The sequence below is a fragment of the Paenibacillus sp. N3.4 genome (assembly GCF_008017805.1).
Classification (GTDB): domain Bacteria; phylum Bacillota; class Bacilli; order Paenibacillales; family NBRC-103111; genus Paenibacillus_E.
Genome location: NZ_VRTT01000014.1, coordinates 57672 through 114183, shown reverse-complemented (window position 1 = coordinate 114183; position 56512 = coordinate 57672). Strand labels below are relative to the sequence as shown.

The window sequence follows — 56512 nt, the reverse complement described above, 5'->3', positions numbered from 1 at the left end:
CGAGTGGGATTGCCCCGAATGTGGAGCGCATCACGACCGAGACTTGAATGCAAGCCTGAACATCCTTACCGAAGGCAAAAGACTGCTTACTGTGTAATCACCTTACACGAACTGTCGGAACGACAGGGATAGCTTGGTAAACTTCTCTTCGTTAGAAGAGACTACCCAAGAATCTCGTGACTTTAGTCATGAGAGGTTCAAACCTGCCATTAACTTCTCATTACAAATGAAGAAAAATTTTTCATTGCCAATGCCAAGAGAGGGAGCCTATAAGAGACCAAATTGCATATAGGTAATTTTTGTTAATGGTAAAGCTTGGGTAGAGAGAGACGGAGATATGGCGGTTGGGGCAAGAGAAAATTAAACCAGCTCATTCCTCCAACTTATGGGGCGTTTTTTGTTATATTGGACAGGAAGAAATTGGGGCGGATAGTTCTTGGGAACTGGTATACCTTTGAGTTATAACAAGCAGGAGGTAACTACGTGGAGACTGCACATAACATTAGATTGACCTCACGGAAATGGCAACCCTTTGGACAACTTTTATAAACGATAGAAGTCGAATGCCATGGACTACGCGACCGATCACTTCTACCCACTGCAGTACTTGTATTTCGGTACCGGGGGTTTGTCGGCACTGCGAGGAGAAAGTATGCTCGTCGACGCCTTGTACTGGACGCCCGACTTCGTGATGGGGTGTGTTCAGCGGCAGGACGATTACCCGGACATTCCGTCTGTAAGCTGGTACGCTCACCATGAGCAGCACCAGTGGGATATTACCTTCGGATCGAAGACACAAACAAACGCATCATCCCGGAAATAATGGAAATGAACACGGCTATTGGACTGGTGATTCCCACCGAGAAGATGAATTTTTATTATATAAATAGTCCTGTTTCGTTTTCAAAACGAAGCGGGACTATTTGCTTTTATCCAGAAAAAGTCGCACTAGCGGAACCGTTTTGAGCATAGAAAGAATATGCTATGTAAGATAGAAGTATTTGCTAGAAGCGTTAATAGAGGAGGGCTGCATATGGCGACAAGACAGGAATTCATATCGTTGATTGCGCCTATCGCGATTCAACTGCGTTTGGATAATTCGCTGATATTTCCTTCCGTTCGAATAGCTCAGGCTATCCTGGAGACTGGCGGGAGCATAAATGCCTGGAACAATCTGGTTGGCTATAAAGTGGGCAGTGGAGTGAAAACGGCCTATTGGCAAGGGGACTCGGTCTCGGCATTGACTTGGGAAGTGGTGAACGGAACACGAAATGATAACGTACCTAGCAATTTCCGTGCTTATCCAACGATTGAAGCAGGCTTTCGCGATCAAGATTTACTTTTTCAAGCCTCGCGATATGTAAGTGTCCGGCAAGCAGTGAATCCGGCTGAGCAAACAAAAGCTCTGCAGAGCAGTGGATATGCTACTGATCCTGCCTATGCGAGCAAACTTGATGCTGTGATCCAGAGTTATCAATTAACACAGTTTGATGAGGAGGTTGTTCGTATGTTAGAAAAATTGGAGGAGCAGATCGCAGCTTTACAACAAAGGGTGACGACACTAGAGAAGCTGTCCGCACTTGAGACCATACCTGAATGGGCTCAGGGGGCTGTAGACGCTGCGATTCATGCAGGTCTGATAGATACGCCTCAGAATGGTAGCTACGACTTCTATAGACTGTTGACGGTTTTAAATCGCAAGGGAATTATTTGAACGGCAAGTGCATAAGTAGAAAAAAAGGCCGTGAGTACCTTTGGGAAGCCCTCTCCCTTAGTACACCATACGGCCTTTAATTTTGACATTTTCACCATACTTGGCTTTCATGACTTTGCTTTGCTCCAGCATATAAGCGTAAATCTCTTTCAACCGATTTTTGTGCGGTTTAATAGTTTCTTTTATTTCTCCATTTAGAACAATGTCGTATACGATCATAATGATTCGCTCCTTTTTTTAACTTTCTACTTACATTGTATGCTTTGAATATTAAATGACGATTAAAATTCTTTTTCGATTTTGTGAACAAACTTAAGGTTTTGTTAAGTGAGGGTAAAGTCATTGAGGTTTTCTGATCACTTTTTTTTATCAGTAATCTGTGATTCTAGCATGTGTATAACTTTATGCACATTATCCCCTAGACAAGCCTAGCGTTTATGACACATATCAACAATCTACCCACAGGATATACACAGTTATCTGTGGATAACGGAACGCTTGTTCTAAATTTTCTCCCATGATAATATAATTACAAATTATAGGATAAAGGTGATTTCCATTGAGACAAATAAGTGATGAAACATTAATTGACTCCTATTACAAGGCATTGGATTTGAGATTAGAAACTGATTTTCTTGACCTGCTGCTCGCGGAAATCCAAAGACGCAATTTGAAACTTCAAGTTTACATCAGGGATGAAGCTCCTCTAAATTAGTAGATTCTGATAGGTGAATGGTAAAGCTGTGATGGCAGTCCGGACAATTCACAAGGTGAGTGCACAGCTCATTCTGTAAAAAAGGCGGCTCTTCGGAGAAAGAGAGCATATTCGTCTCCCTATAGGGTGAGTAAGGGCCGAGATAATCGGTCCATTTGCCGCAATCGCAAGTCGTGTGTGAGCAGATAGGGCATAAGGCAGTAAGTTCCTGCATGCCATTACAAACAGGACATATAAAAGACAAAGGGATATTCCTCCTAATCCGAAGATTAGGTTTAGAATACCCCTTTTTATTTGAAATGATTAAAATTTCAAGTTGCTGCTGTGCCCTGGAGAAAGCTTAGCGCTTGGATCTATGTAAACTTTGGCATTATTAATGGCAGTAGGTGCTTCACCGAAACCAACAGCAATCAATTTTAGTTTGCCTGGATATGTTGTGATATCGCCGGCAGCGAAAATGCCTGGAATATTCGTTTCCATTCTGGAGTCCACAACGATGGAACCATTTTCAATATCAAGGCCCCATTCAGAAATCGGTCCAAGAGAGGAGACGAATCCGAAGTTAACGACAACGGCATCCACATCATGGATGGTTTCTTCGCCGGTTTTGATATCTTTAAGTGTGACTTGCTCAATGCGGTCACTTCCGTGCAGCTTCGTGATTTCAGTCGGGGTTACAACTTGGACTTTGGAGTTCATGAGGTTTTCGACACTGTGCTCATGTGCACGGAACTTGTCTCTACGATGAATCAAAGTTACTTTCTCAGCAATTGGTTCCAGCATAAGCGCCCAGTCTACTGCGGAATCGCCGCCGCCGCTGATCAGCACTTTTTGACCGGCAAAAGCGTTCAAATCGCTAACGAAGTAATGCAAGTTCTTTTTCTCGAATTGGGCAGCTTCCGGAAGCTCAAGACGGCGCGGTTCGAAAGCGCCAACTCCGCCAGTTATGATGACAGCATGGCTGTAATGTGTGCCTTTATCTGTTGTTACTTCAAAGAGGCGTTCTTCTTTTTTGGTTACTTGGTGAACCTTTTCTTCCAAGCGGGTGTCAATTGTAAAGTGTTTCATTTGAGCCAGCAAGTTGTTCACCAGCTCTTGAGCCGTCACTTTTGGAAATCCAGCTACGTCATAAATATATTTTTCTGGATAGAGGGCTGCAAGTTGACCGCCGAGTTGGGGCATACTTTCAATAATTTTAACAGTTGCTTGACGCATACCCGCATAGAAGGATGCAAACATCCCAGCAGGCCCGCCACCAATAACAATAATATCCACGATGTCTTGATTTACTTCTCTCTCGCTCATTCTTAAACTCTCCTCCGATTCATTTCCTTTGATGTTCTTTGATGTGTAAATATCCTGATCCATTCACAATCATTATTATATTATAAACGTCAATTCCATTGAAGGAAACAGGAAAAGTATGATTTCATTAATATATAATCGCTAATAAACAGGATAAATTATGCTCAAAGGAGTGGATCAAGCTCAATTCGCCGGGATGCCTTATTTTAAGCCAAAATAGCACTTGATATTTACTTATGAACATTATATTATATCATGAGAATCGGTTTATCCATGTTGTGACTAATCTCACCCTGTTTCATCATAATTCGCTGTCGGTGAGTGCAAACTAAAAGCAGTATACTACTTTTGAAGCTGTTTGTGTAATTTTTCACAAAATAGAGAAACTATAGGACTATAAAATCGGATATGGAAGTGAGAGACATGAGTAGAATACCAAGAATCGTCATCTTAGGTGCTGGTTACGGCGGGATTCTTTCGGCAATCCGTTTGCAAAAAGAATTGAACTACAATGAAGCCGATGTGACCCTCGTTAACAAGCATGACTATCATTACATCACAACCCATCTTCACATGCCTGCTGCGGGGACAGATAATCCTGAAAATGCACGCGTGAACATTTTGAAATTGATTGATGAATTTAAAGTTGATTTCGTGAAATCCACGGTGACCCAAATTCGTCCCCACGAGAAAAAAGTGATTTTGGAGGATGGCACACTTTCCTACGATTACTTGGTTATCGGTCTTGGTGGTGAAGCAGAAACTTTCGGTATTCCGGGTCTCAAAGAAAACGCGTTAAACATTCGCAGCATCAATAGCGTTCGCTTTATCCGCGAGCACATTGAGTATCAATTCGCGAAGTATAAGCGTGAACCGGATCGTAAGGATTATTTGACTTTCGTCATTGGTGGAGCCGGATTTACGGGCATTGAGTTTATCGGTGAGTTAGCTGACCGTATTCCTCAGCTGTGCAAAGAGTTCGACGTGGATCCTTCCCTTGTGAAGATTTATAATATAGAAGCAGCACCAACGGCATTGCCAGGTTTCGATCCTGAGCTTGTTGAGTATGCAATGAAAGTGCTGACGGATAAAGGCATTACTTTCAAAATCGGTACAGCGATTAAAGAATGTACACCAGAAGGCGTTCTTATTGCCGGCGATGAGTTTATTAAAGCAGCAACCGTTGTATGGACAGGCGGTATCCGCGGCAATCATATGTTGGATGAAGCAGGTTTCGAGACGATGCGCGGTAGAATTAAGGTCGATGAGTATCTGCGTGCTCCGCAATTTGACAATATCTATGTCGTAGGCGACTGTTCCATCGTTATGAACGATGAAGGCAGACCGTTCCCGCCTACAGCTCAAATAGCGATGCAGCAAGGAGAAGCTGTTGCACACAACTTGATTGCTTCCATTCGCGGTTCGCAAATGAAAACCTTCAAGTTCTCGAACAAAGGTACGGTAGCTTCTTTAGGTAAAGGGCAAGCGATCGGCATTGTCGGATCCCGTAAACTTAAAGGAAACGTAGCTGCTATGATGAAAAAGGTCGTAGATATGAGATACCTCTACATTATTGGTGGTATTCCGCTTGTGATTCGTAAAGGGCGTTTCTAATCAGTGTCAGCCTATCTTGGGGGGATTGCCAATGAGACACTGCAGTGTCCAAGTAAGAGGACTTCTTACCCGGGAAGAACTGGATCGTTATAATGCGCTGATCGAGGTTGGTCATTTCTTGGAGACCGAGAAGCGTTATGATCATGTGGCCGTCGTCCAAAAAGAAATAGACATTCTGATTCTTCCTGCGATTGAACGATTGAAAGAAAAAGGTCGTCAACGTGATCGAGATACGGAAGAATATTTGGCACGCAAAGCGCAGATGGAAGCCGAACTACAGGCTGCTCTTCGTGACGATGAGGATGATGAAAATTAACATAGACTAGAAGCTTGACTCTTCCTAGAGCAGGCTTCTTTTTTATTTGCCTTGGTCGGAAGGCTGCTGCGTGAATTGTCTGTAAAACGAATTGTGGTTAGACGGGCTGAACATGGAAAGAGCGAAGGACGCAAGGTCCTTCGCTCTTAGGGCATGAATTTAAATCCGAATCAATTCGGCAAATTTATCAGGTGTCAGTAGGTTACCTACATAAAAGTCTCCGAACTCTCCGAAACGTGCGCTTACTTCGTCGAAACGCATTTCATAGACAAGCTTTTTGAAATGGAGCGGATCTTCGGAGAACAACGTAACGCCCCATTCCCAATCATCAAGTCCAACTGAGCCTGTGATGATTTGTTTCACTTTACCCGCATAGGTGCGACCGATCATGCCGTGACTGCGCATCATCGTTTTACGGTCGTCTGCAGGAAGCATGTACCAATTATCGTTACCGTCGCGACGTTTATTCATTGGATAGAAGCAAATATGCTTGGCTTTTGGCAAAGTAGGCTTCAAGCGAGCTTGCAATTCAGGGTCTTCGGCTGGATCAACACCTGGTTTAGCTAAGTAGCTGCTTAGTTCCACAATGGATACATAAGAATACACAGGAATAGTAAATGCGGCAAAGCTGGATTTATTAAATGCATTTTCGAGGTCATTCAATTCTTCCAGTGTTTCACGCAATTGCATAAAGACAAAGTCAGCTTTTTGACCAACGATGCTGTAAACGGCGGTACTGCCAAGTTTATCATTCTCAATTTGCTGCCACTCAGACAGGAACTGGTTTAACTCTTTTGTTGCTTGTTTGCGCTGTTCTGGCTCTGCGGCATGCCATGCGTTCCAGTCAATTAGACGGAAATCATGGAGTGCATACCAGCCTTCCAGCGTTTGTACGGCTTCACTCATTCGGTGACCCTCCATTCAAGGCTAATATTCCCATACATTGTATCCAATTCATGGGGAAAGGGCAAATGAATAATGGGTGACAACCTAATGTTCAATTTGTGTACACTTTACCTGTACCCCTTAGTGGATTACAATTGGTAGGAAGGAATACGATGAAAATAAGTTTACGTTAATGTTTAAGGGGGATAATGCGTTGTTGCAAATGGTAATTGCCACTGTCTTAATGATGGTGTTATTTTTTGGGATCGGGTTTATTTTGAATATGCTCATGAAGACGACTTGGTTTCCGCTTTATGCGTATATCGCATTGATCATTGGTGTTGTAATCTATGGGTCATTGGGTACGACTTCGGCTTCTTTCCTCTCCAGCGGCGACAGCTTTACCTTGGTTGATATTGTTCCAGCTATTGGTGGCCTCGCGGGCGCGATACTTAGCGGATCAGCTATTAAAGCGTTGCGCATCAGAGGATTCAAAATGTTTTAAGTTCATAGAAATAAGTGTATTGGGTCACTCTAAGATAAAGTTAATGAACTTGTTTTATCGGAGGGGAATTCATTGCCCATTGCTTATGTGAATGGAACTGCTTTACATTACGAAATATCGGGTACCGGCACACCCATTGTTTTCATCCACCCGCCACTATTGACCTTGCAAACGTTTCATTATCAAAAGGAGCAATTGTCGGGACGATTTCAGGTTATTACATTTGATGTAGATGGACACGGCCAGAGTGAGCCATCTAAGCGAGAGCTTAGTTATCAAGGAATCGTTGAAGATTTAAAACAACTGCTGGACTTTCTTGAATTGGAAAAGGTGTTTGTATGCGGCTATTCCACAGGAGGTTCGCTCGTGTTGGAAGCACTGCTAACGTATCCGGAACGTTTCTATGGCGGAATTGTCGTCAGCGGAATGTCCGAGTTAACGGACGCCTATAATACAAGCAGGATCTGGATGGCTGCCCGGATGGCAGGCTCTGGGCTGTTTATGAACGTATTGAGGAATGCCATTACGCTGGGGAATGCGGATCGAGATGAAACGTATCACCGATTGTATGAAAGCTCTTTAGGCAATACAGCGAGTCGTGTACAGGCTTATTTCAATCAATCGATCAGTTACTCTTGTACAAGCCGTCTTTCAGGCATTCAATTGCCTATCCTTTTGATATATGGGCAGAAGGATCGGGGCTTTCATCGGTATGCACAAATCCTACATAAGAAGCTGCCGCATAGTTCGCTCTATTTCATTAAAGATGCCAAGCACCAGATTCCCTTCAAGAATGCACAGAAGATGAATGATTTGATTCAACTTTGGGTGGAAAGCCTAGATACGGATCAAACACTGCGAGGAGAGCTGGACCTAGCTATAGCAAGGAAGCTGAATCCTCTCCGGTATGGGGAAGACATGCCAAATGAACAGTTGTCTGTTGATGGCAGAAGCTAACTCAGACCGATATTTCTTATATAAACCAAAGAACCTCGATCTTCCTTTCAACTGGAGCGAGTTCTTTGGTTACTATGTGTAAGTTCCAACCAGCTGACGCATGATGAGGTTGGTTTTACCATTTTGGGAAATATTATCTTTTCTCTGGTTAATACCAAGCTTGTCGATTTTTGTGGTAGACTAAGAGAGAGAAGCCAAGGCGGTTTTGGCTAACTTGGTTGAAGGCAGGATGGTGCTGTAACGGGATGCGAATGACGAATATGCTGCATTTCACTGAAAATCACAGATTTTGCGTAATCCGTGAGTTTTCTTTGAGCAGCCTGGATTATAAAATGTTAGCTTTAATGTATCAACCGATGATAGGTGGTTTAGCGATTAGCCTCTATCAAGCTCTCTACCAGCAAATGAGTGCTGAGAAAGTCGGCTACTCGCCATTGGAACAGCAGCGGAAGCTATTTATGCTGCTGGAGCTTGAGCAAGGGGAGCGGGGACGTAAATACCTCATCGAACAATCCTCTAAACTTGAAGCTATCGGACTTTTACAAACGAATCGCAAGTTCTTAGTGGGCGAAGAAGACTATGTGTTTGAATACACGTTGTTTGCTCCGCTCGGACCGAATGAATTTTTTCGCAATCAACATTTAACTTTACTGCTTCGTGATAAGGTCGGGAAATTCATGCTGCTTTCTCTTCGAGAAGAGCTGCTGTCACCAGAGCCGGAGGAATGGCAAGGAGCGAGCGAGGAGAACCTGTCAGTTCCATTCTATGACTTGTTCCGTCTTAATACACAGGTGGTTGATTATGAGCTGGAGCAGGCCCTTTATGAGGCTTCTGCCAGCAAACAAACAGACCCTCGCATGGATGTTACAACGAAAGGCTTCCAGTATGCCGATATTATTATGAGATTTCCGCGAGGCGCGAGCAATCGTGTGTTCGTGGAGGCGCTTAAGCATATGCCTGAGCAGATGGCGGCGATTAACATCGTAGCGAAGAAGTATAACTTATCGCTTCAGGAGACGTGTCGTCTGCTGGATGAGGATGGCGTATTTGCCGAAGATGGAGAGCTTCAGATGGATCTCCTGCAATACAATGCGAACCTGTTCTACCGTCAAAGCAAGAAGCGCGGAGAAGAACGCGAGCGGACTTTGGCTCGATCTGAAGAGAGAGCTCAAGACGAGGAACAAGGAAACAGCGTTAAGGTTTCAGATGAGAAATCGGTTGAAATGCAATTTTACTTAGAAGTCCCGCAGCAGCTGCGCGGCGAATGCACGGATCATCAGTACAACTACATTATGCGAAATGAGCCCTATACGGCTGTTTTGAAAATGTTTTTCACCCAAGGCTCGATCCCTGATGGTGTACTTAATATTTTCGAAAAAATTGATTTGAATTATAAATTGAATGAAGAAGTGATTAATGTATTGATTCATTTTCTGCATATTGACCGTCGTTCGTGGGCGAAGTCGTCGATCGAAGCGGTTGCCTCAGATATGTTAGGCAAACAAATCGTTACTTATGAGCAAGCCGTGGACTATGTGCGGGAGAAAATCAGCTATAAACTGAAGGCAGCCTCCAAGGTGGAAGCCGCGAAGGCTGCCGGAGGCGGCGGGGTAGCAAGAAGCCGACAAGGCAAGTCACAAAAGCCGCACATTCCGATTGTCGTACCGGATGTCGGCGCAGCAGCATCCTCCAGGCTGACAGAAGAAGAGCTTGAAGCAGCAAGGAAAATGGCGCAGAGGCTGGATGAGCGCTTCAACCGCAAGAATTAATAAGCAGATGGACGGGGAGGTAGGTAAAAGATGGAATCCCTATCGCAATTATTGAAATCGATGCCCGATTCTGAATGGAGAAGGAAAGCGGAAGCGAAGATTGGGGCCGTCATGGAAGACGCCCTCGTGCATAAGTTTCGCAAAAAGTACCCATTCCTTGATGACTATACGATAAAAATTAATATGAACAAGCTATACCAGTATGTAACGGAGTACAAGAACTGTTCGAACTGTCCCGGCCTAGAGCGTTGTCCTAATGATATGACGGGTCATTACACGGTATTAATGGCGGAGTCGGTTAATGAAGCGGCTTTTATTCATGAGGAAAAGGCAGCTTGCAAGAAATTCAACGCCAAGCAGCTGGAGGATGCGATAAGCAGTCGAATTCGTACTTTTCATGTGGATGCTCGGATGATTTCACGCAGCTACTCCTTTGGAGAAATTCTCGAAACGGATCTGGATCGGGCCAAGGCTGTCATGCAGATTAATGATTATGTAAGCTTGACCATGGAAGAAGGGCTTCAAACAAGAGGATTGTATTTGTCAGGTTCCTTCGGAACCGGCAAGACATTTTTAATGGGCTACATGCTGCATCAGCTAGCTAAGGTAGGCATGACGGGTGCGATCGTCTATATGCCGGATTTCGCCGAGGATTTGAAGGGAATGTTTCAAGAGCCCTATAAGTTGAAGGAAACCATAGACCTTCTGAAGGAGACAGATTTGCTTGTCTTCGATGATATAGGAGCAGAGAATTTGAACCCATGGCTGCGCGATCATGTCATCGGAGCTATCGTGAATCATCGGATGAATCGGAAGCCGACGTTCTTTACGTCCAATTATGCGCTATCTGATCTGGAGAAGCATTTCAGCTTTACGAATAAAGACGGAGACGAAGAATACAAGGGACAGCGGATTATGGACCGCATTCGGCCTTTTGTCGATGTCGTTGATGTGACGGGAACGAACAAACGGGGAAAATAATATAAGCTGCACGATTGAGCGCTAAGCTCGTTGTGCAGCTTTTTATCTTATTAGTTCTTTTTTAGCTTTTCCAGCTCAAAGGTGACCTTCTCGATCATTTGTACAAAAGAGGTTAGTTCTTCTGCGCTAGCCGCTTGTGTTCGCGCGAAAAGAGTCGTTTCCTCAGATCCCCTCTTCACGAATTCGAGTTTTTTCGCAATAAGTTTAAGCTTCGATTGGATCTGATCCAGAGCTTCACGCGAACGAGAGGCTAGCTTGCGCACTTCATTGGCGACGACTTCAAAGCCTCGGCCATGCTCGCCAGAACGAGCGGCTTCAATGGCTGCATTGAGACCCAACAGATGAGTTTGATCCGATATTTCTTTCATGACAGATCCCATCTTGGAAATATCCTTGATTTCATCATTCAGCTCATCGAGCCGCTGGTTGGAGGTTTCTTGCGATTCGGCCGTTTGGACGGCAGTATCTGCCACGATTTGACTGCTGCCTCCGAGTTCAACCATCATGGATGCCAATTCCTGTACGGCATGTGAAATCGTCGTCAGCATTTTTTCCTGTTCATCGGCAAGCGTTAGAATTTTCTGTTTCTCCACATATTCGTAAGCCTCCAACACAAGCTGGGAATCTAAGTTAAACATTTTACTGAGGGAATGAAGAACTTGAGTCCATTCATTCGGCATGATGGATTGAAAATGAAGGGCTGCCAAATCCGTATATTTTAAATAAGTGCCCAAATACCAAGAAGTTGTAAGACCAATGCGAGAATGCACATGACCGATAAATAATCGTTTCTGAATATACTCATCATTAATAACGCCTGAGGCCATTGACATGAAGTACCAACGCTGTGTTTCCTTAAGGCGTTCCACTGTGCTGTGCTGCTCGATGATGGCGACTAATTCAGGCCAAATAATAATATCTGCATATAATTGATCGACTAACTTGTCTACGATTTGTGCAAATGCTTCTTGTTTACTTTTCAGCAGCTGCAGATCAGCCTCGGTTAATCCGATGTATGTAATCAATTTTTGTCTGTCTGGATGCAAGTTAATCATAAGTATAAAAGTTCTCCTTCTGTTAAATAATATTTTTTTTGTAAAAGAATCGAATACTTCCTTATTTTAACATGGTTAGAAGAAAAAAGCCTCTGCACAGGGGCAGAGGCTTTCTCAGCAAAGGATATGGACTATTTCATGACTTGAATCACAGTTGCAATGGCTGCAATAATAAAAAGCACGCCAAAGAAAACGCCAAAGCCAATACCAACGTCCATGAAATCGTTACGCGGTTCTTCATATACGTGAAGCTCAGGGTGTTTAGGATCGCTCATGTGGTTACCCCCTAACGTCCGACATTCTAAGTTTAAGATTAGTATACCCAAATTCGTCGAAAGTTGTAAAGCAAATCAAAGTGACAATTGTGCAAACGATAAGATAATGATGCCTATATAGCAAAAAACACTTGACTATAACATTAGTGTCATGGTTTACAATAAGATCATCCTTACTTGATCAAGGAAAAGGAAAAAGGTGAACGCAATGCGGATCAGTGAATTATCCAAGCTTACCGGCGCCAGCATACGCTCCTTGCGTTATTATGAAACCAAAGGTTTAATTGCGACGCAGCGAGAGGAAAATGGCTACCGGGTGTTCAACCAGATGGCTGTCGAACGTGTGAAGACCATACAGTTTTATTTGAGCTTAGGTTTTACAACAGAGCAGATTGAAAGCTTTCTGAACTGTGTAATGAAAAATCAGGAGTCGCTGTGTGATGACTTGCTTCCACTTTATACCGAGAAGCTCCGTGACATTGAACAGCAGATGGAGATGCTGCAGCTGCTGCAAGCGAATTTAAAGGACCGGATTGCTTATATTGAGCAGCAGAGGGTTCAAGGATTACCTGTAGGTGTGCCTACTTTATAGCGTAATAACCAGCCTTTCACTAATGGGTGGCTTGGTTGAAATGACCTGTCAGTGTGGTATACTTTACTTGTTGACGTTCATCGGTAGCAAAGTTCTACTTGATGTTATACATGAAATCTATTCTTAGAAGGAGGAACTATCATGGCAATTGTGAATGTTTCCGATAACAGTTTTAAATCAGAAGTTGAAGGCGAAGGTACAGTACTTGTAGACTTCTGGGCACCTTGGTGCGGACCTTGCAAAATGATCGCTCCTGTTCTGGAAGAACTGGATAAAGAAATTGAATCCTTGAAAATCGCAAAAGTGAACGTGGATGACAATCCGGAATCCGCTTCCCGCTTTGGCGTTATGAGCATTCCAACACTGATCGTTTTCAAAGACGGACAGCCTGTTGATAAAGTGGTTGGTTTCCAATCCAAAGAAGCTCTTAAAAATGTTGTAGCGCGTCATCAATAATAGATCGTTCCGGCAACGATTGTTCGTGAGAAAAAGCTCTTTTTCTGCTATGCTGAGAAAGAGCTTTTTTTCTTTTTTTTATTGACGAATTTGTTTACTCCGAAGATGGAGGTTGCTCGAAAGGAGATTGTAAGACGTGACAGACTATGAGCATGAGGATGCGGGTATCCGCGAGCAGAGTCTTGAAATGATCAAGCACAAGCTGTCTTTGTTACCAGACAAGCCTGGCTGTTATATTATGAAAAATCGTGAAGGAACGATTATTTATGTAGGTAAAGCGAAGGTGCTGAAAAATCGTGTGCGCTCCTATTTTACCGGCAGCCACAGCGCAAAGACGCAAAAACTAGTCAGCGAGATTCGCGACTTTGAATATATTATTACCTCCTCGAACATGGAAGCGTTGATTCTGGAGTGTAATCTGATTAAGCAGCATCATCCCCGGTATAACGTGCTTCTCAAGGATGATAAGACATTTCCTTATATTAAAATTACCCATGAAGAGCAGCCGCGTCTGGAAGTAACGCGGAGAGTGATTAAAGATAAGGGCAAGTATTTTGGCCCTTATCCGAACGCTTTCGCGGCCCAGCAGACGAAGAAGCTGCTGGATCGGCTTTACCCTCTTCGCAAGTGCAAGACGATGCCGGATAAAGTATGCCTATACTATCATATCGGGCAGTGTCTGGCGCCTTGCGAGTTTGACGTAACCGCGGAGACGAACGAGCGGATGGTGCAGGAGATCAGTCGTTTCCTCGGCGGCGGACACGATGTGATTAAAGAAGAGCTGACGACCAAAATGCTGGCCGCAGCGGAGGAACTAAACTTTGAACGCGCGAAGGAGCTGCGCGATCACATCATGAGCATCGATGCCGTGATGGAGAAGCAGAAAATTACGACAGCAGATGCGCTTGATCGTGACGTATTCGGCTACGCGGTCGACAAGGGCTGGATGGCTGTACACATCCAGTATATGCGGCAGGGCAAGCTGATTGAGCGGCATGTTTCGCTGTTTCCTTATTATGGGGATGAATATAACGATTTCATGTCCTATGTTACGCAAGTATACAGCGACAATCCGGCGCTGCCAAAGGAGATTTTTCTGCCAAATATGCCAGTGGGCAATGAAGTCACTGTCCTTTCAGAACCTGCTGTCCATACAGAAGCTACCGCTGAAGTGCCGCCTGAAGCCGTCGCCCGAGCAGAGGCGGAAGAGACAGATATTCGCGAAGCCTTGGAATCGTGGCTAAAGGTCAAGGTCCATATCCCGCAGCGCGGACTTAAGAAACAAATGGTCGATATGGCCAAAGATAACGCTCGCAACGCACTGGATGAGAAGTTCCGCTTGGTGGAGCGGGACGAACGCCGCACAACGAAGGCCGTAGAGAATCTTGGCGAGTGGCTGGGTACAGGGACGATACGTCGCATCGAGGCCTTCGATAACTCAAACATACAAGGGACGAATCCGGTCTCGGCCATGGTCGTCTTCGTTGATGGAAGGCCGGATCGCAAGGAGTACCGCAAGTATAAGGTCAAAACGGTCCAAGGACCGGACGATTACGAAACGATGCGTGAAGTCATCCGCCGCAGATACGAACGTGTACTGAAGGATAATTTGACGATGCCCGATCTCATTGTAGTGGATGGCGGGAAAGGACAAATATCTGCTGCTGTTGATGTCTTGGAAAATGAGCTGGGCCTATTCATTCCTATTTGCGGTCTGGTAAAGGATGCGAAGCACAAGACAGCACAGCTTATGATCGGTGATCCGGCTGAAGTCGTGCCGCTGCCGAGAGACAGCCAGGAGTTCTACCTACTTCAGCGCATTCAAGACGAAGTTCACCGTTTCGCGATTACATTCCATCGGGAAACGAGAGCGAAATCGATGGTTGTGTCGCAGTTGGATGCGATTCCGGGTATAGGTGAGAAACGACGCAAGGCGCTCCTGAAGCATTTTGGCTCCGTACGCAAAATCAAAGAGGCCGAAGTCACGGACTTCAAGCCTCTAGGTATAGGAGAGAAATTAGCTGGCGAAATTATCAAAGCACTTCAAGGTGAGGCGGCGATTCCCCAGGAATAAGGGGGGATCGCCTTTTTCCGTGCAGCCAAGCGAGCAGCAGACCGATGAGTGCTGGCAATAAAACATACAACATCCCGGCAAGCACATTGCTGACATGCCCTAAGGAAAAGAGTGACAGACCCATGAGTATGCTGTCCATACAGGCGTGAGCAAAAACAGCGGTTATGAAGCCGTATTTTAGGAATACATACCCGAGAATGATGCCAATCACCGTAACTTCGATTAACCTGGTATAGACGGGATAGATGGGGTATTGCGTGTGGCTTGCAGCCCATATAATGCTAGGAATCAGCACGGCAATAAAGTTGGAACGAAATAGTTTTTTAAACAAAATAATGCCAAGCAGTCGAAAGGTTGCTTCTTCGGATATGGCTGCAACCCAGGCCATCATGGGAAACAAGCGAGGCTCCACCATATTAAGCACCGAATCCGAGGGATCGTTCACGGCCCACACATCGAAACTCACTTCTCCCACATAGAAAAGCACCTGTTGGACACCCAAAATGAAGAGAGCCAGTAAATAGCCGCGCCCCATGCCATGAAACACATCATGTCCAAAACGATTGTCTTTCCATAAAGGCCATTTAGGCTGCCCGATAGACTGCCATAGTCCGCTGCCTGCTACCAGCGACAAGTAAAGGGAAAGAGCAAGCAAGACGGTGACCAGATTCATGAATATAATGATGGCTTGGATGGCCAACTCGCTGCTGCCAGCACCGGACATGGCTCGGAATGCAGGATATAAATTATAATTATTGCTTATATAAATAGCTAAGAAAATGGCTGTTAGCAGTAAGCCTCTGCGGAATTTCATTGTTTTTCTATATTTAATGGCATATATAAGGGCAATAATAGCCATTATTGCGGTGAAGCCCATAGACACCCATGTCATGAGAGAGGCGGAACGGTCTTGCTGATTAAGCCATATTTGATGTGAAGCCGGTAAGCTGAATAACACGCTGTATCCCGTTAAATTGGCATCATCGAATTGAACTTCAACCTGCAGACGGGCTTCGCCAATAGGCTCCGTCTTCTTTTCGTAGTAAAGCGTTGTTCCTGCAGGCTGCTCTCCCAAGATTTCTGGCTTATCGACCGCTATAAAGTCATCCGGGTTTAGTCCTTGCTGGCGTATTTCCTGCTTTGCCAAAATATCTGCTTTATGCTTGCTTATTGTGGAAGAAGTATTTGTCGTTTCCATCCAGCCGAAGACCTTACTGTTGGTATAATTAACCTCAACCGTAAATTGTCGTCTGTTTGTTGCGTCTTTTACACTCACCTGATAGTAGTCAATGGGGAAACGCTCTCCGTAAACCTTATTGTAGGCCTCGGATAAATGTTCTTTCTGCATATAACCGCTGCGTGTTTTTTTGGATTGATACACGACATAGGTTTGAACGTCTTTGATATTGTAACGTTCGGTGATGAATGCAGCGGCGCTTTGCGCTGCCTGCTGTTTCGTCATGGAAGGATTGTCGGCATTTTTGCTTTCATCTGTTTGAAGTCCATATAAAGCGGTTATTCCCATGTAAAGCGCTACTCCAATGAAGGCAAGGAGGAGTAGAGAACGATTTAACTTCGGCCTGATCATAGAGCTGTTCCCTTCTGGATTCAAGATTCTGGCATCGCTAGATTAACGTTATCACAGTTTAAAAAGAAGTCAATTCAGTGGTAAATAAATACAAACAGTTATATAATACCTATCAATTGCATTCGAAGCGAATTTCTTTAAGAGTTCAGGGAACTATACCAATAAAAGGCATGAAAATCCGTTGTCATTACCTAAAGGAGGACGCAATGTTAAAGAAAATGAGTATTTGGCGGCTTAAACCTCCTCAAATTCTTGTTCTTGGATTTGCCTGTATCATTTTCTTGGGAGCAGGACTTTTAACCCTTCCTTTTGCTTCGGCAACGGGGCATTCTGTAGCGTTCTTGGATGCGCTGTTTACAGCGACCTCAGCAACCTGTGTAACCGGGCTTGTCGTTGTGGATACAGGAAGCGCCTACTCGATGTTCGGACAGATTGTTATTGTAAGTTTGATCCAGGTAGGCGGTTTAGGGTTCATGACGATGGCTACGTTAGTCGCTTTTGCCCTTCGGATGAAGATAACGTTGAAAGAGCGTTTAGTTCTGCAAGAGGCTTTAAATCAAGGGACTATGGAAGGTATTATCCGACTTATTCGCAAAGTCATCATTTATTCCTTAACGATTGAAGCTGTGGCGGCAGTTATTTTTACCATTCGCTGGACGTTTGATTTGGGCTTTCCCAAAGCTCTTTATTTTGGTATTTGGCATGCCATATCGATGTTTAATAATGCGGGCTTTGATTTGTTTGGTACGGTAGACGCCCCCTTTGTTTCTTTTACCAACTACACCAATGATGTGGTGGTGAATGTTGTTGCTATGGCGCTTATTGTTCTAGGTGGGATAGGCTTTATTGTTATGTCGGATACGCTGGAATTTCGTAAGACGAAAAAGCTTTCTTTGCAGTCCAAAGTCGTATTGAGCATGACGGGCTTTCTCATTGTGTTTGGAGCCATTGTCATCTTTATATTCGAATATACGAATATCAGAACCATGGGATCGCTCGACCTAGGTGGCAAAATATTAGCTTCTTTCTTCCAATCTGTTGCGCCGCGGACTGCAGGCCCCAATACGGTTGATATCGGCGGCATGCGTCAAGCTACGCAATTCTTTATCGTTATTCTCATGTTTATTGGAGCCTCTCCGGGCTCAACGGGCGGCGGTATTAAAACAACGACGTTCACGATTCTGATCAGCGCCATAGTGACCATGATTCGTGGAAAAGAGGACATTGTCATTTTTCGCCACCGTTTGGCAAAGGACCGTATCTTAAAAGCCATTACGTTAACGATGCTTGCTTTGTTTTTAGTTATCTTCGTTTCGATGCTGCTGTCTACAACTGAGAATGCGCAATTACTCAAAATTTTGTTTGAGGTTACTTCGGCTTTTGGAACTGTGGGCATGACCATGGGGTTAACTCCAGATTTGACGACCTTCGGGAAAATACTCATCAGCATAACGATGTTTGCTGGTCGTTTGGGACCCATAACACTTGCCTATGCCTTGCAGCCTAAGCAGGAAAAAGAATTATTTAGATACCCAGAAGGTAAAATTACGATCGGATAAGGGGTGCAGCGCAGATGAAAAAGAATCAATATGTCGTCATTGGTCTGGGTCGATTCGGATCCAGTATATCCAAGGAACTGGTTAAACTAGGCTATGAAGTACTTGGCATTGATAAGGATGAAGAGGCTGTAGATGAAATGAGTTCAGAGCTCACACATGCTGTGGTGGCGGATTCCACGGATGAGGAAGTACTTAAGTCCCTCGGTGTGCGCAATTTCGATTGTGCTGTCGTTTCAATTGGTGATGATATACAAGCAAGTATTTTGACCGCCATTGTATTGAAGGATTTAGGTGTCAAAAAAGTCGTTGCCAAAGCCTTATCTGAGCTTCACGGTAAAGTGCTGAATAAGCTGGGGGTCGACCGTGTCATTTATCCGGAGAGAGATATGGGTATTCGTGTTGCGCATCAACTCGTTTCACCCAATTTACTCGATTACATTGAAATTTCCAAAGACTATACCATTGTAGAGCTTTCGGTTCCTAAAGGTCTGTGCGGTTTGTCCATCAAAGAACTTGATCCTCGCGCCAAATATGGCTGCAGCGTAGTAGCCATTAATAAACAGAAGGGGATTATTATTGCACCAACCGCATCGGATGTAGTAAATGAGAATGATGTCATGGTCATTATTGGGACCAACGAGCAAATTGAGAATTTTGAAAATGAAGTTATCAGTTAATGGAAACTTCGACATCCATAATGGTTGAACATGTTATCATTTTACTTGTGCTTGTTTTCGGATTGGGGATGATCTTCGGGAAAGCGGCGCAATGGCTGAAACTGCCTGATGTTGCTATGTTTCTCCTAGCAGGCATACTAGTAGGCCAAGGCTTGCATTGGATTAATGAGTCTAGCACATCATTCACGAATCAGTTTATTCTCGTCATGGGTTCCGCTTTAATTCTTTTTGATGGGGGACGCAACATTAGGCTATCCGGATTTCGGCAAGTGTGGTTGACTGTTACTTTATTAAGTATTCCGGGTGTAATCATAACCTGCTTGACTGTAGCTGCAGTTGCTCATATCCTGTTGGGTCTACCGTGGCTTTATGCCCTGTTATTGGGCTCAATTATTTCTTCTACCGATCCTGCCACGTTAATTCCAGTGTTTAAGCAGGTGAAGATACGCACGAAGGTACGGGAGACAGTGGAAATTGAATCTGCTTTTAATGACGCGACAGGCTCTATTCTCACTTTTTCATTTTTAGCTATTATAGTGGGGACGCAAGAAGTTTCCGCTCTTTCTGGCGCTGCTGAATTTGCGAAAATGGCGCTTGGTGGGCTTGCGCTGGGACTTGTATTTGGCTACATAATGACATTCTTAACTGCGCATTTAAAGTTGGGGCTTCTGAGAGACTTTGCGACTATTGCGATGGTCGTAACGGCTCTAGGGGCTTATGTGGTAGGACAGCTTCTTGGTGTCAGTGGTTTCATGGCGACTTTTACAGCGGGGTTGATTTGGGGAAATGCTGACACTTTCAAGCTGAATCTGTATGACAAGCGTGATGAAATGACACATTTTTCTGATAATATTACGGTCATTATGCGCATGCTCATTTTCATTCTGCTAGGTAGTCAAGTCAATTTCCCTTTGCTTTTGGCTCATTTATGGACAAGCTTAGGGGTCATTTTTGTCTTTGTGTTTATTGCGCGTCCTTTGACCGTTTTATTATGTACATGGCCCGACCGCAAGGCGAAGTGGCAGAGGAATGAGATATTGTTCATGTTCTGGGTACGCGAAACTGGCGTCATTCCTGCCGCTTTGTGTGGGTTGGTCGCGGGTATGGGGGTGGCGCACAGTGATTTGATGACGAGTGTTACCTTTATGGCGGTGTTGATCACGATTTTATTGCAAGCAAGTACAACGGCTTATGCAGCGCGCAAGCTGGGTCTTGAAGTTAAAGCTGATGAGGTTTAGTTATTAGGAGTGCTAAAGTAACTTATTGCCTGAGTAATGAATTTCATGGATTCAGGGTTATCCGAAGAGAGGTCGGAGTAAATTAACGATGTCGTGCGCTTCGTTTGCTCAAGCTCCGCCAAATCGCGTAAAATGAGTTCGTTATTCCGAATTAAATCTTCTCTTAGATACGATTTGGGCAGCAGGGTGGCTGTTTTACAAGTAGAGACGAGACGTAGGATCGCCTCGAAGGAATCGATCTCCATTTGAACATTGGGCAAAATGGTGAACCGATTGAACAATTCGTCCATCAGAATGCGGTACCAAGTGCCTTTGGAAAATAAAATCATGGGCAGCTCATTTAAATCAGCCATGGTGATGACGCTTTGATCTATTAATGGATGTCCTAGCGGGAGTACCAAACATAAATGATCGTCAAATAAGGGTTCACAATGTAGGCTTGTAGCATTGATCTGGGAAGCGACAATGCCGATGTCCACCTTATTTTCCTTTACCATGGTGACGACCTCATGGGTTTTTCCCGTCAGAAGCTTGATCTCTGTGAGCGGGTAATCTTGCAAATAATAGGTCACAAGATCAGGAAGAGTAGCCTGCAGAGTGGTTAAACTGGCACCAATCGTAATGGAAGTATGGGATCCTGCCGCTTTATAGGTTTGGATGGCTTGCTTGAATTTCCGTTCCAAATGCCGCAGCTCCAAGGCATGCTCATAGCAAATTTGGCCGACCTTCGTTAGCTCAAGCCGCTTGCCTTTGCGAATAAAAAGTTCGACGCCAAGCTCTTCTTCCAGTTTCATGATTTTGCGCGAAAGGGCAGGCTGCGAAAGGTTTAAAAGTTGAGAGGCTTTATTCAAGCTCACTTGTTCCACAACAACGGCGAAAACATCCAAAAGTTCCACGATCTATCATCTCCTTCAACCTTATATATGTGAAATTGTTATAAGTGTATATAAAAAAACGGCACTTCCATTATAAGCGCGAAAGAGGTACGATGTACATGTCACTTTTTATTCACAATTATTGGCTGGCCGTGTATATTCATTCACTGCTTTGGCGCAAAATAGGCGTGGATGATTATGGGTTGACGCTCGTTTGCGGCGAGAGTAGAATGGTATGTGGCTTGTTTTGTCTAAACATGTCAGATGTTAGTTTATGAATTTTGTTGAGGGGGGAATTGGTTACATTATGGGTAATTCGTATTACTTTCGAAAGATCCACTCTTTGCTAGGTGTCATTCCGGTGGGCTTCTTCCTTATTGAGCATTTGCTCACTAACTATGAAGCAACCAAAGGACCAGCAGCCTTCGTGGATCAAATTAACTGGCTGAACGGTCTGCCATTGGTTCTGCTCCTGGAAATCGTGGGGATTTGGCTTCCGCTTCTTTATCATGCCGTTTACGGGCTGTATGTGGCGTATCAAGCACGGAATAACGTGTCCAGCTATGGGTATTTCCGCAATCAAATGTTTATGCTTCAACGGGTGACCGGCGTTATCACTTTCTTGTTCGTTGCTTGGCATCTCTTTGAAACGCGTTTACAGGTTGCTTTAGGCAATGTAGCGCATGAAGATCTCGGTCGAACAATGCACGATATTGCAACGAATCCAGTTATTTTTACGATTTATGTTATCGGTGTTGTTTCAGCAAGCTTCCATTTCTGTAATGGAATTTGGTCGTTCTTGGTTAGTTGGGGTATTACAGTTGGACCACGCGCACAACGTTACTCTTCCATTGTTTGGATGGCTTTATTCGTTGTGATGTCCGTGATGTTTATTATGTCTTTGGTCGCTTTTACAGGCTCGGAATTTTCGGTTCCGGTAGAAGCACATTCGGGGCATTAAGGGAGGGTGAACAGAAATGGCTAATTCGAAAATCATCGTCGTTGGTGGAGGCCTTGCGGGACTCATGGCGACAATTAAAGCAGCAGAGGCCGGAGTTCATGTGCAATTGTTCTCCTTGGTACCTGTGAAACGATCCCACTCCGTATGTGCGCAAGGCGGCATTAACGGTGCGGTGAATACCAAAGGTGAAGGCGACTCCACGTGGGAGCACTTTGATGATACAGTTTATGGCGGAGATTTCTTGGCAAATCAACCGCCTGTTAAAGCATTATGTGATGCAGCTCCAGGGATTATTCACTTGATGGACCGGATGGGCGTTATGTTTAACCGTACGCAGAAGGTCTTCTGGACTTCCGCCGTTTCGGTGGAACCAAGTATCACCGTACTGCATTCGCGGGCGCAACGACTGGTCAACAGTTGTTGTACGCTTTGGATGAGCAAGTTCGCCGCTGGGAAACAGCGGGTCTCGTTACGAAGTTCGAGCACTGGGAGTTCCTCGGTTCCGTTCTGGATGACGAAGGCGTGTGCCGTGGTATTGCGGCTCAAGATTTGCGGAGCATGGAAGTTCAAACATTCCCATCTGACGCAGTTATCTTGGCAACAGGCGGCCCTGGTATTATTTTCGGAAAAACAACGAACTCGGTTATCAATACAGGTACGGCAGCAAGCGCAGTCTATCAACAAGGCGTTAAGTATGCGAATGGTGAAATGATTCAAATTCATCCAACAGCGATTCCTGGAGACGACAAGCTTCGCTTGATGTCCGAGTCTGCGCGTGGTGAAGGTGGACGCATTTGGACCTATAAAGACGGTAAGCCTTGGTACTTCCTTGAAGAGAAATATCCGGCATACGGGAACTTGGTGCCGCGTGATATTGCGACTCGTGAAATTTTCTCCGTTTGCGTAGACCAAAAGCTTGGTATTAATGGCGAGAACATGGTCTATCTCGATCTTTCTCATAAAGATCCTAAAGAGCTGGATATTAAGCTCGGCGGTATTATGGAAATCTACGAGAAATTCATGGGTGACGATCCGCGCAAGATCCCAATGAAAATTTTCCCTGCGGTTCACTATTCGATGGGCGGCATCTGGGTTGACTATAACATGATGACGAACATTCCAGGCCTATTCGCTGCGGGTGAGTGTGAGTATCAGCATCACGGTGCAAACCGTCTTGGTGCAAACTCCCTTGTTTCGGCGATCTATGATGGCATGGTTTCCGGTCCTAAAGCGGTTGAGTATATTCGCGGCTTAGAGAAGCATGCGGACGACACATCCTCGATCGTTTTCGATCGTGAGAAGAAACGTCATGTGGACCGTTATGAAAACTTGCTCAAAATGAATAACGGCACAGAGAATGCTTATGTTCTGCACAAAGAGCTTGGCGACATGATGAATGCGAATATGACGGTTGTTCGTTACAACGACCGTTTGGAAGATACAATCGGTAAAATCAAAGATTTGAAACAAAGATACAACAACATCAACATCACGGATACGGCTCGTTGGAACAACCAAGGGGTTGCCTTCACGCGTCAGCTGTGGAACATGTTCGAGTTGGCGGAAGCGATGACGCTTGGCGCGTTAATGCGCAACGAGAGCCGCGGCGCGCATTACAAGCCGGAATTTACCGAGCGTGATGATGAGAATTTCATGAAAACAACCATTGCCGATTGGACGCCGGATGGTCCGAAAATCAGCTACGAAGAGATCGACGTTTCTTTGATTGCGCCACGTAAACGTGACTATTCGACGGAGAAGAAAAAGGGAGGACATTAATCATGGCGGAGACACTAAGCGCACAAAAAACAGTGAAGTTTATCGTGACTCGTCAAGAGAGTCCAGATTCAAAACCTTATGTTGAGGAGTTTGAGATTCCTTACCGTTCCAATATGAACGTCATCAGCGGTTTGATGGAAGTGCAACGTAATCCAAAGAACGCTAAAGGTGATAAAACAACGCCTGTTTGCTGGGAATCCAACTGTCTTGAGGAAGTTTGCGGTGCTTGTTCGATGGTTATCAACGGTAAGCCGCGCCAAGCTTGTTCAGCGCTCGTGGATAAACTGGAACAGCCGATTCGTGTAGCGCCAATGAGCACGTTCCCTGTTATGCGCGACCTCGTAATTGACCGTGGACGCATGTTCAACGCTTTGAAAAAGGTTAAAGCATGGGTTCCGATTGACGGAACTTACGATCTTGGACCAGGTCCTCGTATGGCCGAATCGAAGCGTCAATGGGCGTACGAGCTTTCTAAATGTATGACATGCGGCGTATGCTTGGAAGCTTGTCCGAACGTAAATGACAAAAACTCCTTTATCGGGCCTTCAGCGCTTTCCCAGGTTCGTTTGTTCAATGCTCATCCAACAGGTGAAATGAACAAAGACGAGCGTCTGGATACGTTGATGACAGATGGCGGTATCGAAGGCTGCGGCAACTCGCAAAACTGCGTACGCTCCTGTCCGAAAGGCATTCCGCTTACGACTTCCATTGCAGCGTTGAATGCTGATACAACGAAGCATTTGTTCAAGAAATGGTTAGGCGTGTAAGAATTATCCAAACAATAAAGCCCGATATCCTGTCTGCTGACAGGGTGTCGGGCTTTTCTTATTTTCTCATTTAGTTTTTTTGCTTTATGGTTTAGCAGCTGTTGGAACCGGTGCTCCCAGCAAAGTGATATCTACGCTCCGCAAGATGGAATTCCAGGTTATATTTGCCCCTAGTCCTTCGCTAATAACACGCAGCGGCACCATAGTGTGACCGTTGGATAATTGCGCTACGCCGTCGAGCAGGACTGCCTTGCCGTCGATCGTTGCTTGCTTCTCATTTAGCTTTATTTTCACTTGATGCGGCTGTGGTTGTGAGACTGTAGCGATAATGGGCTCGTCATTGGATGTCCAGTCAATCTTCGCACCCAGTGCGTCAGATATGAAACGTAAAGGAACATAAGTTAAATTGTTGGCATCATCGATATAGGCGGGTGCTTCAGTCATCGTGATGGGGCGACCATTTACTGTAACCTTGATACTACTTGATTGCTCAGCATCTACGTTTTTTTCATTGGGATTATGGATGGGAATTTCACTGTTGAGGCCAACACCCAATTGCCCAAACCGATTGTCTCCCCACATCCATAGGGTTCCATCTTTTTTAATGGCCGCATTGTGTTCTTCCCCTTGAGCAACGAAAACAATATCCGAAAGTCCTTCGACTTTTATTGGAGCTTTAAAATTGCAGGCATCGTCTGCTCTTAAAAGCTCTTTACAACCCCATGTCCAGACAGAGCCATCTTTTTTTGCGGCCACATTATCCCATCGGCCCGCAGACAATGCGGTCACATCGGTAAGTCCGGCAATCTGGAAGGGCTTATTTGCTGAGCTATTAACGTCTTCTTTTAACCTACTCCCCCAGGCCCATACGGTGCCATCTTTTTTCAAAGCGAGATGATGTATGGCGCCTGTTCCAGGTGCTAACTTAACGATATCGGATAATCCGGACACTTGTATGGCTTGAATGGTCTGAAGGGAATCTAAATATGGTAATGAAGATTCAGTCACGCTCCAGTTCCAAACCGTACCATCTTCTTTTAAAATGATGACTTCTGAGTTGTTCGAAGTCGAAATATCCACTACCTTGTCCAAACCTTCAATGACGCGGGGGGCTGGAGCGGTTGCCACCACATTCATGGTTTCCTTTAAGTTTGAGGAAGTAGGAAAGATCCATTGTACCCAAACCTTTCCGTCTTTCGCTAATGCGGCTGATAATCCTGCGCCGTTAGAGACTTTGGCGATATTTTTCAATCTAGTGATTTGAACAGGCTTATCATAAAAGGATGTAACCGTCTCGTCTTTATTTTGAATATACCTACTCCACAGCCAAACCGTACCATCATTTTTTACAGCCATTGCATTCGTATTGCTAAGAGATAGATCAATGATGTTACTAAGACCCTCCATTTTGGTTGGAGTGCCTGGGAATATCACGGTGTTTCCATTTTTCACTTCGAACTTGCTTCCCCATTGCCAGACATCACCTTTGTCATCTAATAAAGCTGATGCCCTGTATCCGGTAACAACCTGAACGGGTGTGTGCGAACTATTTGAGGACTCTTTTTCCGCGGCCAGGGCCATTGGCAATAACCCGGTTGACATGGTCAAAATGCCCGCCAACGTGACGGCTGCTGCTGTTTTAATAAGTTGGTGTGTTTTAGAATTAAATGCCATGAAAATGTGTTCCTCCTCAATAAACTTAAATTTGGTAATAATTCCCTTTATCCTATCTGCGATTATAGCATAAAAAATAGGTGAAATTACCAATATATTAAATTTATATCAAAGTTTTACGAACAACAACAACTAACCCATGCATTGCAAATAGCGGTAACAGAGAATAGGGGTATTCGGCGGTGTGGAGCCTTTGCGCATTTGACTACCTTTCATAAAAAAGCCTGTAAGACCGAACAAAATCGCACTTCCGACTGCTGCGATAAACCACATGCTGCGCGTTCTCCCTTGAATAAGAATAGTTTCATAATAGCATAGCGAAATAAAGCGAACTCGCGCAGGCTTCTCGGATTTGACGAGACATTTGCTTCTCGATAGAATAAGTTAAAGCGTTTCAAGAGTGAGGGAGTTCTTATGAACAAAAGCAAACAACCGACGATTGTAGACGTTGCTTTGGAAGCCGGTGTATCCATAGCAACAGTGTCTAATGTTCTTAATCGCAGGAAAGTGCCGATGGCACCGGAAACGATTCGCAAAGTGGAAGAAGCCGTTATACATCTAGGCTATCGTCGTAATGTGATGGCAACGAATCTCAGTCGGCGTCGATCTTATGAATTAGGATTGATCATTCCCCATTTTGGCGGCTATTATGGCCGATTTGCGGAAGAATTGGAAAAGAAGGTTCATCGCTTTGGCTATCATTTGTCCATATTTTCAGCGGCGGGGATGGACCCGGAGATTGAGCAGAGGCACTTGGAGTTCCTGCTTCAGCGCAGAGTGGATGGACTCGTCAGCCATGGCTTGGCGATGAGTATGGAATCTACGCAGAAATTGGTTGGAGAAGGCACGCCGCTTGTCATCTTTAATGGCTGGGGCTGGCCGGGCGATATGGTTAAGTTGGCCGTTAACTTGGATTTCGCTAAGGCATCCACCGAGGCTGTGCGACATCTTCTTGAGCGTGGCTGCCGTTCTGTCATATATGCAGGCAGGCGCAAAGGACTAGGTGCGGACGTACAACGCATTCATGGGTTTATGGCGGGAATTCGCGAGACGGATGCGGTTTCACATGCGCTGCTGGATGCCGGAGAGCTCGGCGTCGAAGGCACGTTGGATGAGGCTCTGAGGTTAAGCGGAGAGTTGAGGCCCATTGGAATCTACACGTTTAACGACGCGTTAGCGTTGGAAATCCTTGCGTTATGCCACGCCCGCGGGATACGTGTGCCTGAGGATATACAACTGATTGGCATGGACAACGAACTATATTCGAGGGCTAGCTATCCTTCCATTACGAGCTTCGACATGCCGTCGACCTGCAAACTAGTCTTGTTGCTTCTTTTCTTATGAAGCAAATTGGCGAGGAATTAGATCAGCAAAGCGCTGAACTGCTTGAAAAACGCCTGACCCAAGTGGAAGGGCACGAACTGCTAATAGATCTAGACATGATCGTACGCAAGTCCACGACCATATAAAAGAGACCGTTATCCTCTTCTATGGAAGAGTGAACGGTCTTCTTTTCTAAGGCAAAGGCTAGTTATTTAAGTGAGCAGCTCTCTATGATGAATCTCATCCCTATGTTTAAGGAACTCTTTGCCATACTCGCCGTGAGGATTGATATTGGCATGTTCAATTTGGATGGTGGAATGCGTAATGCCATACTTGCTTTGAAGTGCTTCATTAACAGCCAAAATAACACAGAACGGTTGGATATTAGGGTTGATGAACACATGAGCGGTTAGCGAGTAATGATTCGTTGAAATAGCCCATAGATGCATTTCATGCACATCCTCTACGCCTTCAACGAGAGCAATTTCTGCGCGGATTTCATCCAAATTGAATTGTTCAGGTACCGATTCCATCAAGATCAGATAAGACTCGCGGATGATTTTGCTGCCACCTATAAAAATAATACCGCCTATCACCATAGAAATTAATGGATCAAACCACAGTAAACCGGAAAAATAAATGATAATCGCAGAAGCAATGACACCTACCGAGCTGAGTAAGTCTCCAAAGAAGTGCCACAGCGCGCTTTTAACATTGAGATTATCTTCTTCCTTAACGCTATTATGAAGCACAAGCGTGAGAACGAGATTGACGATGAAACCAATGATGGCAATACCTAACATGAGCCCAAGTTCCATAGTCTGAGGGTGAATGATACGTTGAATTCCCTCAATGAAAATACCTAAAGCAATAACACAAAGCGCTAACCCATTTAGAAATGAAGCAATAATTTCAAATCGCAGGAAACCGAACGTGAATCTTGCATTCGGCTGATGCGTCGCTAATCGCAATGCAATCATACTTAGACCCAAAGCGATAACATCCGAAATCATATGTGCAGAATCCGAAAGCAGTGCCAGAGAATTAGAAAGCACGCCCCCCACGATTTCTACAATCGTGAAAAAGGCCGTCAAAATCAAAGTGACCCATAACGTTTTTCTCGATTTGGATTGATCCTTAACATGTTGCAAATGGTGAAAGTCGTATTCAACAGCCATACGGTTCCCCTCCTTTTAAGTGTCTAGTGAGAATGATTCTCTTATTTATAATAATTCTAATTAAGGGTAGTCTTATTATATGTCAGAGGTCGAGAACGTGCAACCTAAAATACTGGCAATAGATTAAAAGCGCTTTCTTATTTGTAATGTAATTGAAATATTCCTGTTATGGTTTCATAATGTTGGTGAGGTATTATAATAAACAAGACCCCCTTTTTAATATAAACTTTTGAACCCGGCCCCGTTGGCTGGGTTCCTTTTTTTTGTATATGACAAATAACCCTTGTAGAGTAAGGGTTTACGGGGCTTAGGGGTGATGTTGTAAGCTTTGAAAGTGAGTTCTGGTAGGAATCTGGTAGGGTTGCGTTAAATTTAGTGATTGTAATGGTTATTCGAGAAGATTCTGTAGTGCATTTGCTGCTTCTTGCTGCATATTGGGTGCTAAGTGAGAATAGGTATCAAGGGTTATTTGCACACTTGAGTGTCCCAACCTTTCTTGTACAACTTTGGGGTGTATCCCCAAAGTTAATAACAGCGAAGCACAAGTGTGTCTTAAATCATGGAAGAGGATCTGCCTCAAGCCTGTTTTCTCAAGAAGCCTGATCCATATATCGCGGCAGTTTTTCTTTAAATAGGGTTTACCTATTTTAGTACATACCAAGAAGCCAAGATCCTGATAATTATCACCAGCTGCTTCTCTTTCTTTTGCAATAATCTTTACTCTTTTAATTAATTCATTAATTAGTAGAGGGGAGAGGGAGATAGAGCGGTTCCCTGCATTTGTTTTAGTACCAATTTGCAAGTTCCTTTCCGAATCCATTATATGCCTCACGGAAATAATACCCCTTTTTAAATCGATATCTGAAAAACGCAAAGCACGAATTTCACCCATCCGCATCCCGCAATGAATTGCCAATACGAAATAATCTCAAGTCTATGACCATCAATGGCTTTTAGAAAAGTTTTAGCTTCATCCTTATCGACATAGGGTAAAGGGTCAGGAATGAACAGGTTTGCTATTACAAGTAAAATCGCTTCCATCTTGGAAAGAACCAAGTTACTAATGCTATAACGGTAAGAGCAATATAAACTACCATTAAGATTTTCTCCTTGTGGTTAATGAGTCGATTAATTGTATTTCGTTTTCCAATCCCACTTTTTCCATAGCACCCTTTCTCCATGCTCTTGCTGCACCACATCTTTGAGCATCCACAGGAAATTGCTCGCATTCTCAAAATCACCTGTGACGCAGCCAGCACAGAACTGGTGACAATTATCCATGACAAGCTTATAATTCCGGCTTTCTCCAACCTTTTCACTTGCTCGATAGCCAGCCATAGACGTACTTATTGTGCCATCCCAATCAGGATAACAAGGAACATAGATTTCGTGGTTAAATGTCGTAATATGCCCTGTAAATTCCTTTAAGCTCACTCTACGAATATGACCATTTCCGCTTAAATCAATGACCTCGCCATCTGACATATAAATACCAGAATGCTCCATTGTTCCGAATCCTAACTCCGTATAAATGACGGAGCCGTATGAAGGCTCAAGATTTTCTCTTGTCATAGTATGGTTCCTGATAGATTCAACTATAGATATCAGCCATTCACTCATACAGTCTTCTCCCTTCCCCTTCAAGATATTATGCTTTGTTCGATCTACCGGATCTTATCATCCAACGTATCATCTTGAATACGAAAAAGATTAAGTAAAATGGAGCAACTGCCCATCCGATAAACGTAGATATAATAATCTTATAGACGATGTAGTTTGAGATTGTTGTAAACACGGTAACATTGCGTTGCAATCTGCTTATCAGTGCCCAACCAAACGGTATGGTTAGCATTGCATATATTCCAATAATTGTAATCACCTTCTATTTTCAAGTATATAAGCGTCTCAAGATTTGGCTACAGCCTTTGACGCTTCTTCAACTGCTTTCAGTAGAATAGGTGTAACAGAGTAGGTGTTTGTATATTCTGTGACTCCAGGATTGTGTCTGTTGAAAATACGCTTTTTTGCTGTCAATTTTGAAACGATAGAATATGTTTTGTCCTTATGGTCGATTTTGATTCTGTGCGCTGTTGTACTCTTATAAACGAAGCGTACTCCAAATACACCTTTTTCTACTTTGAGGTCAGGGTGAGAAAAAGAGGTTGAGAGATATTGATATAACTGCTCATCCGTAATTGGGTTCAGAAGTTGATGCTCCTTATAATTCAGTTTAAATAATTTTACTCCTGCGATAAATTGCATTGAAAGGTAGGCTGCCGCCCATCCAATAACAACACCGAACAAGCATCCTACTGCACCTCCCATAGCGGCAAAAGCAATTGCTCCTAGTAAAATTAGAATAAGATACAATTTTTTGAATGCTTTCATGGGGTTCTCAAGTTGAATAGTTAATGGGGTAGATTCGCTTGTGGTTACACTGATTTCATTAGTTTCAGGTTGCATATAAGCAGCTCCTCTATCAAAAATAATGAGTTGTTATTACTTCAACTTTAAGTTATGCACATTTCTTAGATGCGCGCGCCTCCTCGCACGTAATTTCTATTTGTCATCATTGCATTTGGAAAAGCCAGAGTGAGAATCAGGTACGTTATTCTTGATCGTATCAATGATAAGTTGTCTGAGATCGTCGGACGTTAGTACTGTCAGTACTGCGTTCTTGTCCTTTGAAGAACTATTCCTCTGTTCGGAACTAGCGATCAAGCTTTCAATTGAAGTATCAAGCCCACATGCGATCTTATCTAGCGTTTTAATCGTCGGATTTTTCTCGCCTCGCTCAACTTGGCCTAAATAAGACGTGTTGAGTCCGGCATGAAGAGCCAATTGTTCTTGACTCAATCCTTTTTGGAGCCGCAGAACTCGTATTTTTTCTCCAATATTTTGTATTGTACTCAAGTTTTCTCACCTCTATAAAAAGGATAGACTTTCCTTTTGTAAGCCTCAATATGATATGTCCATTAAAAAAGTGCTTATAAATAAGCTCTAGTGATTATCTTGTTTGAATTGATGGCTAGATGTACGATTCCTCCTTTTTTTGACAACAAAAAAGACGCCTACTACGAGGCAACAGCCAGAAAGCATGAGAAAGAAAATTTCATCTCACAAATCTGTACTATTGTCTGTGTCTGCGTCAAAATGTTTGATATTATTGGCAGCTAATGCAAAGATCAGAGTCTTTGCGGCTGTGTAGTTCGCTATGAATGCTGCGAGTCTGCAAATTATTATGGATTGAATAAAACTGCTACCGCTGCTACCATACCCTTTTTTTGGGAGATACTCAAGAGGGAATCTAAGTGCGATCACATCAATCCCTTTTCCTTTAAACTAACATAGCTGTTGTCCCCGATAATGAGATGGTCAACCACTTCTATACCAATAAGTTCCCCGACTTTGACGAGCCTTTGTGTTAATTAGATATCCTCCTGTGAAGGAGTGGAGTCCCCACTTGGATGGTTGTGCGCACACAGAATCGAGGCGCTACATCTTTTCAGCGCCGCATGGAATACCTCGCGTGGATGCACAATAGCAGCATTAAGGCTACCGATAGATCTCCTTAAAGGTTACACGATTTTTGGTATTAAGAAACAAACATATGAAATGTTCCTTGTTCAAATGTCTGAAATCAGGCTCCAGAAGTTCAAATGCATCTTTAGGACAGCGAATGATGGGCTTACCTTGTGTTGGAATTGTAAGAGTAGTTGCTAGCTTCAACAGTGCAGTGATCTGTCTCATTTTGCTCTCTCCTACCCCCTTTATGCTGAGTAACTGTTGTTCTGAAACGTCCATCAACTCTGCCTTAGTCGGGAAACGCTCAAATAATTGCTGAATAAGATAGCTGTCTGGACGTTCCCTCAAAGATTCCGATATCAGCCTTTTCAATTCTTCTTTGTGATAATCATTCATAATATACTCCTCCTGATTTTTAAAGATTGGAAAAACAAAGAGCCGGACACGTTTTGAATGTGTCCGGTAATTGCATGTGAGCCTCTCGCGAGGACTACCTATCATGCCTAGGTATCAGGGATATAATATAGATTTCATTTGTTTAATATTACTTTCTTTCAATGGGATTAACGACTCATCTTTATAGTTCTAAAAAAGGAAAATGCCGGAAAATGTCGAAGTGTAACTAATAGTGTAAATGAATTTTTCTACTGAGGGGCGTTCATATATGTATCTTTCAGAAGTGAGAATTACAAACTTTAGGAAGTTTGGTCAAGGAAGCGCCGGTGAACCTGGATTGGTTCTCGTCTTGAATAAAGGTCTTAATGTACTTATTGGTGAAAATGATGCTGGAAAAACCACAGTAATAGATGCAATTAAATTTGTATTGTTAACTCAAAGTAGAGAATATTCCAGACTTGAAAAAGAAGATTTTCATGATACTTCAAACGAATTGAAAATTGAATGTGTTTTTAAAGGGTTTACTATAAATCAGGCCAAAGATTTCTTAGAATGGATTTCAATTGATTCTGATAAAGAATACAGTCTTCGTGTGTTTTAGGTGCGAAAAAGATGCTAAAGGGAAGATATTAATTGAAGATGTCCATGCAGGAAGTGATAGTGAAGGACAGATTCTTCATAGTAAAGCACGCGATCTACTTAGAACAATTTACCTTAAGCCTCTAAGAGATGCGGAAAATGAACTTGCCGCTAGACGGAATTCACGATTGTCTCAAATTTTAAATTCGCATCCAGAATTCTCTGTGGGGGATGAGCACAGATTAGTTGAAATTATTAAAGATGCAAATCAAAAAATAAAGGAATACTTCGATTACGACGAATTGACTAGTGATGAAAAAACAATATTAAGATCAATCAATACTTATTTATCCAAATTTTCTGACAATAAAAACCTGTTGCGTTCAAACATTGAATTAGCTGCGGTTAACCTTAAAATGATTTTAGAAAAAATTGATCTTTTACTTGTCACTACGAAATCAGGTTTAGGTTCTCTTAATCAATTATACATCGCAGCGGAGTTACTGCTTTTACAAATTGAAAAAACTGAAGGTATTAATCTCGCACTAATTGAAGAAATAGAGGCTCATTTACACCCTCAAGCCCAGATAAGAGTCATAGATTACTTGCAAGAACTAAGTGAGAACAGTAAGTCTCCAATGCAGATACTTTTAACGACACACAGCGTTACATTAGCTTCGATTATAAAATTGAATAACTTGATAGTTTTTGCTGAAGGCAAGGCCTTTTCTCTAGCAGAAGGCAATACTAAACTACATAGTGGCGACTATAGATTTCTAGAAAGATTCTTAGATTCCACCAAAGCAAATTTATTCTTTGCAAAAGGGATTATTATCGTCGAAGGAGACGCGGAGAACCTATTACTGCCGACTCTAGCCGATAAACTTGGGAAATCCTTCGCTAAAAACGGAGTTTCAATTGTCAATGTAGGAAGTACTGCAATGCTGAGATATTCAAAAATATTTGTGAGACATTCTGTACCTAAAATGCTACTACCAGTTGCAATTATTTCCGATTGTGACGAGAAGGTATCCAAGGTCGATAAAGAGACTGATACAATTACTATGCTTCCTGACAGACATCCGCAAACAACAAGATTTGATAAGAAACTTAAGTATAGTGATGATAATGTTAACGCCTTTATTTCTCATGAGTGGACTCTTGAATTTGATGTGGCTTGTAGTTGTTTAAAAAAAGAATTATTTGCCGCAATTTTAATGGCAAAAGATTATATCAATCAGGATAAAGCTTTGACAGATGAAAAAGAAGCAAAAGAAATCAAAAAAATCAGTGATTATTTAACGGAAGCTGAAAAAAAGATAAATGAATGGAATACCTACGACTCTTTTACACTAGCTTCAAATATAGTGAGAGATGTAGTTCTGAAAAAATACATTTCAAAAGCTGTGGTAGCTCAATGTTTTTCTGAAATCTTGAAAGAACGTAGTTTCACAATTCAGGAAGTACAAGTTATCAGAAGTGACATTTACCTAAAGTATTTAGTTGATGCTATAGATTATGTGACAGGAGTCTAAGGAAATGTATGAGATAATTGTAACTGATGAGGACATTAAATACGCAGCGAGTGTTCTGAACATACCGAGGGGCTTTGATGTGCCAAGAATTGACGCTATCAAATGCATGAAGAGTAGAGATATAGTCGCATGCCCTGGTAGCGGAAAAACCACAGTTTTGCTCGCTAAACTAATAATACTATCACGGCATATACCTTTGAAAAAAAATAAAGGTATATGCATTCTTACTCATACTAACGTTGCAATTGATGAAATAAAAGATCGGTTAGGCGATAAAGCCAATAAACTTCTCTCTTACCCCAATTTTGTTGGAACGTTGCATTCATTTATCAGTAAGTTTATAGCCAGTCCAGCATTTGTTAAATATTATTCTTCAAGGATATCTAGGGTATTTGAAACAGACGATTATAAGTTACGATTAGTAAGAAAATATAAAAGCCTATATCCTCCATTTTCAGGAAGTAAACTAGATAAATTTCTCTATGGAAGATTAGATGAGGAGATAAAAGAATCAAGGGATAATATCACAATAGGAAAAGCAAAAGAAGAAATACTTCGCTCTTTAGAATTTGATTATAGCGATAGCGCCATAAAAAAAGTGGCTTTTAATAAAAAGACCACTGTTTTAAAAAATCCTGACACAGATTCTTATAAAGAATACACAAAGTTGATTGATGAACTTCTAAATGACGGAGTATGCTCTTACAATGAACTCCAAGGACTTGCACTGAGATATGTAAATGAATTTGAAAAGGAACTGCAAAGCATTTTTTCAGAGCGCTTTTCGTTTGTTTTTGTGGACGAAATGCAAGATACTAGCGATCTTCAGATGCGAATATTAAATAAGGTTTTTGATGATCAAAAAGTAATCTTTCAATGTTTTGGTGACCCGCAGCAAACAATTTATGAATCTGAGGATAAGGGGTGTGCTTGGCAACCAAAGGAACCTCTGTTCATTATAAATAGTAACAGAATGAGTAAAAGTATAGCAAAGGTGGCAGATGTTGTTGCTCTACAACCTTATGGAATGCAAGGTAGAGAATCTCAAAAAGATAACTTATATTCACCTGTCATTATTACATATAAAGATAATGATGTGTCACATGTACCTGAAACTTTTGCAAAGCTAATTATTAATTGTCAATTGAATGAGCAGGATAGTGCAATATTCAAAGCTGTTGGAATGGTGAAAGCCAGAAATGAAGGGTTATCAATTACAAGCTACTTTCCTGAATTTGAAAAGTACGGAGTCAGAAAGAAAGTTAATAATGATTTCTCCGGACTTCGGAGTTACTTAGTAAAGCTTGATAGTGAAGTAATTGAGAAAGAAGGTACAAAGGCATACTACAGTCGATTCATTCTAGCAATTTTGAAGTTCTTACGAATTAACGATATTAAGACTACCGAAAACAGATATTTTTCAAATGCAGCTTTTTTGAAGCATTTACGTGAAACGGATGAAAGGTTATATAAAACAACTCATAGATACTTTGCAAGAATAATATTAAAAATAGAAAAAGAGAAATCTGTAACAGCAAGTTTCCAGCATATGATTGCTATCATAATGAATCGGTTGTTCAGTTATAAAGTTGACTTTTCTAAAGATGAATTTATATATGGGACTGCTATCTCTCCGACATTAGCAGTTAAAGAGGCAAATGAGAGCACATACACATATGAAGATTTAAGTATTGAGATAGATAGTGTTCATGGAGTTAAAGGTCAAACACATACTGCCACCTTATATTTGGAAACTTTTTATTTTTCTAAAACAAATGAAAGCATCATTAAGTATTTGATTGGGGAACAAAATTCAAGCATTGAAGAACACGTAGATAAGCACATACGAGTTGCGTATGTTGCTATGACGAGGCCAACTGAATTACTGTGTATAGTATTAAATGAAGAGGTCTATTTTAATAACAAATTAAAATTAAATGATTTAGGGTGGGTTCATCATTTGGACATACTTTAGTCTGAGAAAGAGTATTTTAGTTTTTTGTAAAATATTTAACGACCAAGTGAGGGAAATATGAATGAATTACACTAACGTAATTGCAACTATTGAAAAAATTTATAATAATAATTCTGATGAAAATCTATGTCTGTTAATTGATGGGGATTGGGGAATTGGTAAAACTTACACTATCAAAAAATGGAGTGAGGAGAGCAAAGAAAAGTATGATTTTAAATATGTATCCGTATTTGGAAAATTGTCTGTTAAAGAAATTGAGAGGGATTTAATTTTACAATTGTATGAAGTGTTTAATTCACTACAAAAAGTAACTGATAATAATATGGTGAAAATAGGTAGTAATATGGCTAAAAAAGTGGCTAAAAAATTTACAGGTATTGATTTTAATTTAAGTGACTTGATTGAGAATATATCCATAGAGAATATTTCAAATGGTAACTCAAACAGAAAAATTATATTATGTATTGATGATATTGAGAGAAAATCAAAGAACATTGCCATTAAAGACTTGCTTGGATTAATAGAAAGAGCCTCGACCAATTTTAATGTTATTATAATAGCAAATTCATTAAAGCTAAATGAGGACTTAAAAGACTTCAGTGATTATAAAGAAAAGATAGTAGATTATGAATTTAAAATTAATGAGTTAGATCCTAACATATTGAAAGAGATTGCTTTGTATAAAATTCCATATTTAACCAAAGATCTTCTTGAGTCAATTGTGCAAGCTTATATTAATGAGGGTTCAATTCTCATTAACTTCAATAATAACACTGTTACAAAAAAAGAAATACTTTCGGAGAAAAGTAATATTCGTATTTATAAAAAGTTTATAGATTTGATTAAACTTGTAAATGAAGAGGCAATTGATATATTTAACAAAAAAGATGTTTTTAACTTAGATCAAAATACCATAACTTTGTGCAAAAATGTAGTTCACCATTATTATTTTGGTAGTGAGAAAGATATCAAAGAAGCTTCTGGTGCAAATTATGATAAATTATCTCTTTTTAAAGAAATTCAAAAGATATTTAAATATGAAAATTATAATAAAAGCATTTTACGAGATTACTTTTTGAATGATACTGAAATTAGTAAAGATATTAGAATCTTATACGAAGTTTACAAATTGAATAGAACTGATTTAACAACATTGCTCGATAAGATTGGTCATAATATTTCGAATGATAATTTATTCTATTTTGTGGGGCAAAAGCAAATAATTTCACTTGCTGATATTTTGAATGATTTAGAGATGCTTGAAAAATTCAAAGAGAAATTACTTGAAATAGCTGGTAAGTTATACAGTCCCGAAATAGAGATGCAACCACCTTACTTTGATAGTGACGACTGGTGTAATGTTGATTATTATGGAATGGAACCTTGTAGCCGGGGGACATTTGAAATAATTAATTCTATAAATAAGATTAATCGTGAGAAGCATAGATCACTTTTAATGCAAAGTATAATGAAGCGTTAAACCAAAATGATATCTGTACATTGGAGAAGATAGTAACAAATATCCACATTGAAAAGTTACATGTTTTTGAAACTTTGTTTACAACTGCATTTGAAAAAATAAAAGCTCAATTTAGCGTCGATACATGGAAATTTATATATTTACTGATTGACAGGACGGACAGCAGTACAATAAAAGATTTTTTTACCGATAGAGAAAAACAGGAATCAGATTTACTTTTGAAAAAAAGATATAAGCAGCTGAATGAAGTTTTGACTGAAAAAATGTATTTTGAGAGTGAGGCTGAACGTCACCAGGGAAGTACTGATGATTAATATTAGAGAGATAAAAATCATGATTACATTATTTCTACTTCTGAGTGATTCGGTGCACTAAACCTACATTTAATTAAGCGGCCTACAAGGTTTTTAGGGGCAATGAAAATTTTGAGATTTGGAGTTGAAGAAATTATGGACGTTATTGCATCTCAACAAACATACGCTGTAATAATTGCAGTAGAAAATTATCAATTTAATATTTCTCAAGTACATTATGCTGAGAATGATGCTAGAGCATTTTACAGTTGGCTCATAAATGACATGGGTGTACCTATAGAAAATGTGAAAATGTGGATTAATCAAGATGCAACCGCAACAGCGTTACGGCAAGAACTTTCATATGAGATCAGAAATCTTCAAGAAGATAATCGATTTATATTCTATTACGCTGGGCATGGCTTCTATGCTGATGGATCTAATAGGATAACAACTTGGGACACACACACAGCCAATCTTAGTGGTACAACCGTTGCTCTAAAGGATATTTTGTTTGATCCCTTACATAATTCCGAATGTAATAAGAGTCTAATATTTATTGACGCATGTGCAAGCCACATTCAAGAACAATTTCCTTCACGAGATTTACTTTCAGAGATGAGCAATAATGAATTTGTTGATTTTGTTCGTTCGAGTAATTATCAAGCTATGTTCTTATCTTGTTCTCCTGGAGAAAAATCGTATCCCAGTAACATATTGCAGCATGGGATTTGGACGTACCATCTTATTAAGGCGCTTAAGGGTGATGTTAGGGAGGCCTTAGTAAGGGATCAATACATTACTGATACTTCTTTACAAAATTATCTTCGACAAGCTGTGCCCGAATTTATTAGAAGTCGAACTACATTACGTGCTAATCAAACGCCGTGGGCTCAAATATCAAGCTCCAACACATTTGCGGTATGTGATCTTGGTATAGACGAGCAAAACTTCGATTTACCATTAATGGGTATTGATTTAGCTTATGAAGATATGATGTTTCGACAAAATGAAGCACAAAATGTTCGGAACCTTCCTGGCTTTAATAGAAGTACGCATAGGGAACCTGAGTACCATTCAGGAAACGCAAATAACTTCATAAATCGACTTATGACCACACCGATTTCAGAGGAAATTAATACAATTTATGAGCGTTGTAAGGACATCCTTGGCTTGCGACGGAGGGATATTACTAAGAGCGTTCAAGATGGTGGTGGCTCCTTAGATTCTAGTTTGTTTCGTTTCACAATCGATTCTTTGCAAAATCCTGATAACCCTAAACAAGTTATGATTATTCGTACATTAATACTCCTCACGGATGCTAACGAACTTCCTGAAAACTTTGAGCGAGTTTTTCCAATCCGCCCAGATGAAATTGTTATCCCAATTAACGGAGAGATTGATTTCGATTTAATGGTTGAAAAGTTCGAGGATGCCGAGGATGAGATTGGTGGTAATTTAGTTGAGGATGATATAAGGGGTTATATTGAATATCAAGCACCTGACGGAGTAAAGTTTACCATTTTAACTGCAACAAATGAACTAATAATTAAGCCAAGGGGTACAAGGACTATTATGGAGATGTTATCAAGCGCCAAAACAAGTCTAATTGCACTGTCTCATGTAAACCAACTGGAACTAGAATAATAATCATTTTTCTTGATCTCTTAACCTGTCAATATGTTCAGAAACTTGTTGGATAATAATTGAAGTCTCTGACAATAAGAATATGAGGGTTCCTGCACAAATAAACCAAATAAATTTTGTGCACATATTTCCTCTTTGATGGAACTCTTGGATGTTTGTGATGGAATATGTATTTTGGTCACACTTTTTCATTCTGATCGTTGCGGACCATTCGAATGCAGAAACATTAAACTGAAGAAAGGCTTGTCCTACAAGACTTTCTTCAGTTTTTCCCTTAATGTACAAAACCCTATCTCTCGAATGCGGCGATGAGGTCATGTAAATAATCCCTGGTAGGATTTCTGGTAGGGAATGAGACACTCCGCATTCCGCGGCGCATTGAAAATGAAATCCCTTCATTCTCTGAAAATAGCTCAAACCCTTGCCACACAAGGCTTTACGCCTTAGTTTTCCTTATCTCTCAAACCTTAAAAAATCACTAAATTCCCGGAACCTACGCCCCGTTGGCTGGGTTCCTTTTTTTATGTCATGACAAATAACCCTTGTAGAGTAAGGGTTTACGGGGCGTAGAGATGTAGTTTTACATTTCTAAAGGGAGTCTTGGTAGGATTCTGGTAAGGTTAGCGGTCAGCTAACGCACACTTTTGCATTTGTTCAAGCACTGATTTTGGCATTGAGCTAGATTTGGACACAAAAAGTTTACAAGTCGGCGACGTGCATGATACAAGTAAGCCTTAAACTAAATAGCGAAACGTACTGCTCCGTTATGACAACAACCTACTGTTGGTTGAGTCGGCTTATTCGAGCATAGTACAATAGATGGGATTCCTCGACCGAGAGGCATACAGTTTGGTTGTACATTTTGCAGTGTTATGTGGAGGACGAATGGAGAAAACCAAAATTTTAATTATCGAGGATGAGGCAGCTATTGCGGATTTGCTCGAGTACGGGTTGAACAAGGAAGGATATTTGACCAAGAAGGCACAAACAGGAGCCGAAGGTTGGAAAATACTTGAGACGTTTAAGCCGGACTTGCTGTTGCTGGACTGGATGCTGCAGGGCGAGAGCGGTCTTGACATTTGCAAAAAAGTGACAGCAGCTTATAACATGCCGATTGTTATGATTACGGCGAAATCCGATATAACCGATAAAATACTAGGTCTGGAATTCGGAGCGGACGACTATATTACGAAACCTTTTGATCTACGGGAAGTTGTAGCCCGAATTCGAACGATTTTACGGCGAATTGCCCAAGCGAATCGGACGAGCATAGAATCCAAAGAGGAGCTTATTCGAATTAAGGATATTGTGATTTCTACAGCGGAGCGAATAGTCCAAAAAAACGATGAATGGATTGATTTGACGCCCAAAGAATATGACCTCCTGATGATGCTGTACCAGTACAGGGGCAGAATCTTCACCCGGACGGAACTGCTGGATACGGTATGGGGATACGATTATGCCGGGGATACGAGAACGGTCGATACGCATATTCAACGGTTGCGCAAAAAGCTGGGCTTCAGCGACTTGATCACTACTGTATTCAGCATCGGCTATAAATTCGAGAAGTAGGTGGGTTCATAGCATGTTTCGCACCATTGGAGCCAAGCTGTTCATCGGGTTCTTTTTGATTTTCCTAGTTTTCTTTTTGATCTTGAATCAGATGGTGGCAAAAAACATTGAATCCGGCAATCGTAAGATCATAACCGATAGCTTGGTTGGACTGAAGAACAACAGTAATGCATATGTGCGGCAATCTTACATGATCCATCATTTTGCCAACGACGAACTTTATTTCGGGCAAATTGCTGAAGAAATGGCGAAAGCCTTGCAGCATGATAGTTCCTCTAACATTGGCATGTATGATTTAACCGGGGAGCTGCTGTTTGCCTCTGATCAAAAGATTTTTTCAATAGGCGGAGACGACTTGAATCAGGCGCTGCAAGGCAAGACTGCGTACAACATTTCCTACGAAAATGGTACCGCATCCGTCCTCTTTTCCTACCCCGTCATAGTCGATGGAAGCAAGGTAGGGATTATCCGCTTCGCCAAGGATTTTACCCTGCTCTACGAGCAGAGCACCCAGATTCAGCGTACGATCTTTATGATTGCGATGGCGGTATTCGCAGCGGCTTTCCTGTTCTCCTATTTGTTATCACGTCATATCACCGTTCCTTTAGTGAAATTGACCAAAGCGTCCACAGAAGTCATGAATGGCAATCTGGACACTCGCCTCACGTTCCGACGGAACGATGAGATCGGCAAGCTTGCCGCCAATTTTAGCAGGATGATTGAGAAGCTGCGGGATCAGTTCACTAAAATCGAAAAGGATCGAGATCGGCTAGAGGAGTTGAATCTAGTACGCAAGCAGTTTTTCGATAATGTGACCCATGAGTTGAAAACCCCGCTGACTACGATTATGGGCTATGCGACTATTATCCGAGAGAACGAAACGCAAGATCCAGTTTTATTTCAAAAAGGGATGAACCATATTATAGATGAGAGTAAGCGGCTGCATGACCTGGTGTTGAAGCTGCTTGAAATGTCGAAGGAATCCTCTGATCCGGACTCGTTTGCGCTTGTCGACTCGGGGCTTGTTTTGCGAGACGTCTGCGAGACGATGATGATCAAAGCTCAGCGGTATAAGAAGACCATTCGCTGTGAAGGCGAGGAAGGTTTATTCGTTCATGGACATGCCGACAAACTGCGGCAGCTGTTTATTAATTTGCTCGATAACGCGATCAAATACGGGTATGCTCATACGGACATTGTGGCGAGCGCTAGACTTGCGTCCAGCTACGTACAATTTACATTTTCCAATCAAGGACCGACGATAAGCCCCGAGCATCTCAGCCGTATTGTCGAGCCATTTTATCGAGCAGATCCTGTTAGTCATGGAGTGGGAAGCGTAGGCTTAGGGCTTAGCATTTGCAAAGGAATCGTCGAGGAGCATCAAGGGAGCATCCGCTTTACTAGCGAATTGGAGCAAACGAATGTTTATATCGACATCCCTTATAGAACAGAGAGGGTGCTGGAATGAGCAAACGAGGGGCGGAGTTGTTCGTTCTTCTCATGATTGTATCCGTCATGCTGACGGGCTGTTTACGAGCAACACGGTCGGAAACGATAATTATTCCGGATTCGGGGGATGAGGCAGCGACAAGCGAGAAAAACGAACTGTTTGACGTCAAGACCATTTACCGCGTTTTGGACAAAAGCACGGAATCCGGGATGCCATTAGGGTGGATTGATCAAGATGCACTGCTTAGCCTCTTTGGGAAGCAAACCCGCTCAGCTAGTCTGGATCGTGTCGACTATCCTTACGAATCTCACCTGAAATTGCGAAATGCGGATGTGCAGGAAAACAACATTACCTTATCACCTAACGGTCAAGTTGTTGCTTCCACCGTACGGAAGTACGACGGTACTTATGCCGTGAATCTGGTTTCACTTACCGATCAGCAGCGGACAAGTATAGGGCGCATATCGAATGAACAGATTGGAACTGTCAAATTCGGATGGTCAAATAATGGTCGGTACCTCATCTATATCACCCGCAGTGGAGTGACCGGAGAAGCCCAGATCAGCGTGTACGATACGACGGAGAAAACGATGAAAGGCTATTCATTCGCGGGATGGAAGCCGAAAGATACAATCACCTCGGTCCATATTACCGACGACGCTCAAAGTATGGCGGTTGTCAAAACGACTGACAAGCTTTCCTCTGCCCAATTCGGTACATGGAACGGAAACGAATTTGCAAGCAAATATGAGCATCTCGTTAGACGTGACAGTGGGGTGGAATGGATTCATAACGACCAACTCGCGTTCATCGGTCCGGAAGGTACCTTATATGCGTATGACCGACGAAATGCCACACTCTCCATCTTAATAGAGCAGATTGGCATGTTCCGCCTATCGTCGGATCGCAAGTATATCGCGTACTCGCAGGATAAGGACACGCTATATGTAGCTTCGCTGTATGGAAACAATGTGTTGAACAAAACTCAAATTTTTAAAGGAGTTGTACCTTCACAGATAAATTGGAATCCTGATAACGGAAAGCTGCTGCTTAGCGGCTTGAAAGCTTACGAACAAGATCAGCCTCGTGTTGTTATAGCGCCTGAAGTCATAAGCAATCAAAATTTGGTGATTGAGTTCAAATGAACTTGATCTTGATGAACCTTCCCGCCTTCACTTAGAGGCGGTTTTTTTTATGACAACACATCCTTCGTGTACAGGAGTAGGCGGTCGTTTTCTGTACACATTAAGTTGACAAGTTGGAGAAGTGATGGTGACATCCATGGATTATATTGATTTTGTAGGTATATAATCATATGACATGAATGGTGGGAATCGAAAATGAATAAACAACGATATTGGATAGGACTTAGCCTAAGCGTGATTATGCTTGTGATGTCGGCTTGCAGTTCAAGCACGATCGGCGGCAGAACGAATGGGACAACTGTTCCAAATACGGGGGAAGCGGGGAAGACTATATCTCCGCAAGAGACGGGAACGACTCCAGAGAGTTCCCCAAAAGGCGGGAAAAAGACAATCGTGTTTTCCTCCTTTTATCTGGACAATGGAGTGAAGGAAGCCAAGATCAAATATGAAGCTGCTCATCCGAATATTACCATTGATCTTCGACACGTGGAGACGGATGATGCACACGCGGAAGCTGAGCTCAAGAAATACGTAACGGCGACGAATACAGCGATGTTGTCAGGCAAAGGTCCTGACATGCTTACCTTGGATACGCTTCCGAGCGAGAAGTATGTGGGCCAGCATCTGCTTGCTGATCTTAGCGAGATGTTGAAAAAGAACCCCTCATTTATCAAGGGCGATTATTACAACAATATCCTGGAGAACAGCCACACCAATGGCGCCCTCTATGGCTTGCCGCTTGCGTTTTTTCTAAACGTTATGATCGGTGACGAAGGAGCCATTAAGCAAAGCGGCGTACAGATCGACGATAAAAACTGGACATGGGAAAAGTATGCCGAGACTCTAAAGCAATTAAGTCAAAAAGAACCGTTCAAATCGGGGCGCGGCGGAGTTGGAAATATGATTGTTTTACCGCCAAAAACAAAACAAGAACCGATGCAAGCGCTGCTGAGGGAAATGGTGAAAGAGAATTATACGCGTTTCGTGAATGAGGATCGCCGAACGGCAAGCTTTGAATCAAAGGCATTTACCGATATGATGGCGCAGGTTAAAAAGTTGGTCGATGACGGTCTCGACTTAAGTAGCCTCAGTTCTATGTTTAGGACAGATAATGTGAATTCGGCATCGGCTTATCTCGTTATGATAAAAGAATCCGGCAAGCAAGCGAGATTATACGCCAAGCCGCGCGCAGAGGGAACGAAAGCCGGAGGTTACTTCTACCCATACCAAATTATCGGAATCAACGAGAAATCGACTGTGAAACAAGAGGCATTGGATTTTCTTCAGTTCCTGATGTCGGAGGAATTGCAGTCAACGGCTAAACGGGCGGGGTTTCCGATTAATAAAAAGGCATACGAGAAACAAGTGCAGCAGCTCTTGACTAAGGGAACGATCAAAGCCTATGAGGAAGGTCCACTGAAAGGACAGTCGTTTCCAGTCGATCCTGCACAGATCAAGGTTTTGGAAGATTACTTGACGGGAGCCATTCATCCTGTCGCGTTCCAGCCTTCCAAGATAGAAGAAATCGTCTTCAAGGAGAGCCAAGCCTTCTTCAGCGGTCAGAAATCGGCGCCCGATGTAGCTAAGCTGATTCAGAATAAGGTTACGACTTATTTGAATGAATAAATTTCATTTGTCGGCTTGGCTTGGTAAGGACGGAATAGCAGCTTGGATTTTCTTGGCACCGAGTGCGGTTGGCTTCATTTTATTTTATTTGATCCCTTTTGGAGGGGGGATCTTTTATTCTTTTACAGACTCAACGCTCGGTGGATCTTTTGTTGGCATCGACAATTATGCTGCGCTTCTAAGCAGCAAGTCGTTTCACAAAGCTGCGACGAATACCTTGATTTTCACGGGTGTGAGCGTCCCGCTGCTTATTATTTTGTCCCTATCCCTCGCCCTCCTATTGAATCGACGGCTGCCTATGCGGAATTGGTTGCAGACGTCTTTTATTTTACCGCTCGTCGTGCCAGTCGCTTCTATTATTATGGTTTGGCAAATCTTCTTCGATTGGAACGGTACCTTGAATGCTTGGATGCATAGCCATCAGTGGGGACGGATAGATTGGCTGCAATCGGAAGGTTCAATGGGGGTGCTGGTGTTCTTGTATATATGGAAAAACATCGGGTATAACATGATCTTGTTTTTGGCTGGACTTCAAGCGGTTCCTACCTCTTATTATGAGACGGCACGGATCGAAGGGGCGAGCAGGCTGCGCCAGTTGTTTCATATCACACTCGTATATTTGACGCCTACGATGATTTTTGTCGTACTGATCTCGATTATAAATTCGTTTAAAGTGTTTCGAGAAACTTACTTTCTTGCGGGCGATTATCCGTATGACCGCATCTATATGCTGCAGCACTATATGAACAATATGTTTTTTTCGCTGGATATTCAAAAGCTCACAGCTGCTGCCACGCTCATGGTCGGCTGCATCCTGATGCTGGTGTTCATTTTGCTGGCTGTGGAGCGTCGGTTCCAGTCGTTTATGGAGTGAGAGGAGGGATGGAGCAAATGAAGCGTCATTTGCTTACGATAGGATTGACCCTCCTATTAGGGATAGGGGCGCTGTTAACGCTAGTTCCAATCGTGCTGACTATAACGAATTCACTTATGACGGAACATGAGATAGGGCTGAATTATGATCTCCTCGGTGAGATGACGGATGAGGCAGCGGGTGAAAAGGATGTATTCGTGAATCTGAAATGGATTCCCGATTGGGTATCCTTTGAACAATATGCAGAAGTGCTAGTGCGAAATCCGAAGTTTCTTCATATGTTCTGGAACTCGGTAGGCATGGTAGTTCCGATTATCGTCGGACAGATCGTTGTTGCGTCGCTAGCGGCATATGCGTTTGCCAAGCTACGCTTTCGAGGGAGGGATAAATGGTTTTTGTTCTATCTTTTGACGATGCTTATGCCGTTCCAAGTTACGCTGGTACCGAATTATATTATTCTCGATGAGCTGGGGCTCCTGAACACGAGGGCTGCGATCATCTTACCAGGCATCTTCGGTGCGTTCGGCGTATTCATGCTGCGCCAATTTATGTTCCATATTCCAAGCTCGTTAATGGAAGCAGCCAAAATGGACGGGGCGGGACACTTCACGATATTCGGCCGAATTATTTTGCCGCTCGTGAAACCAGGTTTAGCCGCATTAACGATGTTGTTGTTCGTCGATTATTGGAATATGGTCGAACAGCCACTCATTTTTTTGCAGGATGTGACCAAACAGCCGTTATCGCTTTATTTGTCACAGATTAGCAAGGAAGCTCGGGGTGTCATCTTCGCTGCGTCTGTGTTATTTATGAGTCCGATCGTTGTACTGTTTTTGCATGCGCAAACGCATTTTATAGAAGGGATTCAACTTTCCGGGATAAAGGGATAAAGGGATAAAGAGCAGGAGGAATCCAATTGGAATTACAGATGAACGACGAAAGCTTCGTAAGCCGGAAACGCTGGCTTCGTCGAATTACCGGCGTACTGATCGCCTTCCTAGTGATCTGCACCTTACTCAGCAACACGCTATACGCTTTGACGCTGCCGCAAGTGACAACGCAAGCGGTGAATCAGGGACCGTTGGATCAAACATTTAAAGGTAGCAATATCATCAAGCCAGTGGAAGTCAGAGAACTAACGGGACAGGCCGGTTGGAACGTTAAGAAGGTGCTAGTACGGGTAGGAGACGTTGTCCAGCAAGGACAGCCGCTTGTACAATACAGCAATGACGAAGCTGAGCAACAACTTGTACTGGAGCAGACTGAGCTGAACAAACTCCAGTTTTCGGTAGAGAAGTTGGAGTACGATTATATCCAATCGGAGCGCAACGAAGATAAGGGGGCTATCCTTGCCGCCAAGGCTGCTTTGGAAATTAGCAAGATCGATATCAACCTGCAACAAAAAAAAATACTCGACTTGCAGGCAAGGCTTAGCTCGTATCAGGTCATGAAGGCTCCTTTCGATGGAATTGTTGCAGCGGTGAATGCCAAAGAAGGGTTATCCGCAGGCGCAGGGGTACCAGATATCCGACTTACTAATACGCAGAGTGGGTTTCAGCTTGAATTGCAAATTCCTTCAGAAATAGCCGAAAGTCTTACAGTTAACGAAGTAATGGACGTTTATCTTCCTAAGCAAAACAATCGCGTCACCCAGGGGAAAGCTGCAAGTCTGGTACAAGCCGATTCCGCAGCAGAGTTAGGGATTTCTCGGTTGACGGTCCTGTTGCAGGACCCATCGCTTGTAAGTGGAGAGAGGGCAGAAGTCACTGTAACTAAAAAAGGAAAAGCCGACACATTGCTCATCTCAAGTGCCGCTATTCGGAAAGATCATACTGGCACGTATGTCTACATGATCGAGGAAAGAAAAGGTCCGTTAGGCAACGCTTTCTACGCCACTCGCAGGACCGTTACCGTGGATAGCTCCAATGAGCATGTCGCCGCTCTCAGCGAAGGCTTGTTCAAAGAGATGTCTGTGATCATCGAAAGCAGTGTACCGCTATTGGAAGGAAGCCGAGTGCGAGTCTTAACCAAATAATCCATGTGTAGGGGGACAAGAACAGGCATGCGCTTAATCATACAACCGTGTTACAATAAATGGTAACGGTTTACTTTGAAGCGAGGAGTAAAACGACCTATGAAAAATATACGCTTTGGCATCATCGGGTGCGGCAATGTCACGGAAGTGAAGAGTGGACCTGGCTTTCAGAAAGCCGAGCATTCGGAGCTCGTCGCTGTCATGCGGCGAAATGAAGGGCTCGCGGAAGACTATGCCCAGAGGCATGGCGTGCCTCGGTGGTATTCGTCCGTAGAGCATAGGCCTAAGATTCAACAAGCCATCGGATATTTACAATCACGAATCTAGCCTAGATTCCCCTATTTATTATAGAACAAGTCTTTTACTTTGGACAAAATTGTAGACAGCTGTAGACATCAGAAATTTTGGTGTCTATTTTTATTGTAATGTAGACGAAATGTCCTGCAGGGGAGTATTCTTAAAGAAAAGTTTGTAAATATCTCGAATGGCTTAAACCTAATGATCCATTTTGGAAAATGCGGGTTCAGTAGTTGCATGAAGACAACAGTGACGGCTTATCCAAGAGGGGCCGACTTTGTTGTCTTTATTGCCTGTTCGGAGAAGCAAGAGGAGTTTGATGATGATGAGAGTCTTGGAGATAAGCAAGGAATATTGGAAACATTACTTCGATATAGAGGGGATTGTCCGAGAAGCAGAGGAATCTCTTCAATCCCCTATGATACAAATAACAGATCAGATTGCCCCCAGAAGCTCCGGAGGTATCCATGATTATTATTCGAACGGAGACTATTGGTGGCCAGATCCGGATACGGAAGACGGACTTCCGTACGTTCGACGCGACGGGGAGAGCAATCCCGGCAATTTCGGCCATCATCGGAGCATGCTGCGACTCATGAGGACGCATGTGGCCAAATTGGCTTCTGCGTATCGGATCACGAAGGACGAACGATATGCGGCAAAAGCGGTGCAGCTTTTGAAATCATTTTTCCTCGATGAATGGACACGAATGAATCCGCATTTGCTGTATGCCCAAGCGGTTCCTGGCGTATGCCACGGAAGGGGAATCGGGATTATCGATACGCTTCATTTGATCGATATTACGGTCGCCTTAGAAGCTTTACAAGGGGCCTTATGCATGGAGGAGTCGACGAGATTTGGGCTCGTGGAATGGTTCTCCAGTTATTTGCAATGGATGAGCACGCACCATCAAGGGATTGAAGAAAGGGACGAGACCAATAATCATGGAATCTGCTGGTTTGTTCAAGCAGCCGCATTTGCACAGATGAATGGAGACCAAGCTATGCTCGCGTACTGCAAAGAACAATTCAAGACCCGTCTGCTGCCTGAGCAAATGGATGTGAATGGCAGTTTGCCCAGAGAGCTGGCGCGAACAAAGCCTTACGCATATGCCATTTTCGCACTGGATAATCTGGTCACCTTGTGCCATATCTTATCGACTCCCGACGACAACTTATGGGAATACCAGCTATCCGATGGGAGGGGAGTTCGAAAGGGGATCGACTTTTTGCTTCCTTATTTGGAAAGGAAATCAGAGTGGCCTTATCGGCAGGATGTGGAGCACTTTGCAGAGTGGCCTGTTGGGATGTCGTTTCTATTATTCACAGGGCTCGCTTACGAGTCAGACAGGTTAGTGAATCTGTGGCGCATGCTGGATAAAAACCCGGCGAATTCGGAGGTACGCCGAAATATGGCCATCCGCCAACCGCTGCTTTGGTTGTAAAGTTGATCAAAGGGAAAATTTCTTCTTTCCCTCATCATTTTCGGTATAATGGGAATGAAAGCAGTTACAACAAGGTGATGAGGGGTTAGTGCACATGAGTCGTACTCGAATTCGTTTCAACAAGCGCAGCGTAATCGTTACTTGGCTCACTTCTTATATTTCGGTGCTGCTTGTGCCGATTATGATCAGTGGGATTTTGTATGTCGCTGCCTGGCATGTGGTGGAATCGGAAGTCAACCGTGCCAATAATTCGGCTCTGGAGCAGATGGAGCAGGCGATCGACAACAGTCTTGGGGGTATTGAACGGTTAAGTTTGGAAATCGCACTCAGCAAACGGGTGACCGGTTTCATTAATTCGGCAAGGCCGTTAACGGACAACGACTATTACGATCTGGTCAGCATTGCCAACGATCTTCAGGTGTATCAAACAGCGAATGACTTTATCGAGCAAATATACATCTACTACCGAAACAGCGACACCGTGATATCCACTCGTGATCACACGGACAGCCGCAAGCTGTTCCAAACCGTACGCGAGAAGGACGGGATGAGCTACGAGGAATGGATGAAATTTTTCGACAAGCGGTACATCCAAGAATACGTTCCTGTAACGTTAAGGGAGGATAGTCATTCTGTTAAAGCCGTTATGTATGCTAAATCCGTCATCCTTACCAATACAGATCAATCAGGCGCGGTCATCTTATTTGTGATTAAGGATTCGAAACTGCTCAAAAATATCGTACCTACGGAAGAAACAAAGATAGCCGTTCTGGATAAGGAAAACCGTCTGGTCGCTTCGACCGGCTTTGAACATAGCCCAGACTTTCTCAATTACGACAAGCTCACTGGGAAAACAGGTTTCTATTATGACAATGACTCTGGCAAACAGATTGCCATCTCTTACACAACCTCGGCCAATACTGGATGGAAATATGTCTCGTTGATTCCCGCTGAGCTTTTTGACGACAAGATGAAGTATATGAAGAAGTTGATCTACGCTAGTGTCTTGTTGAGCCTGTTCATTGGCGGACTTGTTACTTTCCTGTTTCTGAGAAAAAATTATATACCGATCAACCTGTTGATACGGAGCTTCTCGGTGAAATCAGGGATTTCCTTTGATGAGGGTTCTAATGAATACGGATTTTTACAGGATGCGTTGAATAATACGTTTGCGGAAAAGGAACAGATAGACAGGCGGTTGCATCAGCATCGTGACGCTATCCGTTCCCATTTTCTTCAAGGATTGCTGAAGGGCCGTTTGGAACAAAATGTTCCCATACACGAATCGCTCGCGGCCCACGATATCCGGATAGCTTCGCCGCATTTCGCCGTTCTGCTGTTCCATATTGAACATTTCGGTAAGCTTGAGATTGACGATTATGCCGCTCCTCAGAAGGTGAAGATGCTTCATTTTATTATTATGAACGTGGCAGAGGAAGTGATTGGTAATCACAATCACGCCTTTATTACGGAAATGGACGATATGCAAGCATGCATCGTTAATTTCGGAACGGAACCAGATATGGAAGAGTTGAAAAGAATCGCGGTGCAGGTGAAATCATTCTTGCTCGACAACTTCCATGTCCATTTGACCGTGGCGATTAGCGGCATTCATGAGGACTTGTATGGGATCCCCTTAGCTTATCAGGAAACGCTGGCGGCATTGGAGTACCGGCTTGTCATGGGAAGCGGCGAGATTATCCGGTATGATAGTTTACCAAGTTCCGAAACAATACGGCAATCCAGAAGCTACTACTATCCGCTGCATGTGGAGCATCAGTTGATTAATTTCGTGAAGACGGGCGATTATGACAAATCGAATGCAATGATTAATGAAATCATCGAGATTAACGTGTCGGATGCATCCTTGTCCGTACCGCTCGCCAAGTGTCTCATGTTCGACCTAATCGGCACTTTGCTGAAAACGATGGATGAAATCGGAACGAGCAGCGACAAGCGAGAGCTTATAGAGCAAATGAATCAGATCGATCGATTGATGGGCTGCCAAAGTATCAAGGAGATGAAGGTGCAAATTCGGGATGTGCTGAAGCAGGTGTGCCAATCCATCCAAGAGGATCGTGGGCAGGAGCACAACCAACTCAGCCAGCAGGTGATCGAGTACGTAATAAACAATTACAGCGAGGAAAACCTTAACATATCGATGGTGGGTGAAAAGTTCGGGCTGACCCCATCCTATTTGTCCAAGCAGTTTAAAGCGCAGACGGGAGAAGCACTGCTTGATTTCATCAGTAAAACCCGATTGGAGGAAGCGAAAAAGCTTCTCTCCCTACAAACATTGTCGGTAGCGGAAATTGCCAAGAAAGTCGGATACACCGACATCAATACGTTCAACCGGATTTTCAAAAAATTCGAGGGGATAACGCCAGGCAAGTATAAAGACATTCAATGACGCTGAATCGCAAATGGAAAAGTCGTACAAGCATGCTTGCGCGGCTTTTCCGTTTTTTACATAGCGATTGCGGGAATTGATGGTGGTCTTTTATCGATTTTAATGATGCAGTTTCGGTTTTAACGATATCCGTTTAGCGTTTTTCGTAACATAATAAAACCACGATGCACCGAAGTGCATAGGACCAGTTCATATGAGGGGGATTCACATGAGTAATAATTCGAAAAGCAAATCTTTAACGATTGCAGTTAGCGTCGTTGTGGCGGCATCCAGTTTATTAATCGCATGCTCGAAAGAGAATACGAGTGTAAAGGACACCACAACGAAACCGACTACAACGCCGGTAACGACGGTGAGTAAGTACCCGATCTCTACGAAAGAAACGTTAACGTCTTGGGAACAGATGGATACGAACTTGCCCGCATTTTTCCCGAATTTGGCCGAATCGCCGTTTGGTATGCAACTGGAAAAAGAAACCGGCGTTAAAGTGAAATATACACATCCAGCGGATGGACAATCGAAGGATCAATTCAATCTGTTGATTGCATCCAATAAATTGCCTGATGTCATCGAATACAATTGGAGCGGTGGCGGTGGTGGGAACGGGAACGCTGCTTATCCGGGTGGACCGGAGAAAGCAATCGCAGACAAAGTCATTCTGCAGCTCAATGATTTGATTGACAAGAATGCGCCCAACTTGAAGAAATTACTTCAGCAAGACAAGGAATTGGACAAGATGATCAAAACGGACAGCGGCAAATATTACGCATTTCCGATGATCCGTGCAGATAATGGTTTGGTATTCCGGGGTCCGATGATCCGCAAGGATTGGCTGGATGAATTGAATCTACAGGTTCCCACGACGATCGACGAATGGTATACAGTGTTAAAGGCGTTCAAAGAGAAGAAAGGTGCATCCGCACCATTTACTGCCCTTTATAGTAACGAGCTAAACATTCAGGACGCATTCATAGGCGCCTTCAAAACGGCAAATAGGTTCTATATTGATGATCAAGGGAAAGTGAAATACGGACCTGTCGATCCACAGTTTAAGGATGCTTTGACGCTGCTGCGTAAATGGTACGCGGAAGGATTGCTCGATAAAGATTTCGCACTCAACACGGATTCCAAATCGCTTGACAACAAATTAATGAGTGACAGTGCAGGCGCAACCGTAGGACTTTTAAGTGGCGGCATGGGCAGATGGATGGATACGGGGAAGAAGAAAAACCCGAAATTCCAACTGGTTGCAGCCCCATATCCGACATTGAAAAAAGGGGAACGCGCTTTTATTGGGCAGCGTGATTTCAAGTACAACCCGAACGTCAGCAAAGCGGTAGCGGGCGACACGAAGAACGCCGAGCTCGCAGTTAAATGGTTGGATTATGCTTACGGTGAAAAAGGCAGCCTGCTGTTCAACTTCGGCATTGAAGGCGAAAGCTATAAGATGGATAACGGTGTCCCTACATTTAGCGAGAAAATCACCAAAAATGAGAAGTTTAATCTTCAACAAATGGTTTCTCAGTATACGAAGCCGAACGGTCCGTTTCTTGGAGACAGCAGAAAGAGCTTTAACACGTTCAAGGAGCAGGACGAAGCTATCAAAATTTGGGGTGAAACGGACGCTGTCAAGCATGTTATGCCGCTATTCATCACTCCGACAATAGACGAAAGCAAGGAAGTTGCGAAATTGAACACAGCGATTACCAGCTATAAAGAAGAAATGTTCATGAAATTCGTTATGGGCAAGGAACCCATTGAAAAGTTCGATGAGTACGTAAAACGCATTAATGAAATGGGTATCGACAAGGTGACGAAAATTTATCAGGATGCTCTCGACCGCTACAATAAACGCTAAAGCCTTAATGGCGTCTTGCAGGTGAATACGAAGGAATAGACGGCGGCTGTATTTACCTGTAAGGAGTTAGCCATAGGATAGAGAGGGAGAAGAGAAATGAATGCGATCAATCCTAAACCAGTAATTCCCTACATACCGAAAAAGCGATCCCAATTTGGGATATTTATGGATATTAGGAAAAACAAACTACTGTATGTGATGCTGTTTCCCGTTCTACTGTATTATGTCATCTTTCATTATGCACCGATGTATGGCGCGATTATTGCATTCAAGGATTTTTCGCCACGGCTCGGCATTTGGGGGAGCGATTGGGTGGGGTTTGAGCATTTTCAAGCATTCTTTACCGGTCCATATTTCTGGAGGACAATAAAAAATACGGTACTTATTAGCTTCTACCAGCTGGTGTTCGGATTCCCAGCACCAATCGTGTTGGCCCTTCTTCTCAATGAAGTGAGAAATGCTTTATTTAAACGTACAGTGCAGACCGTCACGTATATGCCGCATTTTATTTCACTTGTTGTCATTTGCGGAATAATCAAAGATTTCACCACCAGCGATGGCGTAATCAATGACTTGATTGTTTTTTTCGGCGGGGAGCGAACCACATTTTTGCTCGAACCGAGCTTTTTTCGTTCCGTGTATGTATCGTCGGGTGTCTGGCAGCATATCGGTTGGGGAACGATCATCTTTTTGGCGGCCTTAACCGGCATTGATCAGGAGCAGTACGAAGCGGCGAAAATAGACGGTGCCGGCAGGTGGAAGCAGATGACGAATGTGACGCTTCCCGGATTGATGCCAACGATCATCATCCTGCTCATTTTGGAGGTCGGACGGATGATGAACGTCGGGTTCGAGAAAGTCATTTTGCTTTACAATCCAGGTACATATGAAACGGCTGACATTATATCTTCTTATGTGTACCGGGCTGGTCTACAGGATTTCAATTACAGCTTCAGCTCGGCGGTCGGCTTGTTTAACTCTGTAATCAATTTTATCCTGCTCCTTAGTTCCAACTGGTTAAGCCGCAAATTCAACGATACGAGCCTGTGGTAAAGAGGAGGAGTTTGACATGCTGAACCGGGCGACAATACCGGAAAAGAGCTTCGATTACATCAATACGATTTTCTTGACCTTACTTATGGTAGTTACGATATATCCGATTGTGTTTGTGGCGTTCGCCTCTGTCAGTGATGCCGGAAATTTGATGGGGCACAAAGGTCTTTTATGGCGTCCTCTTGGATTTTCACTCGACGCCTATACGAATGTGTTTCGGAATCCGATGATTCTGAAAGGGTACGGCAATACGTTCTTTGTTGTCTTCGTAGGTCTTTTTATCAATATTGTGCTTACGGCTTTCGGTGCCTATGCATTATCGCGAAAAAGCGTGCAATACCGCAAGCCTTTGATGCTGTTTATCGTGTTTACGATGTTTTTCAGCGGAGGGCTGATCCCTCTATATTTGACGATTCAAGGGGTAGGGCTGATCGATTCCTTGTGGGCGCTCATTATTCCGCAAGCGATCAACACATTTAATCTTAT

The 56512-nt window shown here is 43.0% G+C and carries 51 protein-coding genes and 3 pseudogenes (1 of these 54 running past the window's edge); 38 read left to right on the top strand and 16 right to left on the bottom strand.

The features are described from left to right. Together FU659_RS09790 and FU659_RS09785 are read left to right on the top strand one after the other, a co-directional pair. The coding region (locus tag FU659_RS09790) for a zinc ribbon domain-containing protein (RefSeq protein ID WP_147947405.1) at positions 1 to 97 on the top strand (97 nt) is incomplete at its 5' end. A gap of 936 nt (positions 98 to 1033) precedes the next feature. After that, positions 1034 to 1714 carry a glucosaminidase domain-containing protein gene (locus FU659_RS09785; protein WP_147947404.1) on the top strand — a complete coding sequence of 227 codons (681 nt, stop codon included), beginning with the start codon at positions 1034 to 1036 and terminating at the stop codon, positions 1712 to 1714. Between the two features lie 57 nt (positions 1715 to 1771). Here FU659_RS09785 and FU659_RS09780 read toward each other — a convergent pair whose 3' ends face one another. Further along, a complete protein-coding gene (locus FU659_RS09780) occupies positions 1772 to 1933 on the bottom strand; it encodes a mechanosensitive ion channel protein MscL (RefSeq protein ID WP_147947403.1) in 162 nt (53 codons plus the stop codon). Between the two features lie 340 nt (positions 1934 to 2273). On the opposite strand from FU659_RS09780, the gene sda reads away from it, so the two are divergent. Continuing rightward, a complete protein-coding gene (gene sda / locus FU659_RS09775) occupies positions 2274 to 2429 on the top strand; it encodes a sporulation histidine kinase inhibitor Sda (RefSeq protein WP_147947402.1) in 156 nt (51 codons plus the stop codon). 303 nt (positions 2430 to 2732) lie between these two features. Here the strand turns inward: sda and FU659_RS09770 are convergent, their stop codons facing one another. Beyond that, positions 2733 to 3734, bottom strand: a complete 1002-nt coding sequence (locus tag FU659_RS09770; protein ID WP_147947401.1) for an NAD(P)/FAD-dependent oxidoreductase — start codon at positions 3732 to 3734, stop codon at positions 2733 to 2735. A 423-nt stretch (positions 3735 to 4157) separates the two neighbouring features. Here FU659_RS09770 and FU659_RS09765 point away from each other — a divergent pair, with 423 nt between their 5' ends. Together FU659_RS09765 and FU659_RS09760 are read left to right on the top strand one after the other, a co-directional pair. Continuing rightward, a complete protein-coding gene (locus FU659_RS09765) occupies positions 4158 to 5348 on the top strand; it encodes an NAD(P)/FAD-dependent oxidoreductase (RefSeq protein WP_147947400.1) in 1191 nt (396 codons plus the stop codon). Positions 5349 to 5379: 31 nt separating this feature from the next. After that, positions 5380 to 5664, top strand: coding sequence for a hypothetical protein (locus tag FU659_RS09760; RefSeq protein ID WP_147947399.1), 285 nt, complete (start codon positions 5380 to 5382; stop codon positions 5662 to 5664). Positions 5665 to 5823: 159 nt separating this feature from the next. On the opposite strand, the gene hemQ is transcribed toward FU659_RS09760, so the two are convergent. Then, positions 5824 to 6570: a hydrogen peroxide-dependent heme synthase gene (gene hemQ, locus FU659_RS09755; protein ID WP_147947398.1), complete on the bottom strand. Its 747-nt coding sequence runs from the start codon at positions 6568 to 6570 to the stop codon at positions 5824 to 5826. A 193-nt stretch (positions 6571 to 6763) separates the two neighbouring features. On the opposite strand from hemQ, the gene FU659_RS09750 reads away from it, so the two are divergent. The 4 genes from FU659_RS09750 to dnaI all read left to right on the top strand — a co-directional run bounded on the left by FU659_RS09750 (position 6764) and on the right by dnaI (position 10761). After that, entirely contained in the window at positions 6764 to 7054 is a 291-nt protein-coding gene (locus FU659_RS09750) for a YuiB family protein (RefSeq protein WP_147947397.1), read from the top strand. Between the two features lie 72 nt (positions 7055 to 7126). Continuing rightward, positions 7127 to 8011: an alpha/beta fold hydrolase gene (locus FU659_RS09745; protein WP_147947396.1), complete on the top strand. Its 885-nt coding sequence runs from the start codon at positions 7127 to 7129 to the stop codon at positions 8009 to 8011. 245 nt (positions 8012 to 8256) lie between these two features. Further along, a complete protein-coding gene (locus FU659_RS09740) occupies positions 8257 to 9780 on the top strand; it encodes a replication initiation and membrane attachment family protein (RefSeq protein WP_147947395.1) in 1524 nt (507 codons plus the stop codon). Between the two features lie 30 nt (positions 9781 to 9810). Beyond that, positions 9811 to 10761 (top strand): primosomal protein DnaI, encoded by a 951-nt coding sequence (gene dnaI / locus FU659_RS09735; protein ID WP_147947394.1) that lies wholly within the window; start codon positions 9811 to 9813, stop codon positions 10759 to 10761. A gap of 50 nt (positions 10762 to 10811) precedes the next feature. On the opposite strand, the gene FU659_RS09730 is transcribed toward dnaI, so the two are convergent. Beyond that, the gene (locus tag FU659_RS09730; protein WP_147947393.1) at positions 10812 to 11816 is read right to left on the bottom strand and encodes a globin-coupled sensor protein; all 1005 of its coding nucleotides are present in this window, start codon (positions 11814 to 11816) and stop codon (positions 10812 to 10814) included. Between the two features lie 131 nt (positions 11817 to 11947). Next, a complete protein-coding gene (locus tag FU659_RS09725) occupies positions 11948 to 12091 on the bottom strand; it encodes a YqzM family protein (protein ID WP_147947392.1) in 144 nt (47 codons plus the stop codon). A 208-nt stretch (positions 12092 to 12299) separates the two neighbouring features. Here FU659_RS09725 and FU659_RS09720 point away from each other — a divergent pair, with 208 nt between their 5' ends. The 3 genes from FU659_RS09720 to uvrC all read left to right on the top strand — a co-directional run bounded on the left by FU659_RS09720 (position 12300) and on the right by uvrC (position 15213). Next, the gene (locus FU659_RS09720; protein ID WP_147947414.1) at positions 12300 to 12683 is read left to right on the top strand and encodes a MerR family transcriptional regulator; all 384 of its coding nucleotides are present in this window, start codon (positions 12300 to 12302) and stop codon (positions 12681 to 12683) included. 141 nt (positions 12684 to 12824) lie between these two features. After that, complete coding sequence (gene trxA / locus FU659_RS09715; protein WP_147947391.1) at positions 12825 to 13139, top strand: thioredoxin; 315 nt, start codon at positions 12825 to 12827, stop codon at positions 13137 to 13139. A 187-nt stretch (positions 13140 to 13326) separates the two neighbouring features. Further along, positions 13327 to 15213 (top strand): excinuclease ABC subunit UvrC, encoded by a 1887-nt coding sequence (uvrC, locus tag FU659_RS09710; RefSeq protein ID WP_222708518.1) that lies wholly within the window; start codon positions 13327 to 13329, stop codon positions 15211 to 15213. On the opposite strand, the gene FU659_RS09705 is transcribed toward uvrC, so the two are convergent. Further along, positions 15173 to 16801, bottom strand: coding sequence for a CPBP family intramembrane glutamic endopeptidase (locus FU659_RS09705; protein ID WP_147947389.1), 1629 nt, complete (start codon positions 16799 to 16801; stop codon positions 15173 to 15175). The two genes, uvrC and FU659_RS09705, sit on opposite strands and share 41 nt — an antisense overlap. A gap of 206 nt (positions 16802 to 17007) precedes the next feature. Here FU659_RS09705 and FU659_RS09700 point away from each other — a divergent pair, with 206 nt between their 5' ends. From FU659_RS09700 to FU659_RS09690, 3 genes are read left to right on the top strand one after another with little or no spacing between them, the layout of a single operon-like run. Further along, positions 17008 to 18360, top strand: coding sequence for a TrkH family potassium uptake protein (locus FU659_RS09700; protein WP_147947388.1), 1353 nt, complete (start codon positions 17008 to 17010; stop codon positions 18358 to 18360). A gap of 14 nt (positions 18361 to 18374) precedes the next feature. Next, positions 18375 to 19037: a potassium channel family protein gene (locus tag FU659_RS09695; RefSeq protein WP_147947387.1), complete on the top strand. Its 663-nt coding sequence runs from the start codon at positions 18375 to 18377 to the stop codon at positions 19035 to 19037. Then, positions 19037 to 20275, top strand: coding sequence for a cation:proton antiporter (locus tag FU659_RS09690; RefSeq protein WP_147947386.1), 1239 nt, complete (start codon positions 19037 to 19039; stop codon positions 20273 to 20275). Before FU659_RS09695 ends, FU659_RS09690 begins: the two co-directional genes overlap by 1 nt. On the opposite strand, the gene FU659_RS09685 is transcribed toward FU659_RS09690, so the two are convergent. Continuing rightward, a complete protein-coding gene (locus FU659_RS09685; RefSeq protein WP_147947385.1) occupies positions 20272 to 21171 on the bottom strand; it encodes a LysR family transcriptional regulator in 900 nt (299 codons plus the stop codon). The two genes, FU659_RS09690 and FU659_RS09685, sit on opposite strands and share 4 nt — an antisense overlap. A 286-nt stretch (positions 21172 to 21457) precedes the next feature. Between FU659_RS09685 and FU659_RS09680 the strand changes: the two genes are divergently transcribed. The 3 genes and pseudogenes from FU659_RS09680 to sdhB all read left to right on the top strand — a co-directional run bounded on the left by FU659_RS09680 (position 21458) and on the right by sdhB (position 24657). Then, positions 21458 to 22111: a succinate dehydrogenase cytochrome b558 subunit gene (locus FU659_RS09680; protein ID WP_147947384.1), complete on the top strand. Its 654-nt coding sequence runs from the start codon at positions 21458 to 21460 to the stop codon at positions 22109 to 22111. Positions 22112 to 22127: 16 nt separating this feature from the next. Beyond that, positions 22128 to 23890 (top strand): annotated as a pseudogene (sdhA, locus tag FU659_RS09675) (succinate dehydrogenase flavoprotein subunit). 2 nt (positions 23891 to 23892) lie between these two features. Further along, positions 23893 to 24657, top strand: coding sequence for a succinate dehydrogenase iron-sulfur subunit (sdhB, locus tag FU659_RS09670; RefSeq protein ID WP_147947383.1), 765 nt, complete (start codon positions 23893 to 23895; stop codon positions 24655 to 24657). 84 nt (positions 24658 to 24741) lie between these two features. Here sdhB and FU659_RS09665 read toward each other — a convergent pair whose 3' ends face one another. Further along, positions 24742 to 26331: a stalk domain-containing protein gene (locus tag FU659_RS09665; RefSeq protein WP_147947382.1), complete on the bottom strand. Its 1590-nt coding sequence runs from the start codon at positions 26329 to 26331 to the stop codon at positions 24742 to 24744. A 132-nt stretch (positions 26332 to 26463) separates the two neighbouring features. Then, entirely contained in the window at positions 26464 to 26604 is a 141-nt protein-coding gene (locus tag FU659_RS35320; RefSeq protein WP_187274040.1) for a hypothetical protein, read from the bottom strand. Positions 26605 to 26745: 141 nt separating this feature from the next. Here FU659_RS35320 and FU659_RS09660 point away from each other — a divergent pair, with 141 nt between their 5' ends. Beyond that, the gene (locus FU659_RS09660) at positions 26746 to 27675 is read left to right on the top strand and encodes a LacI family DNA-binding transcriptional regulator (protein WP_147947381.1); all 930 of its coding nucleotides are present in this window, start codon (positions 26746 to 26748) and stop codon (positions 27673 to 27675) included. 191 nt (positions 27676 to 27866) lie between these two features. Here FU659_RS09660 and FU659_RS09655 read toward each other — a convergent pair whose 3' ends face one another. The 7 genes and pseudogenes from FU659_RS09655 to FU659_RS36975 all read right to left on the bottom strand — a co-directional run bounded on the left by FU659_RS09655 (position 27867) and on the right by FU659_RS36975 (position 32753). Further along, positions 27867 to 28832: a cation diffusion facilitator family transporter gene (locus FU659_RS09655; protein WP_147947380.1), complete on the bottom strand. Its 966-nt coding sequence runs from the start codon at positions 28830 to 28832 to the stop codon at positions 27867 to 27869. A gap of 388 nt (positions 28833 to 29220) precedes the next feature. Further along, positions 29221 to 29748 (bottom strand): site-specific integrase, encoded by a 528-nt coding sequence (locus FU659_RS09650; protein ID WP_147947379.1) that lies wholly within the window; start codon positions 29746 to 29748, stop codon positions 29221 to 29223. 212 nt (positions 29749 to 29960) lie between these two features. Continuing rightward, positions 29961 to 30452, bottom strand: a complete 492-nt coding sequence (locus FU659_RS09645) for a lecithin retinol acyltransferase family protein (protein ID WP_147947378.1) — start codon at positions 30450 to 30452, stop codon at positions 29961 to 29963. Between the two features lie 285 nt (positions 30453 to 30737). Continuing rightward, on the bottom strand, positions 30738 to 31295 hold the full coding sequence (locus tag FU659_RS09640) for a hypothetical protein (protein ID WP_147947377.1): 558 nt from the start codon (positions 31293 to 31295) through the stop codon (positions 30738 to 30740). 96 nt (positions 31296 to 31391) lie between these two features. After that, complete coding sequence (locus FU659_RS09635; protein ID WP_147947376.1) at positions 31392 to 31745, bottom strand: helix-turn-helix domain-containing protein; 354 nt, start codon at positions 31743 to 31745, stop codon at positions 31392 to 31394. Between the two features lie 404 nt (positions 31746 to 32149). Beyond that, positions 32150 to 32371, bottom strand: a pseudogene (locus FU659_RS36980) (JAB domain-containing protein). Between the two features lie 16 nt (positions 32372 to 32387). Further along, complete coding sequence (locus FU659_RS36975; protein ID WP_261807726.1) at positions 32388 to 32753, bottom strand: JAB domain-containing protein; 366 nt, start codon at positions 32751 to 32753, stop codon at positions 32388 to 32390. A 238-nt stretch (positions 32754 to 32991) separates the two neighbouring features. Between FU659_RS36975 and FU659_RS09625 the strand changes: the two genes are divergently transcribed. The 19 genes and pseudogenes from FU659_RS09625 to FU659_RS09535 all read left to right on the top strand — a co-directional run. Then, a complete protein-coding gene (locus FU659_RS09625; RefSeq protein WP_147947375.1) occupies positions 32992 to 33354 on the top strand; it encodes an ATP-dependent nuclease in 363 nt (120 codons plus the stop codon). Next, positions 33317 to 34867, top strand: coding sequence for an ATP-dependent nuclease (locus tag FU659_RS09620; RefSeq protein ID WP_147947374.1), 1551 nt, complete (start codon positions 33317 to 33319; stop codon positions 34865 to 34867). Before FU659_RS09625 ends, FU659_RS09620 begins: the two co-directional genes overlap by 38 nt. Before the next feature lie 4 nt (positions 34868 to 34871). After that, positions 34872 to 36842, top strand: a complete 1971-nt coding sequence (locus tag FU659_RS09615; RefSeq protein WP_147947373.1) for a UvrD-helicase domain-containing protein — start codon at positions 34872 to 34874, stop codon at positions 36840 to 36842. Positions 36843 to 36903: 61 nt separating this feature from the next. Next, on the top strand, positions 36904 to 38322 hold the full coding sequence (locus FU659_RS09610; protein WP_147947372.1) for a P-loop NTPase fold protein: 1419 nt from the start codon (positions 36904 to 36906) through the stop codon (positions 38320 to 38322). 20 nt (positions 38323 to 38342) lie between these two features. Next, on the top strand, positions 38343 to 38636 hold the full coding sequence (locus FU659_RS09605) for a hypothetical protein (protein WP_147947371.1): 294 nt from the start codon (positions 38343 to 38345) through the stop codon (positions 38634 to 38636). A gap of 102 nt (positions 38637 to 38738) precedes the next feature. Then, complete coding sequence (locus tag FU659_RS09600) at positions 38739 to 40262, top strand: caspase family protein (protein ID WP_261807725.1); 1524 nt, start codon at positions 38739 to 38741, stop codon at positions 40260 to 40262. 885 nt (positions 40263 to 41147) lie between these two features. Next, entirely contained in the window at positions 41148 to 41834 is a 687-nt protein-coding gene (locus FU659_RS09595) for a response regulator transcription factor (protein WP_147947370.1), read from the top strand. Positions 41835 to 41847: 13 nt separating this feature from the next. Then, positions 41848 to 43302 (top strand): sensor histidine kinase, encoded by a 1455-nt coding sequence (locus FU659_RS09590; protein ID WP_147947369.1) that lies wholly within the window; start codon positions 41848 to 41850, stop codon positions 43300 to 43302. Beyond that, positions 43299 to 44429 carry a hypothetical protein gene (locus FU659_RS09585; protein WP_147947368.1) on the top strand — a complete coding sequence of 377 codons (1131 nt, stop codon included), beginning with the start codon at positions 43299 to 43301 and terminating at the stop codon, positions 44427 to 44429. Before FU659_RS09590 ends, FU659_RS09585 begins: the two co-directional genes overlap by 4 nt. Positions 44430 to 44624: 195 nt before the next feature. Next, positions 44625 to 46055: an ABC transporter substrate-binding protein gene (locus FU659_RS09580; RefSeq protein WP_147947367.1), complete on the top strand. Its 1431-nt coding sequence runs from the start codon at positions 44625 to 44627 to the stop codon at positions 46053 to 46055. Continuing rightward, complete coding sequence (locus FU659_RS09575) at positions 46048 to 46929, top strand: carbohydrate ABC transporter permease (RefSeq protein ID WP_187274037.1); 882 nt, start codon at positions 46048 to 46050, stop codon at positions 46927 to 46929. Before FU659_RS09580 ends, FU659_RS09575 begins: the two co-directional genes overlap by 8 nt. 17 nt (positions 46930 to 46946) lie before the next feature. Beyond that, a complete protein-coding gene (locus tag FU659_RS09570; RefSeq protein ID WP_397355407.1) occupies positions 46947 to 47819 on the top strand; it encodes a carbohydrate ABC transporter permease in 873 nt (290 codons plus the stop codon). 26 nt (positions 47820 to 47845) lie between these two features. After that, positions 47846 to 48964, top strand: coding sequence for an efflux RND transporter periplasmic adaptor subunit (locus FU659_RS09565; RefSeq protein WP_147947365.1), 1119 nt, complete (start codon positions 47846 to 47848; stop codon positions 48962 to 48964). A 99-nt stretch (positions 48965 to 49063) separates the two neighbouring features. Further along, a pseudogene (locus FU659_RS09560) lies at positions 49064 to 49240 on the top strand (Gfo/Idh/MocA family oxidoreductase); the annotation flags it as partial. Between the two features lie 340 nt (positions 49241 to 49580). Beyond that, complete coding sequence (locus tag FU659_RS09555; protein ID WP_261807724.1) at positions 49581 to 50705, top strand: alginate lyase family protein; 1125 nt, start codon at positions 49581 to 49583, stop codon at positions 50703 to 50705. Between the two features lie 94 nt (positions 50706 to 50799). Further along, complete coding sequence (locus FU659_RS09550) at positions 50800 to 53115, top strand: helix-turn-helix domain-containing protein (protein ID WP_147947364.1); 2316 nt, start codon at positions 50800 to 50802, stop codon at positions 53113 to 53115. A 208-nt stretch (positions 53116 to 53323) separates the two neighbouring features. After that, the gene (locus FU659_RS09545) at positions 53324 to 54973 is read left to right on the top strand and encodes a type 2 periplasmic-binding domain-containing protein (RefSeq protein WP_147947363.1); all 1650 of its coding nucleotides are present in this window, start codon (positions 53324 to 53326) and stop codon (positions 54971 to 54973) included. Between the two features lie 96 nt (positions 54974 to 55069). Next, entirely contained in the window at positions 55070 to 56026 is a 957-nt protein-coding gene (locus tag FU659_RS09540; RefSeq protein WP_147947362.1) for an ABC transporter permease, read from the top strand. A 16-nt stretch (positions 56027 to 56042) separates the two neighbouring features. Continuing rightward, positions 56043 to 56512, top strand: the 5' portion of a protein-coding gene (locus tag FU659_RS09535; RefSeq protein ID WP_187274036.1) for a carbohydrate ABC transporter permease. The gene runs 409 nt beyond the window's last position; only the first 470 of its 879 coding nucleotides appear in the window; its start codon is at positions 56043 to 56045; the stop codon falls past the right edge of the window.

What these genes read in the sequence shown, in the direction of transcription:
- FU659_RS09740 (WP_147947395.1), top strand. Translation starts at nt 8,257, where the DNA reads ATGCGAATGACGAATATGCTGCATTTCACTGAAAATCACAGATTTTGC.
- FU659_RS09730 (WP_147947393.1), bottom strand. Translation starts at nt 11,816, where the DNA reads ATGATTAACTTGCATCCAGACAGACAAAAATTGATTACATACATCGGA.
- FU659_RS09720 (WP_147947414.1), top strand. Translation starts at nt 12,300, where the DNA reads ATGCGGATCAGTGAATTATCCAAGCTTACCGGCGCCAGCATACGCTCC.
- FU659_RS09555 (WP_261807724.1), top strand. Translation starts at nt 49,581, where the DNA reads ATGATGATGAGAGTCTTGGAGATAAGCAAGGAATATTGGAAACATTAC.
- hemQ (WP_147947398.1), bottom strand. Translation starts at nt 6,570, where the DNA reads ATGAGTGAAGCCGTACAAACGCTGGAAGGCTGGTATGCACTCCATGAT.
- FU659_RS09655 (WP_147947380.1), bottom strand. Translation starts at nt 28,832, where the DNA reads ATGGCTGTTGAATACGACTTTCACCATTTGCAACATGTTAAGGATCAA.
- FU659_RS09780 (WP_147947403.1), bottom strand. Translation starts at nt 1,933, where the DNA reads ATGATCGTATACGACATTGTTCTAAATGGAGAAATAAAAGAAACTATT.
- dnaI (WP_147947394.1), top strand. Translation starts at nt 9,811, where the DNA reads ATGGAATCCCTATCGCAATTATTGAAATCGATGCCCGATTCTGAATGG.
- FU659_RS09595 (WP_147947370.1), top strand. Translation starts at nt 41,148, where the DNA reads ATGGAGAAAACCAAAATTTTAATTATCGAGGATGAGGCAGCTATTGCG.
- FU659_RS09575 (WP_187274037.1), top strand. Translation starts at nt 46,048, where the DNA reads ATGAATAAATTTCATTTGTCGGCTTGGCTTGGTAAGGACGGAATAGCA.
- trxA (WP_147947391.1), top strand. Translation starts at nt 12,825, where the DNA reads ATGGCAATTGTGAATGTTTCCGATAACAGTTTTAAATCAGAAGTTGAA.
- FU659_RS09785 (WP_147947404.1), top strand. Translation starts at nt 1,034, where the DNA reads ATGGCGACAAGACAGGAATTCATATCGTTGATTGCGCCTATCGCGATT.
- FU659_RS09765 (WP_147947400.1), top strand. Translation starts at nt 4,158, where the DNA reads ATGAGTAGAATACCAAGAATCGTCATCTTAGGTGCTGGTTACGGCGGG.
- FU659_RS09690 (WP_147947386.1), top strand. Translation starts at nt 19,037, where the DNA reads ATGGAAACTTCGACATCCATAATGGTTGAACATGTTATCATTTTACTT.
- FU659_RS09705 (WP_147947389.1), bottom strand. Translation starts at nt 16,801, where the DNA reads ATGATCAGGCCGAAGTTAAATCGTTCTCTACTCCTCCTTGCCTTCATT.
- FU659_RS09770 (WP_147947401.1), bottom strand. Translation starts at nt 3,734, where the DNA reads ATGAGCGAGAGAGAAGTAAATCAAGACATCGTGGATATTATTGTTATT.
- FU659_RS09640 (WP_147947377.1), bottom strand. Translation starts at nt 31,295, where the DNA reads ATGCAACCTGAAACTAATGAAATCAGTGTAACCACAAGCGAATCTACC.
- FU659_RS09585 (WP_147947368.1), top strand. Translation starts at nt 43,299, where the DNA reads ATGAGCAAACGAGGGGCGGAGTTGTTCGTTCTTCTCATGATTGTATCC.
- sdhB (WP_147947383.1), top strand. Translation starts at nt 23,893, where the DNA reads ATGGCGGAGACACTAAGCGCACAAAAAACAGTGAAGTTTATCGTGACT.
- FU659_RS09545 (WP_147947363.1), top strand. Translation starts at nt 53,324, where the DNA reads ATGAGTAATAATTCGAAAAGCAAATCTTTAACGATTGCAGTTAGCGTC.
- uvrC (WP_222708518.1), top strand. Translation starts at nt 13,327, where the DNA reads ATGATCAAGCACAAGCTGTCTTTGTTACCAGACAAGCCTGGCTGTTAT.
- FU659_RS09700 (WP_147947388.1), top strand. Translation starts at nt 17,008, where the DNA reads ATGTTAAAGAAAATGAGTATTTGGCGGCTTAAACCTCCTCAAATTCTT.
- FU659_RS09570 (WP_397355407.1), top strand. Translation starts at nt 46,947, where the DNA reads ATGAAGCGTCATTTGCTTACGATAGGATTGACCCTCCTATTAGGGATA.
- FU659_RS36975 (WP_261807726.1), bottom strand. Translation starts at nt 32,753, where the DNA reads ATGAATGATTATCACAAAGAAGAATTGAAAAGGCTGATATCGGAATCT.
- FU659_RS09610 (WP_147947372.1), top strand. Translation starts at nt 36,904, where the DNA reads ATGAATTACACTAACGTAATTGCAACTATTGAAAAAATTTATAATAAT.
- FU659_RS09580 (WP_147947367.1), top strand. Translation starts at nt 44,625, where the DNA reads ATGAATAAACAACGATATTGGATAGGACTTAGCCTAAGCGTGATTATG.
- FU659_RS09645 (WP_147947378.1), bottom strand. Translation starts at nt 30,452, where the DNA reads ATGAGTGAATGGCTGATATCTATAGTTGAATCTATCAGGAACCATACT.
- FU659_RS09540 (WP_147947362.1), top strand. Translation starts at nt 55,070, where the DNA reads ATGAATGCGATCAATCCTAAACCAGTAATTCCCTACATACCGAAAAAG.
- FU659_RS09725 (WP_147947392.1), bottom strand. Translation starts at nt 12,091, where the DNA reads ATGAGCGATCCTAAACACCCTGAGCTTCACGTATATGAAGAACCGCGT.
- FU659_RS09550 (WP_147947364.1), top strand. Translation starts at nt 50,800, where the DNA reads ATGAGTCGTACTCGAATTCGTTTCAACAAGCGCAGCGTAATCGTTACT.
- FU659_RS09760 (WP_147947399.1), top strand. Translation starts at nt 5,380, where the DNA reads ATGAGACACTGCAGTGTCCAAGTAAGAGGACTTCTTACCCGGGAAGAA.
- FU659_RS09695 (WP_147947387.1), top strand. Translation starts at nt 18,375, where the DNA reads ATGAAAAAGAATCAATATGTCGTCATTGGTCTGGGTCGATTCGGATCC.
- FU659_RS09625 (WP_147947375.1), top strand. Translation starts at nt 32,992, where the DNA reads ATGAATTTTTCTACTGAGGGGCGTTCATATATGTATCTTTCAGAAGTG.
- FU659_RS35320 (WP_187274040.1), bottom strand. Translation starts at nt 26,604, where the DNA reads ATGTGGTTTATCGCAGCAGTCGGAAGTGCGATTTTGTTCGGTCTTACA.
- FU659_RS09680 (WP_147947384.1), top strand. Translation starts at nt 21,458, where the DNA reads ATGGGTAATTCGTATTACTTTCGAAAGATCCACTCTTTGCTAGGTGTC.
- FU659_RS09590 (WP_147947369.1), top strand. Translation starts at nt 41,848, where the DNA reads ATGTTTCGCACCATTGGAGCCAAGCTGTTCATCGGGTTCTTTTTGATT.
- FU659_RS09665 (WP_147947382.1), bottom strand. Translation starts at nt 26,331, where the DNA reads ATGGCATTTAATTCTAAAACACACCAACTTATTAAAACAGCAGCAGCC.
- FU659_RS09600 (WP_261807725.1), top strand. Translation starts at nt 38,739, where the DNA reads ATGAAAATTTTGAGATTTGGAGTTGAAGAAATTATGGACGTTATTGCA.
- FU659_RS09615 (WP_147947373.1), top strand. Translation starts at nt 34,872, where the DNA reads ATGTATGAGATAATTGTAACTGATGAGGACATTAAATACGCAGCGAGT.
- FU659_RS09660 (WP_147947381.1), top strand. Translation starts at nt 26,746, where the DNA reads ATGAACAAAAGCAAACAACCGACGATTGTAGACGTTGCTTTGGAAGCC.